The 57,671-nt window shown below is 58.2% G+C and carries 53 protein-coding genes and 1 pseudogene (2 of these 54 cut by a window edge); 39 read left to right on the top strand and 15 right to left on the bottom strand.

What is annotated here, in order from left to right:
- The 17 genes from GMET_RS09825 to cydB all read left to right on the top strand — a co-directional run.
- A protein-coding gene (locus tag GMET_RS09825) for an ATP-binding protein (RefSeq protein ID WP_011365890.1) crosses the window boundary here: on the top strand, window positions 1–923 show its end. Its footprint begins 1,150 nt before the window's first position; 923 of the gene's 2,073 nt are visible here — the last part of the coding sequence; its start codon lies off the left edge, out of view; the stop codon is at window positions 921–923.
- A 128-nt stretch (window positions 924–1,051) separates the two neighbouring features.
- Complete coding sequence (locus GMET_RS09820) at window positions 1,052–1,822, top strand: MBL fold metallo-hydrolase (protein WP_011365889.1); 771 nt, start codon at window positions 1,052–1,054, stop codon at window positions 1,820–1,822.
- A gap of 73 nt (window positions 1,823–1,895) precedes the next feature.
- Window positions 1,896–3,191, top strand: coding sequence for an adenylosuccinate lyase (gene purB, locus GMET_RS09815; protein ID WP_004511900.1), 1,296 nt, complete (start codon window positions 1,896–1,898; stop codon window positions 3,189–3,191).
- The gene (locus tag GMET_RS09810; RefSeq protein WP_004511901.1) at window positions 3,184–4,266 is read left to right on the top strand and encodes a mechanosensitive ion channel family protein; all 1,083 of its coding nucleotides are present in this window, start codon (window positions 3,184–3,186) and stop codon (window positions 4,264–4,266) included. The genes purB and GMET_RS09810 overlap by 8 nt, the downstream gene beginning before the upstream one ends.
- A complete protein-coding gene (gene purL, locus GMET_RS09805; protein WP_004511902.1) occupies window positions 4,267–7,257 on the top strand; it encodes a phosphoribosylformylglycinamidine synthase subunit PurL in 2,991 nt (996 codons plus the stop codon).
- 1 nt (window position 7,258) lies between these two features.
- Entirely contained in the window at window positions 7,259–8,086 is an 828-nt protein-coding gene (locus GMET_RS09800) for a phosphoribosylformylglycinamidine synthase subunit PurQ (protein WP_004511903.1), read from the top strand.
- 59 nt (window positions 8,087–8,145) lie between these two features.
- A complete protein-coding gene (gene purF, locus GMET_RS09795; RefSeq protein WP_004511904.1) occupies window positions 8,146–9,546 on the top strand; it encodes an amidophosphoribosyltransferase in 1,401 nt (466 codons plus the stop codon).
- A 17-nt stretch (window positions 9,547–9,563) separates the two neighbouring features.
- Window positions 9,564–10,112: an orotate phosphoribosyltransferase gene (gene pyrE, locus GMET_RS09790; protein WP_004511905.1), complete on the top strand. Its 549-nt coding sequence runs from the start codon at window positions 9,564–9,566 to the stop codon at window positions 10,110–10,112.
- A gap of 62 nt (window positions 10,113–10,174) precedes the next feature.
- On the top strand, window positions 10,175–10,852 hold the full coding sequence (locus GMET_RS09785) for a YkgJ family cysteine cluster protein (protein WP_004511906.1): 678 nt from the start codon (window positions 10,175–10,177) through the stop codon (window positions 10,850–10,852).
- A gap of 54 nt (window positions 10,853–10,906) precedes the next feature.
- Entirely contained in the window at window positions 10,907–11,137 is a 231-nt protein-coding gene (locus tag GMET_RS09780; protein ID WP_004511907.1) for an exodeoxyribonuclease VII small subunit, read from the top strand.
- A gap of 44 nt (window positions 11,138–11,181) precedes the next feature.
- Window positions 11,182–12,075 carry a polyprenyl synthetase family protein gene (locus GMET_RS09775; protein ID WP_004511908.1) on the top strand — a complete coding sequence of 298 codons (894 nt, stop codon included), beginning with the start codon at window positions 11,182–11,184 and terminating at the stop codon, window positions 12,073–12,075.
- Entirely contained in the window at window positions 12,075–13,952 is a 1,878-nt protein-coding gene (dxs, locus tag GMET_RS09770) for a 1-deoxy-D-xylulose-5-phosphate synthase (protein WP_004511909.1), read from the top strand. Before GMET_RS09775 ends, dxs begins: the two co-directional genes overlap by 1 nt.
- 75 nt (window positions 13,953–14,027) lie before the next feature.
- Window positions 14,028–14,321: a J domain-containing protein gene (locus GMET_RS09765; RefSeq protein WP_004511910.1), complete on the top strand. Its 294-nt coding sequence runs from the start codon at window positions 14,028–14,030 to the stop codon at window positions 14,319–14,321.
- Between the two features lie 6 nt (window positions 14,322–14,327).
- The gene (locus GMET_RS09760; protein ID WP_004511911.1) at window positions 14,328–15,608 is read left to right on the top strand and encodes a tetratricopeptide repeat protein; all 1,281 of its coding nucleotides are present in this window, start codon (window positions 14,328–14,330) and stop codon (window positions 15,606–15,608) included.
- A gap of 83 nt (window positions 15,609–15,691) precedes the next feature.
- Window positions 15,692–16,099 carry an RrF2 family transcriptional regulator gene (locus GMET_RS09755; protein WP_004511912.1) on the top strand — a complete coding sequence of 136 codons (408 nt, stop codon included), beginning with the start codon at window positions 15,692–15,694 and terminating at the stop codon, window positions 16,097–16,099.
- A 156-nt stretch (window positions 16,100–16,255) separates the two neighbouring features.
- Complete coding sequence (locus GMET_RS09750) at window positions 16,256–17,608, top strand: cytochrome ubiquinol oxidase subunit I (protein WP_004511913.1); 1,353 nt, start codon at window positions 16,256–16,258, stop codon at window positions 17,606–17,608.
- Window position 17,609: 1 nt separating this feature from the next.
- Window positions 17,610–18,638 (top strand): cytochrome d ubiquinol oxidase subunit II, encoded by a 1,029-nt coding sequence (gene cydB / locus GMET_RS09745; protein ID WP_004511914.1) that lies wholly within the window; start codon window positions 17,610–17,612, stop codon window positions 18,636–18,638.
- Window positions 18,639–18,728: 90 nt separating this feature from the next.
- Here the strand turns inward: cydB and GMET_RS09740 are convergent, their stop codons facing one another.
- Both GMET_RS09740 and GMET_RS09735 read right to left on the bottom strand, forming a co-directional pair.
- Window positions 18,729–19,226 (bottom strand): ferritin-like domain-containing protein, encoded by a 498-nt coding sequence (locus tag GMET_RS09740; RefSeq protein WP_004511915.1) that lies wholly within the window; start codon window positions 19,224–19,226, stop codon window positions 18,729–18,731.
- A gap of 159 nt (window positions 19,227–19,385) precedes the next feature.
- A complete protein-coding gene (locus GMET_RS09735) occupies window positions 19,386–20,354 on the bottom strand; it encodes a Tim44 domain-containing protein (protein WP_004511916.1) in 969 nt (322 codons plus the stop codon).
- A gap of 150 nt (window positions 20,355–20,504) precedes the next feature.
- Here GMET_RS09735 and ettA point away from each other — a divergent pair, with 150 nt between their 5' ends.
- Window positions 20,505–22,184 (top strand): energy-dependent translational throttle protein EttA, encoded by a 1,680-nt coding sequence (gene ettA / locus GMET_RS09730; RefSeq protein WP_004511917.1) that lies wholly within the window; start codon window positions 20,505–20,507, stop codon window positions 22,182–22,184.
- A 132-nt stretch (window positions 22,185–22,316) separates the two neighbouring features.
- Here the strand turns inward: ettA and GMET_RS09725 are convergent, their stop codons facing one another.
- The 5 genes and pseudogenes from GMET_RS09725 to GMET_RS09710 all read right to left on the bottom strand — a co-directional run bounded on the left by GMET_RS09725 (window position 22,317) and on the right by GMET_RS09710 (window position 25,126).
- Window positions 22,317–22,520 (bottom strand): GSU3473 family protein, encoded by a 204-nt coding sequence (locus GMET_RS09725; RefSeq protein WP_004511918.1) that lies wholly within the window; start codon window positions 22,518–22,520, stop codon window positions 22,317–22,319.
- Window positions 22,521–22,786: 266 nt separating this feature from the next.
- The gene (locus GMET_RS19030; RefSeq protein WP_238379044.1) at window positions 22,787–23,191 is read right to left on the bottom strand and encodes a hypothetical protein; all 405 of its coding nucleotides are present in this window, start codon (window positions 23,189–23,191) and stop codon (window positions 22,787–22,789) included.
- A gap of 9 nt (window positions 23,192–23,200) precedes the next feature.
- Window positions 23,201–23,599 (bottom strand): annotated as a pseudogene (locus tag GMET_RS19025) (multiheme c-type cytochrome); the annotation flags it as partial.
- Window positions 23,596–24,699 carry a cytochrome b gene (locus tag GMET_RS09715; protein WP_004511920.1) on the bottom strand — a complete coding sequence of 368 codons (1,104 nt, stop codon included), beginning with the start codon at window positions 24,697–24,699 and terminating at the stop codon, window positions 23,596–23,598. The gene GMET_RS09715 and the pseudogene GMET_RS19025, both read right to left, overlap by 4 nt.
- A 7-nt stretch (window positions 24,700–24,706) precedes the next feature.
- Window positions 24,707–25,126, bottom strand: coding sequence for a ubiquinol-cytochrome c reductase iron-sulfur subunit (locus GMET_RS09710; protein ID WP_004511921.1), 420 nt, complete (start codon window positions 25,124–25,126; stop codon window positions 24,707–24,709).
- Window positions 25,127–25,294: 168 nt separating this feature from the next.
- Here GMET_RS09710 and GMET_RS09705 point away from each other — a divergent pair, with 168 nt between their 5' ends.
- Complete coding sequence (locus tag GMET_RS09705; protein ID WP_004511922.1) at window positions 25,295–26,239, top strand: class 1 fructose-bisphosphatase; 945 nt, start codon at window positions 25,295–25,297, stop codon at window positions 26,237–26,239.
- Window positions 26,240–26,268: 29 nt separating this feature from the next.
- Complete coding sequence (locus GMET_RS09700; RefSeq protein WP_004511923.1) at window positions 26,269–26,538, top strand: hypothetical protein; 270 nt, start codon at window positions 26,269–26,271, stop codon at window positions 26,536–26,538.
- A gap of 141 nt (window positions 26,539–26,679) precedes the next feature.
- Here the strand turns inward: GMET_RS09700 and GMET_RS09695 are convergent, their stop codons facing one another.
- The 3 genes from GMET_RS09695 to GMET_RS09685 all read right to left on the bottom strand — a co-directional run bounded on the left by GMET_RS09695 (window position 26,680) and on the right by GMET_RS09685 (window position 31,126).
- Window positions 26,680–27,732, bottom strand: a complete 1,053-nt coding sequence (locus GMET_RS09695; protein WP_004511924.1) for an HD domain-containing phosphohydrolase — start codon at window positions 27,730–27,732, stop codon at window positions 26,680–26,682.
- A gap of 17 nt (window positions 27,733–27,749) precedes the next feature.
- Complete coding sequence (locus tag GMET_RS09690; protein WP_004511925.1) at window positions 27,750–29,702, bottom strand: hybrid sensor histidine kinase/response regulator; 1,953 nt, start codon at window positions 29,700–29,702, stop codon at window positions 27,750–27,752.
- A 164-nt stretch (window positions 29,703–29,866) separates the two neighbouring features.
- Window positions 29,867–31,126, bottom strand: coding sequence for a diguanylate cyclase (locus GMET_RS09685; RefSeq protein ID WP_004511926.1), 1,260 nt, complete (start codon window positions 31,124–31,126; stop codon window positions 29,867–29,869).
- Window positions 31,127–31,330: 204 nt separating this feature from the next.
- On the opposite strand from GMET_RS09685, the gene GMET_RS09680 reads away from it, so the two are divergent.
- The 7 genes from GMET_RS09680 to GMET_RS19180 all read left to right on the top strand — a co-directional run bounded on the left by GMET_RS09680 (window position 31,331) and on the right by GMET_RS19180 (window position 42,306).
- The gene (locus GMET_RS09680) at window positions 31,331–32,527 is read left to right on the top strand and encodes a hypothetical protein (protein WP_004511927.1); all 1,197 of its coding nucleotides are present in this window, start codon (window positions 31,331–31,333) and stop codon (window positions 32,525–32,527) included.
- Between the two features lie 44 nt (window positions 32,528–32,571).
- Window positions 32,572–34,932, top strand: coding sequence for a DNA internalization-related competence protein ComEC/Rec2 (locus GMET_RS09675; protein ID WP_049756798.1), 2,361 nt, complete (start codon window positions 32,572–32,574; stop codon window positions 34,930–34,932).
- 81 nt (window positions 34,933–35,013) lie between these two features.
- Window positions 35,014–36,393: a GGDEF domain-containing response regulator gene (locus tag GMET_RS09670; protein ID WP_004511930.1), complete on the top strand. Its 1,380-nt coding sequence runs from the start codon at window positions 35,014–35,016 to the stop codon at window positions 36,391–36,393.
- Window positions 36,394–36,435: 42 nt separating this feature from the next.
- Window positions 36,436–37,677, top strand: coding sequence for a histidine--tRNA ligase (hisS, locus tag GMET_RS09665; protein ID WP_004511931.1), 1,242 nt, complete (start codon window positions 36,436–36,438; stop codon window positions 37,675–37,677).
- A 209-nt stretch (window positions 37,678–37,886) separates the two neighbouring features.
- Window positions 37,887–40,430, top strand: a complete 2,544-nt coding sequence (gene acnB, locus GMET_RS09660; RefSeq protein WP_011365887.1) for a bifunctional aconitate hydratase 2/2-methylisocitrate dehydratase — start codon at window positions 37,887–37,889, stop codon at window positions 40,428–40,430.
- Between the two features lie 179 nt (window positions 40,431–40,609).
- Window positions 40,610–41,308, top strand: coding sequence for a ribonucleotide reductase N-terminal alpha domain-containing protein (locus GMET_RS19185; protein ID WP_004511933.1), 699 nt, complete (start codon window positions 40,610–40,612; stop codon window positions 41,306–41,308).
- Window positions 41,236–42,306 (top strand): adenosylcobalamin-dependent ribonucleoside-diphosphate reductase, encoded by a 1,071-nt coding sequence (locus tag GMET_RS19180; protein WP_337998870.1) that lies wholly within the window; start codon window positions 41,236–41,238, stop codon window positions 42,304–42,306. The genes GMET_RS19185 and GMET_RS19180 overlap by 73 nt, the downstream gene beginning before the upstream one ends.
- Window positions 42,307–42,318: 12 nt before the next feature.
- Here the strand turns inward: GMET_RS19180 and GMET_RS09650 are convergent, their stop codons facing one another.
- On the bottom strand, window positions 42,319–42,711 hold the full coding sequence (locus GMET_RS09650) for a pyridoxamine 5'-phosphate oxidase family protein (RefSeq protein WP_004511935.1): 393 nt from the start codon (window positions 42,709–42,711) through the stop codon (window positions 42,319–42,321).
- A gap of 230 nt (window positions 42,712–42,941) precedes the next feature.
- Here GMET_RS09650 and bfr point away from each other — a divergent pair, with 230 nt between their 5' ends.
- The 11 genes from bfr to GMET_RS09600 all read left to right on the top strand — a co-directional run bounded on the left by bfr (window position 42,942) and on the right by GMET_RS09600 (window position 53,094).
- A complete protein-coding gene (gene bfr, locus GMET_RS09645; RefSeq protein WP_004511936.1) occupies window positions 42,942–43,409 on the top strand; it encodes a bacterioferritin in 468 nt (155 codons plus the stop codon).
- Window positions 43,410–43,722: 313 nt separating this feature from the next.
- Window positions 43,723–44,184, top strand: a complete 462-nt coding sequence (locus GMET_RS09640; protein WP_004511937.1) for an RrF2 family transcriptional regulator — start codon at window positions 43,723–43,725, stop codon at window positions 44,182–44,184.
- Window positions 44,185–44,252: 68 nt separating this feature from the next.
- Window positions 44,253–45,266, top strand: coding sequence for a sulfate ABC transporter substrate-binding protein (locus tag GMET_RS09635; RefSeq protein WP_004511938.1), 1,014 nt, complete (start codon window positions 44,253–44,255; stop codon window positions 45,264–45,266).
- A 160-nt stretch (window positions 45,267–45,426) separates the two neighbouring features.
- The gene (gene cysT / locus GMET_RS09630; protein ID WP_004511939.1) at window positions 45,427–46,263 is read left to right on the top strand and encodes a sulfate ABC transporter permease subunit CysT; all 837 of its coding nucleotides are present in this window, start codon (window positions 45,427–45,429) and stop codon (window positions 46,261–46,263) included.
- A 15-nt stretch (window positions 46,264–46,278) separates the two neighbouring features.
- Complete coding sequence (cysW, locus tag GMET_RS09625; protein WP_004511940.1) at window positions 46,279–47,115, top strand: sulfate ABC transporter permease subunit CysW; 837 nt, start codon at window positions 46,279–46,281, stop codon at window positions 47,113–47,115.
- Window positions 47,116–47,150: 35 nt separating this feature from the next.
- Window positions 47,151–48,182, top strand: a complete 1,032-nt coding sequence (locus tag GMET_RS09620) for a sulfate/molybdate ABC transporter ATP-binding protein (RefSeq protein WP_004511941.1) — start codon at window positions 47,151–47,153, stop codon at window positions 48,180–48,182.
- 47 nt (window positions 48,183–48,229) lie between these two features.
- A complete protein-coding gene (locus GMET_RS19020; protein WP_081431810.1) occupies window positions 48,230–48,376 on the top strand; it encodes a DUF2292 domain-containing protein in 147 nt (48 codons plus the stop codon).
- Between the two features lie 171 nt (window positions 48,377–48,547).
- Window positions 48,548–50,557: an anaerobic carbon-monoxide dehydrogenase catalytic subunit gene (gene cooS, locus GMET_RS09615; RefSeq protein ID WP_004511942.1), complete on the top strand. Its 2,010-nt coding sequence runs from the start codon at window positions 48,548–48,550 to the stop codon at window positions 50,555–50,557.
- Between the two features lie 17 nt (window positions 50,558–50,574).
- Window positions 50,575–51,540: an ABC transporter substrate-binding protein gene (locus tag GMET_RS09610; protein ID WP_004511943.1), complete on the top strand. Its 966-nt coding sequence runs from the start codon at window positions 50,575–50,577 to the stop codon at window positions 51,538–51,540.
- A 121-nt stretch (window positions 51,541–51,661) separates the two neighbouring features.
- Window positions 51,662–52,303: an ABC transporter permease gene (locus GMET_RS09605; protein ID WP_238378897.1), complete on the top strand. Its 642-nt coding sequence runs from the start codon at window positions 51,662–51,664 to the stop codon at window positions 52,301–52,303.
- Window positions 52,300–53,094, top strand: coding sequence for an ABC transporter ATP-binding protein (locus GMET_RS09600; protein WP_004511945.1), 795 nt, complete (start codon window positions 52,300–52,302; stop codon window positions 53,092–53,094). Before GMET_RS09605 ends, GMET_RS09600 begins: the two co-directional genes overlap by 4 nt.
- Window positions 53,095–53,155: 61 nt before the next feature.
- Here GMET_RS09600 and hisG read toward each other — a convergent pair whose 3' ends face one another.
- From hisG to GMET_RS09580, 4 genes are all read right to left on the bottom strand, one after another.
- Window positions 53,156–54,031: an ATP phosphoribosyltransferase gene (gene hisG / locus GMET_RS09595; RefSeq protein WP_004511946.1), complete on the bottom strand. Its 876-nt coding sequence runs from the start codon at window positions 54,029–54,031 to the stop codon at window positions 53,156–53,158.
- Window positions 54,028–54,405, bottom strand: coding sequence for a phosphoribosyl-AMP cyclohydrolase (gene hisI / locus GMET_RS09590; RefSeq protein ID WP_004511947.1), 378 nt, complete (start codon window positions 54,403–54,405; stop codon window positions 54,028–54,030). Before hisI ends, hisG begins: the two co-directional genes overlap by 4 nt.
- Window positions 54,406–54,599: 194 nt before the next feature.
- Window positions 54,600–55,958 carry a dihydrolipoyl dehydrogenase gene (gene lpdA, locus GMET_RS09585; RefSeq protein ID WP_004511948.1) on the bottom strand — a complete coding sequence of 453 codons (1,359 nt, stop codon included), beginning with the start codon at window positions 55,956–55,958 and terminating at the stop codon, window positions 54,600–54,602.
- Window positions 55,955–56,407: a MarR family winged helix-turn-helix transcriptional regulator gene (locus GMET_RS09580; RefSeq protein ID WP_004511949.1), complete on the bottom strand. Its 453-nt coding sequence runs from the start codon at window positions 56,405–56,407 to the stop codon at window positions 55,955–55,957. Before GMET_RS09580 ends, lpdA begins: the two co-directional genes overlap by 4 nt.
- Before the next feature lie 316 nt (window positions 56,408–56,723).
- Here GMET_RS09580 and recC point away from each other — a divergent pair, with 316 nt between their 5' ends.
- Window positions 56,724–57,671 carry the 5' portion of an exodeoxyribonuclease V subunit gamma gene (gene recC, locus GMET_RS09575; RefSeq protein WP_004511950.1) on the top strand. The gene runs 2,235 nt beyond the window's last position, so 948 of the gene's 3,183 nt are visible here — the first part of the coding sequence; the start codon lies at window positions 56,724–56,726; its stop codon lies off the right edge, out of view.

Raw genomic sequence — 57,671 nt, 5'->3', positions numbered from 1 at the left:
TTCAGGCCATCATCCGTGACGTCACCCGTGAGCGAGAAATTCTGCTGAACCTTGAGAAGAGTGCAGCCGACTTGGCACGCCTTAATAAGATGAAGGATTCGTTCCTCGGCATAGCATCCCACGAACTCAAGACTCCCCTCACGGTTATCATGGGGTATGCGGAGCTTATCCTGACGGACCCGCCTTGCCAGGTCGATCCCAATATCATCGACATGGTGAACAACATTGCCGGTGCCGCTAACCGACTCGACAACATCGTCAAGGACATGGTCGACGTCTCGATGATCGACGAGAAACGGTTGCAGTTGAAACTCAGCGAGGTTGATGTGAACCGGTTGGTGGAGGATTCCCTGAATGAACTCCGCTTTTTTGTGTCCATGCGCAAGCAACAATTGGTTTTTGAGCTTGATGATGCTATTCCGGCCATCAAGGGGGACACGGTTCGACTCATGCAACTCCTTTCGAATGTGATCGGCAATGCCATCAAGTTCACTCCCGATGGAGGACGGATTATGGTTTCCACGCGAGCCAAGTATATTTTGCGCTCCAAGCAGATTCCAACGGTGGATCCGGTCCAGTCGCTGGTCAATATCGGCAAGGACCAGCATCTCTATGTGGAGATAACCGTGGCCGACACGGGGATTGGTATCGACATCGACGACCAGCTCAGAATATTTGACAAGTTCTATGAAGCGGGAAATATCGAGGAACACTCCTCGGGAAAAGTTGCCTTCAAGTCGCGTGGGGCCGGCCTCGGTCTTTCGATCTCCAAGGGAATAGTAGAAATGCATGGCGGTGAAATCTGGGTCGAATCGCCCGGCTACAACCCCGACCAATTTCCCGGCTCCACCTTTCACATCGTACTCCCCCTCAACCCCATAACCGGTGACGGGACCATCGATTATCTCAACCTTCTCAAGTAGTTTCCTTGTTGACTCATTAGAAAAATCTTCCGTGTTTAGCCTTGAATATACGCATCCTTTCCGGTATAAAATTTGAGTTTATTGAGCGATGGGGGATGGTGTCCCTGCAACCGATGGACGGAGGGTTTGTGAGGGTCTGTCTGCTTGCCAGCGGAAGCAAGGGAAATTCTTTGTTTGTCGAATCGGACGGGACCAGAGTCCTCATCGATGCCGGCCTTTCAGCCAGGGAAATTGTCCGTCGTCTAGCCGTTATCGAAGTTGAACCTGCTGACCTTGACGGGCTTTTCATAAGCCATGAGCACGTGGACCATGTGAGAGGGGTCGGAGTGCTTGCCCGGAAATACCGGTTGCCAGTCCATGTCAGTTACCCGACCCATCACGAGGTCCGGGAGGGATTCGGTGACGCCCCCGTGGTCGAATTCGAGTCGGGCTATTCGTTCGGCTTCAGGGATTTGCTCATCGACCCTTTTCCCATCACCCACGATGCCTGTGACCCGGTGGGATTCACCATCGAAAGCAAGGAAGGGAAGGTGGGGATTGCCACTGACCTCGGCACGGCGACACGGCTTGTGGCGGATAAGCTCAAGAGATGCCGTGTTCTCGTTCTCGAGTCGAACCACGATGAAGAGATGCTGATGGGCGGCCCCTATCCATGGCATCTCAAGCAGCGGATCAAGTCCCGTCATGGTCATCTGTCCAACAACGATTCGGCGGCACTTCTTGCCGAGGTCCTTCACCCCGGTCTAGAAGGTCTGTTCCTCGCCCACCTTTCCGAGGTCAACAACGACCCTGCCGTGGCCAAGGAAGTGGCGGAGAATCTTCTGGTCGCTCAGACCACCTGCTCGCCCCGCCTCATCGTCGGGGACCAATACCGTCCCAGTGAAACGCTGACCCTCTGACAACACTGTCGAGGGCTGGCACTCTATCGAGCGCCGGCCCTGTTATTTTGCCAAAGACGAAGGAGAATGCACCGTGATCGAACGCTACAGTCGTCCTGAAATGACCCGCATCTGGGAAGCGCGCAACCGTTATCAGAAATGGCTCGACATAGAAATCTTCGCTTGTGAGGCCCATGCCGAACTGGGCAATATCCCCCGTGAGGCCGTCGAGCGGATCAAGGCCAAGGCCGACTTCGACGTTGAGCGGATCGACGAGATCGAGCGAACCGTCAAGCACGACGTCATTGCTTTCCTCACCTCCGTCGCCGACTACATCGGCGACGATTCCCGCTTCGTGCACCTGGGTCTTACCTCCTCCGACGTTCTCGATACCTCCTTTGCCATGCTCCTGGCCGAGGCTTCCGACCTCATCATTGATGACATCAAGCGCCTCATGGAGGTGATCAAGCGCCGGGCCTTCGAGCACAGGGATACGCCCATGATGGGACGTTCCCACGGCATCCACGCCGAACCGGTTACCTTCGGCATCAAGATGGCGCTCTGGTACGACGAGATGCGGCGCAACCTCCGCCGGATGGAGTCTGCCCGCGAAACCATCGCCTACGGAAAGATTTCCGGTGCGGTCGGTACCTTTGCCAATATTGATCCGCGGGTAGAGGAATACGTCTGCAAGAAGGGAGGCCTCAAGCCTGCTCCCTGCTCGACCCAGGTGATCCAGCGGGACCGCCATGCCGAGTTCTTCTCGGCCCTAGCCATCATTGCCAGCTCCATCGAAAAATTCGCTGTTGAGATCCGCCATCTCCAGCGTACCGAAGTCCTGGAGGCGGAGGAATACTTCAGCAAGGGGCAGAAAGGCTCCTCGGCAATGCCCCACAAGCGCAACCCCGTCCTTTCCGAGAACCTCACCGGCCTGGCCCGCCTCATACGGGGCTACGCGGTTTCGGCCATGGAGAACGTGCCGCTCTGGCACGAGAGAGACATCTCCCACTCGTCGGTGGAGCGGGTCATCGGTCCCGATGCCACCATCGTCATGGATTTCATGCTCAACCGCTGCATCGGCCTCATCGACAACCTTGTCGTCTACCCCGAGAACATGATGCGTAACCTCAACCTCATGCGGGGGCTCATCTTCTCCCAGCGGGTGCTTCTGAAGTTGGCCAATGCGGGCGCATCCCGCGAGAAGGCCTATGAGCTTGTCCAGCGCAACGCCATGAAGGTCTGGGAGCAGGGGAAGGATTTCCAGGAAGAACTTCTGGCCGATGCCGACGTGCGTGGCTTTCTTCCCGAGGAGGAAATCCGCGAGGCCTTTGACCTCAACTATCACCTGAAGCATGTGGGCACCATCTTCACGAGGGTCTTTGGTGGATAACATCCTCAATTTCCTCCGGCTCGAGGAGTCAGATCACCTCCTTCTCTTCTGGTTGAAGGAGATCCTCGTAGCCGTTGTCATATTCACGTTATTTTGGGGTCTTTCCCAGGTGGTTCGCTACATCCTCACCTCCTGGGTGCCCCGGTTGACCGCCTTTACGCGCACCGGCCTCGACGACCGGATCATCCAGCGGGTAACGCCGCCGGCAAGCCTCCTGGTGGTTTTCGCCGGCCTTTACTTTGCGGTACGGTCACTGCCGCTCCCCGAGAAGGCCCATGTGGTTTTGTCGGGAGCGGTATATATCCTCAACATTATCGTCGTCACCGTTATCGTGGAGCGGGTCATTGCGGAGCTCCTCGAATGGTACGGTGCGAAGCTCGCCGAGCGGCACGGTGCCGGAGTTGACCGGCAGATCATCCCCCCCCTGGAAAAGATCGTGACGATTTTTCTGGTGGGAATTGCCCTGATGGTGACGCTCAGGCACTTCGACTATGACATCGTGTCGGTGCTTACGGCTCTTGGCGTCGGCTCCCTCGCCATCGGCATGGCGGCCAAGGACACCCTGGCCAACATGATTTCCGGCTTTACCCTCATGGTTGACCGGCCGTTCCGGATCGGAGACCGGATCCAACTCACCTCCGGCCAATGGGGAGATGTGAACGATATCGGCCTGCGCACCACCAAGATCAAGACCGTCGACAACACGCTTCTTGTCATTCCCAACTCCGAGCTCTGCAATACGACGCTTATCAACCTGGCATATCCCGACACGAGGGCCAAGGGGCGGATAAACGTGGGGGTCGGCTACGAAAGTGACGTGGAAAAGGTTAAGGGGATCATGATTCAAACGGCCCTCGACGTCCCCGAGGTGCTCCCCAATCCTGCTCCGGAGGCGTTTTTCGTTTCCTTTGGCGATAGTGCCCTCGGCATGTCGCTCTTCTTCTGGGTCGAGGATTATACGCGGCTCTTCGCCGTTACCGACCGCATCAACGAACAGATCATCAACCGGTTCAGGGAGCATGGCATCACCATACCCTACCCGACACGGACCGTGTTCCTGGAAAAGGAAAACTAAATGGCGAGACGAATTGAGATTGCCCTCAAGGAAGGCGTCCGTGACGCCCGTGGCGAGCGGATCAAACGCGAGATCGAGCATTTTCTCCATCTGCCGGTGGAAGCGGTGCGGACCATCGACGTCTACACCGTTGATGCGAAGCTTTCCGAGGAGGAGCTTGTCAAGGCCGCCTCGGAGCCCTTCTGCGACCCGGTCATCCAGGTCTGGAGCATCGACCGTCCCCTGGCTGCCGGTTTCGATTTTCTCGTGGAGGTGGGATACCGTCCCGGGGTTACCGACAACGTGGGGCGCACCGGCCGGGAAGCAATCGAGTACATCACCGGCCGGCCCATGGAGGCGGGGGAGGGGGTCTACACCTCGGTCCAGTACCTTCTGAGCGGGAAACTCTCCCGTGCCGACGTGGAGCGGATCGCCCGGGACCTCCTCGGCAACGCCCTTATCCAGCGCTTCGTGGTTCTGGACAGGGCCGAGTTCGCGGCCCAGGGGGGAGTGCCGGTTTCGGTCCCCAAAGTTCAGGGCGAAACCAAAGCCCAGGTCAGGGATATCGACCTGGAGGTTTCCGACGATGAGCTGCTGCGTATCAGCAAGGACGGGGTTCTGGCCCTGACCCTGGAGGAGATGAAGATCATCCAGGCCCACTACCGGGATCCGAAGGTGCAGGAGGAGCGCCGGAAGCAGGGTCTCGGCGTTAGACCGACCGACGTGGAACTGGAGTGCCTGGCCCAGACCTGGTCCGAACACTGCAAACACAAGATCTTCGCCGGCACGGTTCACTACGAGGATGAGCAGGGGAACCGGCAGGAGATCAAGTCCCTCTTTAAGTCGTTCATCCAGCGCACCACAAAGGACGTGCGGGAAAAGCTGGGCGACAGCGACTTTTGCCTCTCGGTCTTCAAGGACAACGCCGGGGTCATTCGGTTCAACGACGACTGGTCCTTGGTCTTCAAGGTGGAGACCCACAACTCTCCATCAGCCCTCGACCCCTACGGCGGGGCTCTCACCGGCATCGTCGGCGTGAACAGGGATCCCTTCGGCACCGGCAAAGGTGCCAAGCTCATCTTCAACACGGACGTTTTCTGCTTCGCCGATCCCTTCTACGATAAGCCCTTGCCGTCGCGGCTCCTGCATCCCCGGCGCATCTACGAAGGGGTCGTGGAGGGAGTCGAGCACGGTGGCAACAAGAGCGGCATCCCCACGGTGAACGGCTCTCTCGTTTTTGACGAGCGATTTGCCGGCAAGCCCCTGGTTTTCTGCGGCACGGCCGGGATCATGCCGGCCACCCTGAACGGCGAGTTGGGCCACGAGAAAGCAATCAAGCCGGGTGACCTGATCGTCATGACCGGCGGCCGCATCGGCAAGGACGGCATCCACGGCGCCACCTTCTCCTCCGAGGAGCTGAACGAGAATTCTCCGGTTACGGCGGTCCAGATCGGCGACCCCATCACCCAGAAGCGGATGTTCGATTTCCTCATCCGTGCCCGGGACAAGGGGCTCTACCGATTTATCACCGACAACGGCGCCGGCGGGCTCTCCTCATCCATCGGGGAAATGTCGGGCGAGTGCGGCGGCTGCCGGATGGACCTGGAAAAGGCCCCCCTCAAGTATCCGGGGCTTGATCCGTGGGAGATCCTCATCTCCGAAGCTCAGGAGCGGATGAGCCTTGCGGTGCCCCCCGAGCAGATCGACGAGTTTCTGGCCATGGCGAAGCGCTTCAACGTCGAGGCGACGGTATTGGGTGAGTTCACCGACAGCGGCTACTTCCATATCCTCTACGGTGACCGCACCGTGGCCTGGCTCCCCATGGAGTTCATGCACGAGGGGCTTCCCCCCATGCAGCTTCCGGCCAAATGGGTGCCACCTCGCCATGCCGAACCGACCCTTCAGGTGAAAGGTGATTACACCGCGGACCTGAAGGCGCTCCTCGGTTCCCTCAACATCTGCTCCAAGGAGTCGGTGGTGCGCCGTTACGACCATGAGGTGCAGGGGGGAAGCGTCGTGAAGCCCTTCACTGGCGTGGCCAACGACGGCCCCTCCGATGCCGCGGTGGTCCGCCCAATCCTCGACTCCTTCGAGGGGGTGGTGGTTGCCCACGGCATCTGTCCCCGCTACTCGGACATCGACACCTACCACATGACCGCCAACGCCATTGACGAAGCCCTGCGCAACTACGTGGCCGTGGGTGGCGCCCTGGATCTCGTGGCGGGGCTCGATAACTTCTGCTGGTGCGATCCGGTGAGGTCGGAAAAGACTCCCGACGGCGAGTACAAGATGGCCCAACTGGTGCGGGCGAACCAGGCCCTCTACGACGTCTGCCTCGCCTACAACCTGCCGCTCATCTCGGGCAAGGACTCCATGAAAAACGACTTCTACGACGGGGCCACCAAGATCTCCATCCCGCCGACCATCCTCTTCTCGGTCATCGGCAAGATAGAAGACGCCCGCAGAAGCGTCACCATGGATGCCAAGCGCCCCGGCGACGTCGTTTACCTCCTGGGGAGAACCGGCAACGAACTGGGGGGCTCCGAATATCTGGCATTGCAGGGTGTCATCGGCAACAACGTGCCGACGGTGAACCCCGAAAAGGCCCTCAAGCGCTACAACGCCCTGCACACGGCCATCACCGGCGGGCTTGTGGCCTCCTGCCACGACCTCTCCGACGGCGGCCTCGCCGTGGCCCTGGCCGAGAAGGCCTTTGCCGGCGGTTACGGTATTTCCGCGGATCTGGGCAAGGTTCTCTGGACGGGCGACGACGCCATGCGCAATGATGCGGCTCTGCTCTTCTCCGAGTCGGCGTCACGGCACCTGGTCACGGTGCGTCCCGGGAACCGCGATGCTTTCGAGGCGATCATGGCGGGGAACTGCTTCTCTGCCATCGGTGTGGTGACGGAAGAGGGGGCGGTGCGTATCACGGGCCTTTCCGGCCAGGCGGTGGTCGAAGCAAGCATCGACGAACTGAAAGAAGCGTGGCAGAGCCCGCTGAGGGAGCTGTAACATGGCAAAAGCACGTGCACTAGTCATAACCGGTAACGGTACCAACTGCGAGACGGAGGCGGCCCACGCCTGCCGGCTCGGCGGCTTCGACGAGGCGGTCATTGCCCACATCTCCGACCTCCTGTCCGGGGATATTCGGTTGGACGATTTCCACTTCATCAACCTCACCGGCGGTTTCCTGGACGGCGACGATCTGGGGAGCGCCAAGGCCCAGGCCAACCGTTTCCGGTACGCCAAGGTGAACGATCTGGCCGAACATCTCATCGATCAGTTAACCCGATTCATCGAGGCGGGGAAGCTGATCCTCGGGGTCTGCAACGGCTTTCAGCTCATGGTGAAGATGGGGCTTCTGCCGGCCCTAGACGGCGCCTATCTCAAACAAACCGCGACGCTGACTTTCAACGACTGTGGCCGCTTCCAGGACCGCTGGGTCTATCTCAAGGTGGATCCAACATCTCCCTCGGTCTACACGAAGGGGGTAGCAAAGGGGCTGTACCTGCCGATGCGTCACGGTGAAGGGAAGTTTGTCGTCGACGGCCCGGCCACCCTTGCCGCCATCGAGGAAAAACATCTGGCTGTTTTCAAATATTCCGACGCCGCCTACGACGCCCCCACCATGGAATTCCCCTTGAACCCCAACGGGTCGGTGAACGCCATTGCGGCCCTTTGCGACGGGACCGGCCGCCTCATGGGGATGATGCCCCACCCCGAGGCCTTCGTCCACCGGACCCAGCATCCCCGCTGGACCCGCGAGGAGCTTCCCGAAGAAGGGGACGGCCTTGTCCTCTTCAAGAACGCTGCCGAGTATGTCAAACTAAACTTGCTGTAAGACCGCTGAAACCAGGCGGCTGCCACCGTGCAGCCGCTTATTTCGTGCATGGAGACGGAATGAAGCTTTACAGACCTACGGAAGAGTGCGGCATTTTTGGAATTTATGGACATCCCGAGGCGGCAAACCTGACCTACCTCGGACTTTACGCCCTCCAGCACCGGGGGCAGGAAGCCTGCGGCATTGTTTCCTCGGACGGACGGAGCCTCCACGTCCACCGGAGCATGGGGCTGGTGGCCGATGTTTTCGGCGACCAGGCGATTTTCCGCAACCTCCCGGGTGAGGCGGCCATTGGGCACGTCCGCTACTCTACCACCGGCGACTCGGTCACCAAGAACGTCCAGCCCATCAAGGTCGATTATTCCCGGGGCTCCATTGCCGTGGCCCACAACGGCAACCTGGTAAACGCCCAGATGGTCAAGGACGAGCTGGAAGCGTGGGGCTCCATCTTCCAGACCACTATGGACACCGAGGTGATCCTGCACCTCCTGGCCTCCTCCAAGCAGAACGCCCTTGAAGACCGCATCGCCGAGGCCCTCGGCCGCCTGAAAGGGGCCTACTGCCTCCTCTTCCTGACCGAGACCCGCATGGTGGCTGCCCGCGATCCCCAGGGATTCCGGCCCCTCTGTCTCGGCAAGCTCGGTGACGGCTGGGTGGTCGCCTCGGAGAGCTGTGCCCTGGACCTCATCGAGGCCGAATTCATCCGCGAGGTGGAGCCAGGAGAGGTCATCGTCATCACCAAGGACGGCATCACCTCCCATTTCCCCCTCAAGAAGTCCGAGGCAGCCCCCTGCATCTTCGAATTCGTCTATTTCGCCCGTCCCGATTCCTACATCTTCGGAAAAAACGTCTATATGGTCCGCAAGGATTTCGGTCGGCAACTGGCCCGGGAGCACCAGGTGGATGCCGATATCGTGATCCCGGTTCCCGATTCGGGGGTGCCGGCGGCCCTGGGCTATGCCCAGGAGGCGGGGCTTCCCTTCGAACTGGGACTGATCCGCAACCACTACATCGGCCGGACCTTCATCGAACCCCAGCAGTCGATCCGCCACTTCGGGGTCAAGATCAAGCTGAACCCGGTGCGCGAGATCCTGGAGGGAAAACGGGTCGTGGTCATCGACGACTCCATCGTCCGCGGCACCACCTCCCGCAAGATCGTCAAGATGGTGCGCAACGCCGGCGCGAAGGAAGTTCATGTCCGGATTTCCTCCCCCCCTACCAGCTACCCCTGCTACTACGGCATCGATACCCCCACCCGGAAGGAACTCATCTCCTCGTCCCACACCATCGAGGAAATCCGCCGGTACATCACCGCCGATTCCCTCGGCTACCTGTCGGAGGAGGGGCTGCTGAAGGCAGTGGGGGCCGGTGAGAATCCCTTTTGCAAGGCTTGCTTCTCCGGCAACTACCCCATCACATTCCCTAAGCTGGCGGCTGCGCCCCAGCTGGACCTCTTCTGAAAGGAGCAGATTCGACCATGACTGACCGGGAGCGCTTGAAACAGATAATTATTGAACTCTCCTATGAAAAACGGAAGGTTACCCTCGCTTCGGGCCGCGAGAGCGACTTCTACTTTGACGGCAAGCAGACTACCCTCCATGCCGAGGGGGGGCTCCTGGTCGGCAAGCTCTTCTATGAAGCCATCAAGGACGTGGAAAATGTCCAGGGGGTAGGGGGGATCACCCTGGGGGCCGATCCCATCGCCACCGCCACCTCCATTGCGGCGTTTCTGGACGGACGCCCCATGCACGCCTTCATTATCCGCAAGGAGCCCAAGGGGCACGGCACCGGCCAGTGGCTCGAAGGGCGCAAGAACCTCCCCCCCGGGGCTCGGGTCGTTATCGTGGAGGACGTGGTCACCACCGGCGGTTCTTCCATGAAAGCAGTCCGGCGGGCCGAAGAGGAAGGGCTGGTCGTGCTCGGCATCGTCGCCCTCGTGGACCGTGAGGAGGGGGGCCGCGAGAACATCGAGGCGGAAGGGGTCTGGCTGAGAAGCATTTTTACCAAGTCTCAGCTTGTGGCCTGAAAAACGATTAGTGCATTGCGCAGAGAAGGCGGGAGTTTCCCGCCTTCTTTTTTTGAGGAGATATGAACGAGGTTCTCGACGAATACCGCAGACTGCTCTCTGAAGTAGATCATTGGTTCAGCCGCTGCATTGCCCGTTCAGGCGAACACATCCGCTGCGCTGAAGGGTGTTCCGAGTGCTGTCGGGGGCTCTTCGACATCACGCTTCTCGATGCGGCGCTCCTGAAAGAAGGTTTTGACCGGCTCGACGCGTTTACGCGTGAACAGGTGCTCGTCAAGTGCCGGAAACGCCTTGCGGGCCTCCTGCGGCTCTGGCCCGAGTTCGCTCACCCCTATATGCTCAACTACCGCCCCGAGGAGGAATGGGAACTTCTCATGCCCGATGACGACGAGACTCCCTGCCCGCTTCTGGGGGCGGACGGCAGATGCCTCGTCTACGGGTTCCGTCCCATGACCTGCCGGCTCCATGGCCTGCCCCTCGTGGACCTGACGGGGGAGGTGCTCCACGATGAGTGGTGCACTCTCAACTACGTTGGCGGAGACCCCTTGGCCGATGCAGGGCTTCGGGGGGAGTTCACGAAGATATTCCGGGAGGAGGTCCGCCTCTTTCGGCACTTCTCGGAACGGCTCCTGGGACAGGAGTTCCGGGAATTGGACACCTTTATCCCGACCGCCCTCCTCATCGACTTCACTCGCTTCGACTGGCATCGGTTTGCTGCCGGCTTTAGTGTAACTCCTTGACGCAGCTTGGCTAATCAGTATAATAAACCTTCTTTTTTGTCGGAAAGGATGCCCATGGCCGTAGAGAAGTTCGAGACTGCCCTCAAGAAACTGGAAGACGTGGTGAACCGGCTGGAAAGTGGTGAACTGTCCCTGGACGACTCCCTCAAGGCTTTCGAGGAGGGAGTCAAGATGGCTGCTTTCTGCACGAAAAAGCTGGATGAAGCGGAAAAGAAGGTGGAAATACTGCTCAAAAAGAAGGACGGCAGTTTTGCCAAGGAGCCGTTCCGGCTCGAGGATGACTGAAACAAGCGATTACTGATTTACAATATCACGCAAAGCGAGTTCCCATGGACCTTAAAAACTATCTCAAAGAACGCTGTGCCATTGTTGATGAAGCTCTTGAACGCTCCCTGCCCGGTGAGGGGGACCTTCCCGTTTCCGTTCATCGCGCCATGCGCTATTCGGTTTTCGCAGGGGGGAAACGGATTCGGCCGGTTCTGATGCTCGCCGCCTGTGAGGCGGTGGGAGGAACTCCGGACTTGGCGCTTCCCGCTGCGTGCGCCATGGAGATGATCCACACCTATTCCCTCATCCACGACGATCTCCCCGCAATGGACGACGACGATTTCCGCCGCGGACGTCCCACAAACCACAAGGTTTTCGGCGAGGCAATCGCCATCCTTGCCGGTGATGCGCTCCTTACGGAAGCGTTCATCCTCATGAGCTCTCCCGAATACGCCGCAAAGGCCGGACATGCCCGTATTCTTCCGGTTATCCACGAGATTGGCATCTGTGCCGGTTCCCGGGGGATGGTCGGCGGCCAAGTAGTCGACATGGAGAGCGAGGGGAAAAAGGATATCGATCTGGCCACGGTCCAGTACATACACACCCACAAGACCGGCGCCCTCATGAAGGCTTCGGTCAAGGCGGGCGCAATACTCGGCGGAGCGGAAGGGGACGCCCTTGCGGCCATGACCCGTTACGGCGAGGCCATCGGCCTTGCGTTCCAGATTGCCGATGACATCCTTGACATCGAGGGTACCACCGAGCAGATCGGCAAGGATGCGGGGAGCGACGAAGCCCGGGGGAAAGCCACCTATCCGGCGGTCATGGGGCTTGCCGATTCCAAACGCCGCGCCCAGGAGTTGGTGGATCTGGCCCTCGAAGCCCTTTCCCCCTTCGGCGAGAAAGCGGAACCCCTGCGGGAGATCGCCCGTTACATCGTATCCCGGAAATCGTAATGACAGCAATTCTCGACACCATCGAATCCCCCTGCGACCTGAAGGGGGTCACCCAGCGGGAGCTTGCACAGCTTGCCGCGGAGTTGCGGGAGAAAATCATTACCGTCTGCGCCAGGAACGGCGGACACCTGGCTCCAAGCCTCGGGGTGGTCGAGTTGACCCTGGCGCTCCATAGAGTCTTCGATTCTCCGGCCGACAAGATCATCTGGGACGTGGGGCACCAGGCCTATGCCCACAAGCTGCTCACGGGCCGGCGCGACCGGTTCGCCACGCTCCGCACCCTTGGCGGAATCAGCGGGTTTCCCAAACGGTGCGAGTCCTCCCATGATGCCTTCGACACAGGGCACACCTCTACCTCCATCTCTGCTGCCCTGGGTTTTGCCGTTGCCCGGGACCTGCGGGGGGAGCGGAACAAGGTGGTGGCCGTCATCGGCGACGGCTCCATGACCGGCGGCCTCGCCTACGAAGGGCTCAATAACGCCGGGCACCTGAACAAGGATCTGGTCGTGGTCCTGAACGACAACGAGATGTCCATTGCCGAGAACGTGGGAGCCCTGTCGAATTTCTTGAACCGGACCGTCACCAGCGAATTCGTCCATACCATGAAGAAGGACCTGGAAGGGTTCCTCGGCGGACTCGACCGCATCGGCCACGGGGTTCTGAAGGTGGCCAAGCGGGCAGAGGAGTCCCTCAAGGGGCTCTTCACCCCCGGCATGCTCTTCGAGGCCTTCGGGTTCGAGTACATCGGCCCCATCGACGGCCACGACACGGCCCGACTCATGGAGACCTTCGAGAAGGTGAAGCGCTTTGACGACGCGGTCCTGATCCATGTCCTGACCAAGAAAGGGAGGGGGTATCCTCCCGCCGAAGAAAAACCGGCGCTCTTCCACGGCGTTGGCCCCTTTGAGCTGGAAACCGGCAAGGTCATCAAGGGGAAGGGGGGCGCAGCCTCTTACACCGGCGTCTTTGGCGAGGCCATCAGAAAAATCGCCGCCGAGGACGAGCGGGTCATCGCCCTGACTGCGGCCATGCCCGACGGCACCGGGCTTACCCCCTTTGCCGCCGACTATCCCACGCGGTTCTTCGACGTGGGTATAGCCGAACAGCATGGGGTCACCTTTGCCGCAGGGCTCGCCGCCGAAGGATACCGGCCGGTCTTTGCCGTCTATTCGTCGTTCCTGCAGCGGGCCTACGACCAGGTCTTCCACGACGTCTGCCTCCAGAATCTTCCGGTTACCTTCGCCATTGACCGTGCCGGGGTGGTGGGGAGCGACGGTCCGACCCACCATGGACTTTTCGATCTTGCGTACCTGCGCCATCTCCCCAATATGGTGGTCATGGCACCCAAGGACGAAAACGAGCTTCAGCACCTGCTCTTGACCGCCATCGAGCACGACGGACCGGCGGCCGTCCGCTATCCCCGGGGTAACGGTTACGGGGTTTCCCTGGACCAGACCTGCAGCGTCCTTCCCATTGGGAAGGGAGAGATCCTGAGGGAAGGTCTGGACGGTGCCCTCCTTGCCATCGGTTCCACCGTCTACCCGGCCCGTGAGGCAGCTGAAGCCTTGGCCGCCGAAGGAATCGACCTCGCCGTCGTGAATGCCCGCTTCGTGAAACCCCTCGACCGGGACCTGATCCTCAGCTTGGCCCGAACCACCGGCAGGCTCATCATCGTTGAGGAGAACGTCATCCAGGGAGGCTTCGGCACGGCGGTGCTGGAACTTCTCGAAGAGGAAGGAATCAATGGGGTCAAGGTTCTCCGCCTGGGATACCCGGACCGGTACGTGGAGCAGGGGGAGCAGCATGAACTGAGGGCCCAGTATGGCCTCGACGCCCCGGGAATAACGGCTCGGGTCAGAACATTCATGAAGGGATAAACGAAGCCGGGGATTCCCCGGCTTTTTTCTTACTTGCGAGTCACGAGCGAATTCAGCGATCATGGAGTATCCGCGATGCGATATGCCAATCTCGTCAGAGCCCTTGAAATCTTCGGCCTTCCCGACCGCGTCACGTTGCGGGAGATCAAGGCCAGGCACCGGGAGCTTGTGCGCCGCCACCACCCCGACTCTGCGGGAGAGGAGGGCGATGCCGAGCAGATACGCCTTGTGAACGCCGCCTACGGGATTCTCCGCGAGTATGCCGAAAACTACCGCTTTTCCTTTGCGGAGGAAGAGTTCTACGAACAAAACCCCGAGGAACGGCTTCGGATGCAGTTCGCGAATACCCCGCTCTGGGGCTCGAAATAGATATCGATGAGAAACCTGCCGGCCTGCATCCTTGTGATTCTCTGCCTCCTTTGCGCGGGAGAACCTCTTCTCTCCCCGGTTGCCGCAGCCGATCCCTTTCTCCATAACAAGTACGGTGTCGATCTCATCGAACGGGGTGAGATCGAAAAAGCCATCGAACAGCTGGAAAAGGCGTACAGCCTATACTCATCGGATCCAATCCTGAAGGGGAACCTTGCCACGGCCTATGCCCTTCAGGGGCAGAGGCTCCTGGACAGGAAGTCCTATGCCGACGCGGCGGGGCAGTTCGAGAAGGCCCTGGTGCTTTTTCCCGATGAGCCCCGGTATCATCTCCTTCGCGGCATCGCCTTTACCCTGGCAAAGAATTTCCCCCTGGCTCGCCATGAACTTCAGCAGGCTCGAAACCTGGGGGGAGAAACTGCCGAGGGTCTTTATTTCCTGGGCCGGATTCACTATGAGGAGGGCGAAACGGACGAGGCCCTCCAGAACTGGGAGAAAGCGGCAGCCCTGGCGCCATCGGATCCCTCGCTCGCAAAGTTGCTGGAAAGGATGCGCCGCGAACAGGCCGTTGAAACCCGCATGGAGCGTGGCCACAGTTCCCGTTTTATCGTTTCCTACGACGCGGGGGAAGTGAAGACCGGCATCGCCCTCGATGTGCTTGATGTGCTTGAAACCGCCTACAACAGTGTCGGCACCGATCTCGGCTACTTTCCCGAGGCCAGGGTGCCGGTCATTCTCTATACGAAACGGGATTACCGGGAAGTGACCCGCTCCCCCAACTGGTCGGGGGGGCTCTACGACGGCAAGATCCGCATACCCATAGGAGGTCTGGTCGAGATAACGCCGGATTTGCGGGCAACGCTGCGCCATGAATACACCCATGCGGTCGTACGTGACCTGTCCAGGGGCAACTGTCCTGTCTGGCTGAATGAGGGGCTTGCGGAACTCCAGGGGAGACAGGAGTTGAATCCTCCCTTGACGGAACTGGGGCGGGCGATCAGGACTGGCGGGTACCTTCCTTTGCGAAAACTCGAAAATGGGTTCACCTCCCTGGGAAGCAGCGAGGTGCGCCTTGCCTATGAGGAGAGTTACGCGGTGGTGAATTTCATGGTTTCCTCATACGGGTGGTATCGAGTGAGGGGAATCCTGACATATATAGGGGAGGGGTTGCCAGTCGGCGAGGCGATCAACAGGGGACTTGCCGATCTGGGGCTGGACTATGATGGTGTTTTCGGCGAATGGCTGGAATACATGAAGCGTGAGTATGGAGGCGAGAAGCAGGGATAAGTAATTTATGTGCGAGAAAATATATTGACAGGTCTGAAAGCTTTAGGTATAAAAAGACTAAATTGGTCTTATAGGTGCTATTTATGATGGAGCTTACACGAAAAGGCGAATACGCAATCAGGGGAATAATTCATCTGGCCCAGTTGCCGCCGGGGAAAGTGGCGCTCATCAGCGAGATCGCCGAGGCAACCGATGTTCCGCAGACGTTTCTGGCCAAGATACTGCAGAGTTTCGCCAAGATCGGCATCGTTCAGTCGTTCCGGGGGGCAGGGGGGGGGTTCATGCTTGGTCGTTCCGCCTCCAGGATCACTCTGCGCGAAGTGGTGGAGGCGGTGGAAGGGCCTATTTTGCCAAATCGCTGCCTGATCGGTTCAGGGACCTGTGAACGGGACAGCACCTGCGGCGTCCATCCGGTCTGGAGGCAAGTGCAGCAACGGGTCGTGGAGGTTCTCGACGGAGTCACCATTGAAGATCTTGCCACGCACAAGTAGATAACACAAAATTTTTTTGCCCCCATACAGGATAAATTTAGTCCTGTATGGTATAATAATCAGAAAATTGTGTTTATGGTTACGAAACAAATTGAGGCTTTCTACCGGCCGATACTGCCCATACACGCACTCCACTCTACCAGGAGGTAACGACGGATGGACGTACTAACCCTCAGCAGGCTCCAGTTCGCAGCAACGACAATGTTCCATTTCATCTTCGTGCCCCTCACCCTTGGCCTCTCCATCCTCACGGCGTACATGGAAACCAGGTATGTGCGCACGGGAGACGAGACCTACCTCAAGATGACCAAATTCTGGGGGAAGTTGTTTCTGATCAACTTTGCTCTGGGGGTCGTCACCGGCATTACCCAGGAGTTCCAGTTCGGCATGAACTGGGCCGAGTATTCCCGCTACGTCGGGGATATTTTCGGCGCGCCGCTTGCCATTGAAGCAACCGTGGCCTTCTTCCTGGAGTCAGTCTTCATCGGCGTCTGGATCTTCGGGTGGAACAAAATATCGAAGACTGCCCACGCGGTCAGCATCTGGCTGGTGGCCATCGCCACCAACCTCTCGGCCCTCTGGATTCTCCTGGCCAACGGCTGGATGCAGAAACCGGTGGGCTATGTGCTCCGTAATGGCCGTGCCGAAATGGTGGACATCATAGCCGTCATCACCAACCCCTACGGCCTCATCAAGTTCGTTCACACGGTCGGTTCCGGCTACATGGTGGCGGCCTTCTTCGTGATGGGGATTTCCGCATGGCACCTGCTCCGCAAGAGCCGGGTCGACTTTTTTGTCCGATCCTTCAAGATGGGATCTGTTTTCAGCTTGGTCTCCGCGTTGCTTGTTTTCGGTTCAGGCGATTTCCATGCGGTGGAAATTGCCAAGACCCAGCCCACCAAGTTCGCGGCCATGGAATCGGTATGGGAGACCCAGAAGGGTGCCGGCATGAACCTGTTTCTCCTTCCCGATCCGGAAAATGAGTGTAACGCCATAGAGCGTTTGTGTATCCCGAACATGGTGAGCATGCTCGCTTTCCATGACCCAACCGCCGAGATCAAGGGGTTGAAGGACTTCCCGAAGGAGCTCAGGCCGCCGGTACAGCCCACCTTCTGGAGTTTCCGCCTCATGGTGGGGATGGGCACCTTCACGGCCCTGGTTTCTCTTGCCGCCGTGATCCTCTCGCGGATGAAGAACCTTGAAAACAAGACCCTCTTTTTGCGGCTCATGGTGCTGGCTCTGCCGCTTCCTTACATCGCCGCCCAACTGGGATGGGTCGTCGCCGAAATGGGGCGGCAGCCCTGGATCGTGTACGGGGTGCTGAAGACGTCCGATGCGGTTTCCAAGGCGGTAACATCGCCCCAGGTGATCGGTTCGCTGGTGGGATTCACACTCCTCTATGGTCTGCTGGGTGCCATCGATATCTATCTCCTGGCAAAGTACGCCCGCAAGGGGCCTGACGACGATCTTTCCGGCATCATCAAACCGGCGACGGTAAGGGAGGCATAACATGGAACTGCAGATTATCTGGTTCGTGCTCTGGGGAGTTCTCTGGGCGGTCTACTTCATGCTCGACGGATTCGTCTTCGGCACCGGAATCCTCCACAATGTGCTGCCCCGCACCGACGGCGAGAAGCGGGTCCTCATCAATACCATCGGTCCGGTGTGGGACGGTAACGAAGTCTGGCTCATCACCGCGGGCGGCGCCACCTTCGCGGCATTTCCCACCACCTATGCGCTCATGTTCAGTTACCTCTACACGGCGCTGCTGCTCCTGCTCTTCTCGCTGATAGTTCGCGGGGTATCGTTCGAGTTTCGCGGCAAGCTTGAAGGGGAGGGGTGGAAAAAGGCGTGGGACGTGGCGATCCAGGTATCCAGCTTCCTGCCGGCGCTCCTTTTCGGCGTGGCCTTCGGCAACATCTTCAAGGGGCTTCCCATGGACGCCGCCGGCTATCAGGGGTCGTTTCTGTCGCTCCTCAACCCCTATGGGCTTCTGACCGGCGTCCTGTTCGTGCTCCTCTTCACGGTTCACGGTGCCCTCTGGCTGTCGGTGAAGACCGTGGGCGACCTGAGAGCCCGGGCCAAGGGGGTTGCCGACAAGACCTGGCCGGCCCTGCTGGTGGTGGCGGTAGCGTTTCTTGCCTACACGAAGTTCGCCACCAAGCTTTTCGACAATTACCTGGCTCATCCGCTGCTCTTTGTGGTTCCGCTTGTGGCCGTTGCGGCTCTCATCGGGATGCGGCTCTTCTCGGCCAGGGGGGCGATGCTCACCGCCTTCGCATCGTCCTGCGTGACGGTGCTTGCCGTGGTGGCAACAGGCGTTGCGGGGCTCTTCCCGAACCTTATTCCGTCGAGCCTCGACCCGGCCTACAGCCTCACCATCTTCAATTCATCATCGAGCCCATACACCCTGAAGATCATGACCGTCGTGGCATTCATCTTTGTACCGATCGTCATTGCCTACAAGATATGGGTTTACCGGATATTCAGGGCTCCCGTCACCGAAGCGGAGGTACTGGAGGACAAGCACGCTTACTGACCCGCCTTTCTCCAAACGCGTATGAAATTGAAAGAGCCCGTAATTACGGGCTCTCTTTTTTTGCTCACTACCGACATACCGGCAGCCGACTCATTCCCGTACATAAATGTCCATATCCGATTCATGCACCATGGCCATGATCCGGGCATACTCCGATTCGATCATTTCATAATGGTTGTGGGTTTCACGGGCATTCAGCTCGAAAATGGCACGAACGTTTTCATCCTTGATTTTACCGGCAGTCTCCCGGAGGGTGTGTTCCAGCTTTTTCTCCTTGTGCATGGCCAGCTCCAGGGCTTTCTGCTCGGTGAAGTCGGAGTTGACGGTTTTGGTCATGGCGGCCATCCATGTCGATTCTTGGTCAGGGGGCGCATCCATGAACTCATCAAAATCGGGAATGTCGATCCCTTTGTAGATTTTGTAGAAATGGCCGGCGTGCTCCCGTTCCTCCTTTGCAAGGAGTTCGAATACCCTGATGGCGTCCTTGTTTTTCATGCGGGTCGCGCCGAGCTGGTAAAAATTCATGGCGTTTTTTTCGGTCTGGAGCGATTTTTTGATGGCGTCCTGTACGTCGATCTCTTCGAACATTCCCTGCCTCCTTGAGGTTAAGTATGCGGGTTCTTACGGGATAAAACGTATCGGATAATCGTGAAATGTCAAATGGTTGCCGGATCGAAAAAGCCGCCGGGAAATGGTTTCCCGGCGGCTCAGAAACTGCTCGAATGCTTTGTGTGGTTTACAGCCGATTTACGCCTGCTGAATCGCTGACAGCTTCCATGGGTTCGGGCCAACCGGGCGGGAGAATGTCCAGTATTCCTCGAACTTAACTGGCGCAGAGTCGCTTCCGGAAACAACTTTCCCCGATTCGTCGGTGGTGTAGTCGAGGATGCTTGCCAGTAAACGAACCGTGAGATAGTCCCTTCCTTCTTCCTGCCATGCCTCGGTTATATTTACTTCCCGCACGGAAATGTTTTCCAGTCGGTTTATGGTGCCCGCAGCCTTGAGCTCATCGATCTGCTGCCGGAATGTTACCTGCATTTCCGGCGTAAGGAGATCGGCTACCGGCGACAGGTCGCGCCGTGTCCACGCCCCTTGGACACGAAAGAAAATATCCTGGGCAGTTTCCTTGAAGCGGTTCTCATCGAAGGAACCATCCATCTGGCGGACATGGGCAAGGCCGAAACTGGTTTCATCCACAGGCGCGGCTTGTGCCGTCTGGCCGAAGCCGTACTGCCGGGGAGGAGGCTCAACGCTTTCTGCCTGTCGCCAGGTCTGTTGGGCGCCGTATCCGGAGGTTTGGGCAGTTTCGCGGCGCCGGGAGGCGACGAAACGGTAGATCAGGTATAGGACGCCGCCGATCAGGAGAATATCGAAGATGCCGATGCCGCCGGCGCCGGGGCCGGCGAAACCAAGACTCCGGAAGAGCATCCCCCCCAGGAGTCCGCCGAGAACGCCGCCGGCGAGCCCCCTGAGGAAGCTTCCACCCTGCCGCTGGGGCTGGGCTTGGGGGAAGGGCTGCTGGGGCGAAGTCGGAGACGCCTGTGGTCGCGATTGATAGGGGTTTACCGTGCGGGACGGGGCACTGTATGTGCGGGAGCCGCGACTGCCGAAGGAGCGGCCGCCGCCGGCGCGGGCCTCGGCTTCATGGTACGCCGCCGCCACAAGGGAGACGGCAAAGGTGAGGGTAAAGATCGTGGTAATCCATTGTTTCTTCATTGGTTCCACCTTTCGTGGGTATGAGTCGACAAATTGTAATGCAAACGGTAACAATTTCAAAGGAATTTGAAAAAGCTCGTAGTTGACACATACTTAGCTGACAGTGTACAAGGATATGCCAAAATTCACGAAGGAGGTTTTCATCCGCCCATGAGCACCGAAGGGAACAAGATAATTTATACCATGATGCGGGTGTCCAAGTACTACGATAAGAAACCAGTTATCAAGGACATCTCTCTTTCCTACTTTTACGGCGCCAAGATCGGTGTTCTGGGCCTGAACGGTTCGGGCAAGTCGACACTGTTGCGGATCATGGCAGGGGTCGACAAGGACTTCAACGGGCAGGCGGTACTCTCTTCCGGCTACACCGTGGGCTACCTGGAACAGGAACCGCGGCTCGACGAGGCTAAGACCGTGCGGGAAATCGTCGAGGAGGGGTGTCAGGAGACTGTCAACCTCCTGAACGAGTTCAACGAGATTACCGCCGCCTTTGCCGATCCCGATGCCGACATGGACAAGCTGCTGGACCGTCAGGCCGCAGTGCAGGAGAAGCTCGACCACCTGGACGCCTGGGATCTGGACTCCCGACTCGAGATGGCCATGGATGCCTTGCGCTGCCCCGCTGGAGAAACGCCGGTAAAAGTCCTTTCCGGTGGCGAGCGGCGCCGGGTGGCCCTCTGCCGGCTTCTTCTCCAGAAGCCCGACATTCTCCTCCTGGACGAACCCACCAACCACCTGGATGCCGAGACTGTCGCGTGGCTCGAACATCACCTCCAGGGATACCCCGGGACCATCATCGCCGTGACCCACGACCGCTACTTCCTCGATAACGTGGCCGGCTGGATCCTTGAGCTCGATCGGGGCGAGGGTATCCCGTGGAAGGGTAATTATTCCTCGTGGCTCGAGCAAAAGCAGAATCGCCTTGCCCAAGAGGAGAAATCCGAGAGTGAGCGGCAAAAGACCCTTCAGCGGGAGCTTGAGTGGATCAGGATGAGCCCCAAGGGGCGCCACGCCAAGAGCAAGGCGCGGATCAGCTCCTACGAGCAGCTTCTCTCCCTGGAGAGTGAGAAGAGGGCAAAGGACCTGGAAATCTACATACCTCCCGGACCCCGGCTTGGCGATATCGTCATCGAGGCGGATAACGTCTCAAAAGCCTACGGCGACCGCCTGCTTGTGGAGGGGATGAGCTTCCGGCTTCCCCCCGGTGGCATCGTCGGCATCATAGGTCCCAACGGCGCCGGCAAGACAACGCTCTTCAGGATGATTACCGGCCAGGAGGCTCCCGACTCTGGCTCCATCCGTATCGGTGATACGGTGAAGATTGCCTATGTTGACCAGAGCCGCGACGCCCTCAGTCCTGACAAGAGCATCTGGGAAGAGATTTCGGGAGGGCAGGAGACGTTGCAGCTGGGGAAAGTAAGTGTCAACTCCCGTGCCTATGTCTCCCGGTTCAATTTTTCGGGGAGCGACCAGCAGAAGAAGGTGGGGATGCTCTCCGGCGGCGAGCGGAACCGGGTGCACATAGCAAAGATGCTCAAAGAGGGAGGAAACGTCATCCTGTTGGACGAGCCGACCAACGACCTGGACGTGAACACCATGCGGGCACTGGAGGAGGCTCTGGAGAACTTTGCCGGTTGTGCCGTGGTCATTTCCCACGACCGGTGGTTCCTGGATCGGATTGCCACCCATATCCTCGCCTTCGAGGGGGACAGCCAGGCGGTCTGGTTCGACGGCAACTATTCAGAGTACGAGGAGGACCGAAGGAAGCGCCTCGGAGCTGCCGCCGACATGCCGCACCGGATCAAGTACCGGCAGTTGACGCGGGCATAACAGAGAATCTGGAATGCAAGCAGGGCCGGCAAAAACTGTCGGCCCTTTCTCTTCCAAAAAATAAAGAGGGCAACCAAGCGTCACCCTCATTCAGCAGGATTCGATAATTTTGAATTCAGATTCGCCGACCCATCAGAAGCATGAAACAAATGCCGTGCATCTGGAGTCGCTGGAAGGGGAGGGGCGTCGTGTGATTTCCTGCCGGTAGTTCACCGCTTCCACCCATACTCCCGAACGGAGGAACGACTTGACCAGGCCGTCCTTGATGAGTTTGCTGAGTTTTGATCCCTGTGCAACGGTAACGGTGTCGTCGGTACAGCGTACAAGTACAACCATGTCTCTTCCTCCTTTGCGGGAAAGCTCGGGATGCGATAGATCAGCTTGTTTCAAGTCGCTTATATAAGTTTCTGCGGAGCTTGCTGATGGGCGGTAGATGTGCAGGGAATCCAAACACCTTTTGAGTCGTTTAAATCGCCCTTGTCATGTATACACAAAAAAAGAGTTTGGGTAAAGTAAAATCTATTAGCGATGATTAATTGTTGCCGATGGGCACCAATGCTGTATTTGGATGACGCAAACCGGCTTATAATATAACTTTTTGGCTAATTGTCAAAGGTCTTCTTGAGAAGATAAGAGAGCAAGGTTGCAAGCAGCAATCCCGCGACTACCGTTGTTCCGACGATTTTTCGGCGCTTGTTCCGTTCATCAAGTTTCGCCAGAGCCTGCTCTATGGTGCCGAGTCCCTGCCGAATCACCTCTGATTCCTGTTTTACCCTGCCGACATCAACAACGTGGAAGAGTCGATGATAGCGATTACGCAGGTCAAAGAGGCTTTTCTCTTGTACTTCGATATTGATTCCTTCTCCCTTGAACTGTTGAATTTTCCTTGCGATATCGGTGATTGACCCATCAGTCTGTCGCATTGCCTCCTTGATCACGGAGGCGCGGTCATAGGGGTGGCAACGGCTGCAATTTTTGTCGTTTATGAGATCGAGGGTTGCTTTCATGACCGTATGGGAACCATGACAGGTGACGCATGTGGGGCCCCCCTTGCCGAGGGCGCGGCCATGGGCACTCTTGAGATATTCCTCCCTGATTCCCACATGGCATCTGCCGCAGAAAGCAGGAATTCCGGTTTCGCCTGGAACGCCAAGAAAGCCCCGGACAGGGCTCATGGCGTTGGCGGCATCTCTCGGGTCTCCGCCATGGCAGTCGTTGCACGAAATGCCGTTGTCGGCGTGGACGCTCCCGCGCCAGGCTTTTACAGGTGCCCCTCCTTTGCCCGTCTGGGCTCCGTGGCACTGGAGACAGACAGTCTGTTCCTGGCAGCGGGCGTCAGCGGGAAATAACGAAAGGAGTAAGAGCAGGGGCAGGCAAATGAGAGCAGAAGAACTATACGTTGCTGATAGTCTCATGAGTAATGCCCCCAGACCGCCATGGCAACGTAGAGAAGAATTCCGCCGACGAAACAGGCGAGGAAGAGGGGACGTTTGAACGGGTGCCGCTCCCTTCCCTTGTCGATGAACGGTAGGAGTGCCAGGAAGGTCATGACGGCCCCCTGCACCAGGAGCCCCAGGAGTTCGTTCGGGAAGACCTTCAAGGTTTGGTAGTTGGCGAGGAAATACCATTCGGGTTTGATATGGGCGGGAGTTTTGTAAGGATCGGCCGGTACGAAGGCGGTTGGCGGTAAGAAGATGTAGGGGATATAGAATATGACGCAGAAAAAGATTGCCAGGTAAATCAGGATGGAAGTCATGTCCTGGAGCATATAGTTGGGAAAGAAGGGGATGCCGCCGGGGTGAGATTCGTAGCGAAACTGGTCTCCCATCCAGGTATTTTTCGACTCTTTTTGCCCGAAAGGCGGGGTGGAAACGCCGATCCGTTCCAGCAGGAAGAGGTGTCCGCCGATGAACGCCCCGATCAGGAGCGGAAGGAGTGCCACGTGAACGGCGAAGAAGCGTCCCAGAGTGGGCGCCCCCACCAGCTTGCCGCCCCGGAGAAATTCCACGAGATAGTTGCCGATGACCGGGATGGCCCCGGCGCTGTTGGTGGCCACCGTTGTGGCCCAAAAGGAGAGCTGGCTCCAGGGAAGGAGATAGCCGGTGAGTGAAATCGCCAGGACCAGGTTGAACAGGATGAAACCGGTCAGCCAGTTCAGTTCCCGGGGGCGTTTGTAACTTCCCATGAAAAGGACCGACAGCATATGAAGCAGCAGGACCGCCACCATCATGTTGGAGCCCACGGCGTGGCACAGGCGGATCAGCCAGCCGAAGGGGACATCGTTCATGATGGCGCTGACGCTCTTGAAAGCCTTTTCAGCATCGGGTACGTAGTAGACAAGAAGGAGAATGCCGGTGATGACCTGTAGTGTGAAGATAATCAGAAGTACACTGCCAAGGGAGTACCAGGCGTTGATGGAGCGGGGCAGGAGGTAGCCGGTGAGGCGTTTCTCCACCAGTTCACCAACTCCGATACGTACGTCCAACCAGTGGTAGATACTCTTCAAGGGGGACATAGATGGTTTACCCCACGGTCACGATTCCGTTTGTTATGGTGATGGCAAGCTTCTCCAGGGGCTTGGGCGGTGGGCCTGAGATGACGGAACCGTCGGAGTTGTAGCGGCCACCGTGACAGGGGCAGAGAAAGTCCTGCTTGTCTTGTTCCCACTGGACGATACATCCTAAGTGTGTGCAGATGGCTGACAGGGCTACGAGTTCACTATTTTGTTTTCTGATGATAACACCGGTTGTCCCGCGAAAATCAAAAAATTTCGCGCCATTCGGAGGGATTTCCGTGAGGGGAAAAGAGACCTTTCCGCCAGTGCCTTCATCTGAAAGGGGGGCAAGATAGCTGAGAACGGAATACGCTCCTGCCACGGCCCCTGCCATTCCCAGGCCGCCAAGGCAGAGACCAAGGAATTTCCGCCTGCTGGCGTTCTGCATGATCCCTCCGTAATACGAATTGTGTTCGAGAACTAAGTATAGGCCCTCAGGAGCACATTGCAAACATGACCTCTGAACACTGGGTTGACGCTACTTTTCGCTTGATTTGCCTTACCTCTTTACATTAATCTTTAAGGGATTTTACTATTTTATGCACAGGAGGGATGCATGCCGTTCAGTGAACCGGGCAAGACGAAATTCCAGGTAGATTTGCGCCGTCATCTCCGTAATCAAGGGATCTGCGACAACCTCGTCCACCTCATCTGCGAGATTGCCGAGGCGAGCAAGTATGTGATCAACGCTGTTCGTACCGGTGATCTGGGCGTGGCGGGTACCTCCAACCTTTACGGCGAAGAGCAGCTTGCCCTGGACGTCCTTTCGGACAGGATTATCAAGAAACGGCTCATTCACTCCGGCGTTGTCTGTAACATTGCTTCCGAGGAAATGGATGAAATCTTCCAGGCCCAGGCCGATGCAGATGGCCTTTACTCGGTGGCCTATGATCCCCTCGACGGTTCGTCGCTCGTGGATGTGAATCTGGCGGTTGGCACCATCGTCTCCATCTATGAGGGGTGCAATCTGCTCCAGAAAGGGCGCAACCAGGTCGCGGCCTTGTACATCCTCTATGGCCCACGGGTCTCTATGGTCTACTCCGTCGGCAGAGGGGTGCATGAATTCACCATGAACCATCTGATGGAGTTCACTCTTTCGCGCGAAAACATTGTCATGCAGGAAGAGGGAAATATTTATGCTCCTGGTGGCCTGCGCAACAAATATCAAGAGGGGACTGAACAGTTCGTTCGTTATTTGGAGGAGAAGGGGGCCAAACTCCGGTACTCGGGCGGTTTTGTGCCGGACATCAACCAGGTTATCATGAAAGGGAAGGGCATTTTTATGTATCCGGCCCTTAACGGATCCCCTAACGGCAAACTGAGACTCCTCTTCGAGCTTAACGCCATGGCATATCTGGTTGAAAACGCCGGTGGGGCAGCCACTGACGGGAAACAGCCGATTCTTGACCTGGAACCCCACTCCCTCGACCAACGCGCCCCTGTTTACATCGGTTGCAAGGCTGACGTGGTGAAGGCGATGGAATTTGTCAGTCGCAATTGACAGTGATTTCGATTAACTACGAGGCTTTCATGGAAGAAAATGCGAAACAGCAACGACTTTGCACCGAGATCCAACTCTTTGATCTGTGCGACAAGGGACCGGTTGATGTCTGCGGTCACCGAGACGGACGTTACTGCACCAAGGGGGATATCCTGGCCCGGTTCGAGGCCATAGCTGATGATGACCGCTCCCCTGAACAGTATTTTGCCGATGAGCTCGACGATGTTGAAGGTGCCGACGACCTTGGGTATGACGAGGCGTTCGGCGTCGACGAGTATGGCGAAGAGGATGAGGATTAGGATAAGGTTTGTAGTGCGTTTCGCGCCAGGTTTTCACCGTGGGCCGTCCATTCTGGGCGGCCCTTTCCCGTTTACGGCCGAAAAACGATAGTGGCCAGGGGGGAGGTCTGACTGTTTCTGCGCTGATAAGAGATGGAAAGACTAGCCAACGATGAAATGCCTCTTCCCGACGACTTCCCACCGCTCACGGGGAATCGAGAGGAAAATGTCGACGATCTCCGGATCGAACTGGGTTCCCCTGCAACGTCTCACCTCGCTGGTGACCGCCTCGAAGGGGAGCGCTTTGCGGTAAGGTCTGTCCGACGTCATGGCATCAAGGGTATCCACCAGGGAGAAGATGCGAGCGCCAAGGGGAATGCCGCTTCGGGAAAGTCCCTTTGGATAACCGCTGCCGTCGAACCGCTCATGGTGTGCAAATACTATTTCGGCTGGTCCCTTGAGAAACTTGATTCCCGAGAGGATCTCGTAGCCGAGTTGGGGATGGCGCATCATCTCCATCCATTCGCGTTCATCGAGCTTGGCAGGTTTCAGGAGTATATTGTCGGAGATGCCGACCTTGCCGATGTCGTGCAAAAGTGCTCCCCGCGCCATGACACTCAGATCCTTCTCAGGGACGCCCATGGCCTCCCCGAGGAGCAGGGTGTAAGTCATAACCCGCTCCGAGTGGGAGCCAGTTTCCTTCTCGCGGGCATCGAGCGCCCTCACGAGAGCCGTCAGGGTATGATTGTAGGCGAGGTTCAGGTCTTCCATGGCCATGCGAATCTGACGGGTCTGCTCGTCGACTTTTTTCTCCAGATTGGCCTGGTATTCCCGGTTCTCGGCGAGGAGACGCTGTTTTTCCAGGGCGTTGTGGATAGTAAGGAGTACCCGGTCGATATCGAAGGGCTTGAGGATATAATCGTAGGCCCCGAGGTGGATGCACTTCATGGCTGTTTCCGTGTCACTCAGGGCTGTTACCATAAGCACCACGGTCTCGGGACTCAGTACTTTGAGTTCCTTGAGAAAGTCATCGCCCGAAAGCCCGGGCATCATGATGTCGAGAATCGCGAGATCAATCTTGTTGTTCTGGAGGACGGAACGAGCCTCCTCGGCGCTGCCGGCTTGAAAGCAACGGTATCCCTCACGGGAAAGGGCCGTAACCATAAGGTCTCTGATCATTTCCTCGTCGTCGACAGTCAAGATGGTGGGTAGCACAGGAGCTCCTCTCGCGTTTACATATTCAGCCGGCCCTCAAGGACATCCCGCACACGTTCGACCAGCACATCGGGCGTGAAAGGCTTGTTGATAAAGGCTGCGTGCTCATCGATAATTTGTGGGGACGATATCGTATCATCCGTGTAACCCGACATGAATAGGATTTTTAGATCAGGGAGTTTCTCCCTGAATTCCCGCACCAGCGCTGGGCCATTTTTTTCGGGCATGATAACATCGGAGAGGACAAGATCAATCCGGTGGTGGTTGGTGGAAAAGATTCTACTCGCCTCAGAGGGGGAACTCGCCTGGAGCACTTCGTAGCCATTCCGTTTCAGGGTATGGGCGGTGAGGTTCAGCACACCGATTTCATCTTCAATAACCAGGATAGTTTCATTACCCTTTGGCCCTTCGTGACTTGTAACGGTTTCTTCCTGCCATGCTTCGGAATCGACGCGGGGGAAATACACCCGAAACGATGTCCACTGGCCAAGTTCGCTGGCTACCTGAATGTATCCGCCGCTCTGTTTGACGATGCCGTACACTGTGGCGAGACCGAGGCCGGTCCCTTTTCCCTGCCCCTTGGTGGTGAAAAAGGGTTCGAAGATCTTGCGCCTGGTTTCTTCGGTCATCCCCTCTCCGTTGTCGTGAACCGCCAACATGACATAATTACCTTCAACCGCCCCTGGGTTTTCGTTTACAAACGTCTTGTCCAGATAGACATCGGCAGTTTCGATGGTTATGATGCCGCCGTTACCCAGAGCATCTCTGGCGTTCACCAGCAGATTCATGATGATCTGCTCCACCTGTCCCGGGTCAACCTTCACAACGCCAAGTTGCTCGTAAAGACTGGCATGCATGACGATGTTTTCCCTGATCAGCCGCTTCAGCATCTTCTCCATGTTTCTGACCAGATGGTTGATGTTGATCACCTTGGGCTCAAGCATCTGGCGGCGGCTGAAGGCAAGGAGTTGGTGGGTGAGGTCGGCAGCCCGCTCGCCGGCCTTGAGGATCTCGTTAACCTCGGAGCGGAAGGGGTCGTCGACCGGCATCTCGTGGAGCAGCATGGTGCTGTAACCGTTGATTACGGTAAGAAGGTTGTTGAAATCATGGGCGATACCCCCTGCCAATTGGCCAATGGCTTCCATCTTCTGGGCCTGGCGGAGTTGGTTCATGGCCTGTTTGTGTGCCAGTTCTGTCCGTCGCTGTTCGCTGATATCTTCCTTCACTCCAACAAAATGGGTTATGACACCTTCGGCATCCTTGATGGCCGAAATAGATGCCCGTTCCCAGAACAGATCACCGTTCTTTTTCTTGTTGATTATATCGCCATGCCATTCGCGGCCGGAGGTGATTGTTTCCCAGAGGCGCCGATACTCGCTGTCAGGCATTTTGCCCGATTTGAGAATACGCGGGGTCTGCCCTACGGCCTCGTCGACGCCATATCCGGTAACCTGGGTGAATTTAGGGTTCACGTATTCTATGGTGCCGTTTTGGTCGGTGATAATGATGGATACCGGACTCTGCTCCACGGCATGGGATAGCTTGCGCAGCTCATCCTCGACCTTCTTTTTCTGCCGCCTGACCTCTGATTCCTCAAGCTCGCGCCGGATGGCAGGAACCAGTCGCGCAAGATTGTCCTTGAGGATGTAATCGTTGGCACCGGCCCGCATGGTTTCTACGGCGGCCTCATCTTCAATCTTGCCTGAGACCACGATGAGCGGCGTCGTGTATCCCTCCTTCCTGAGGAGGGCGATGGCATTGAGGCCGCTGAAGCTGGGCATCACGTAGTCTGAAATCACGATATCCCACGTCGCGCTTGCAAGGGCATCGAGCATTTCTTCCGCCGTGTCTACTCTGCGGAAATGGGTGATGAAACAACTGTTGAGCTCGCGAATTACCAGTTCGGTATCGAAAGGAGAGTCATCGATGATGAGGACTCGAAGAGAAGAAGGGTTTACGGCCACCGTCATTTCATGCTCCGTCTGATCCGGAGAAATTTCATTACGTCGCTCCCCTTGTATCTTTTCGGCGTTTTATGCAGAAAGTTTAACTCTACGATAAAAATTTGCCGGTGCCCCGGCATTGTATTTTTGAGGGATTGAACGGTTACCGACAGGGGGGACGGAGGAAGGTTTTAGGCAGCCGTGTGGTTCTTCTTGAACTTGTGCTGATACATTCTTTTGTCGGCAAGCTTCTGGGTTTCCTCCAGCCGCTCCCCCTTCGAGGCGGTAGCCGCACCAAAAGACATGCTGAGCGCGAAGGAGACGTCGGGGGTATTGCTCGCCTCGATTTTCGACATCACCCGTGTGAGAGCCTCTTCCACGACCACCGCGTCGGCAGTTGGGAGAAGAACAGCGAACTCGTCGCCACCGATTCTCGCCACAACGTCCTCAGCGCGGAAAGCCCCTTTGAGTATCAGGGCGGCCCGGGTTATCAGATCATCCCCTGCTGCATGGCCCAGGCTGTCGTTGACGTACTTGAGCTTGTCGATATCGCTGACCACGATGCTTACCGGAAACTGACGCCCCTGCTCGAGACGTTCGAGTTCTTCTTGGAAATAGGCCCGGTTGTAGAGGCCGGTAAGCGGATCATGGGTGCTCATGTAGCGGAGCTTTTCCTCTGTCTGTTTGCGCTCGGTAATGTCGAGGATCGTACCGACGAGCCCGCCGAGGGTGTTGTCGATGTTGTTGAAGGTGGCTTTATAGAAGATGACGTCGTGGAGAGCTCCGTCGGCAAAGGAAATGGAGCTTTCATAGATTTGAGTGCCTCCATGCTGAAACAACTCTTTGTCGGCTTCAACGAACCGTTCGGAAATGCTGTTCGAGGCAAGATCAGCCATGGTTTTGCCGATAACCTCGTTCTGGACAAGGCCTGAGAACGACTCGAAGGCCTTGTTGCACCCCAGAAACACCCCGTTAGTGTTCTTGAAAAAAATGGGGGCGGGGATGGAGTCGATGAGCACCTGTCTGAAGTGGAGCTGTTCCCGCAGATCTCTCTCAGCCCGGCGACGTTCTTCGCGTATGACGGCCTCACGCAGTTCCCTGCGTATGGCAGGCATGAGACGGGTAAAATCTCCCTTCATGATATAGTCGTGGGCGCCGGCCTTCATCGCCTTGACCGCTTCTATCTCGCCTATCCTGCCGGAAACGATTATAAACGGGAGATCCAGATTCATCTCCTGGAGAATCAATAGCGCAGCCAACGCATCGAACTGGGGCATGAAGTAGTCGGACAGAACAATATCCCACTTCTCGCCGATGAGCGCCTTGCGAAGAGCATCTTCCGTGTCAACCCGTTCGTGGGTGATTTCGTACTCTTTTTTGAGTGCCCTGATGAGGAAAAAACAATCGTCTTCAGAGTCTTCGATTATGAGTACACGTAGAGGGGGATTCAATTGGGCTCTCCACAGTAGGGAATTATTATGTTTCGGAATTCCCTGTGAACGATCACGAGATTGCATCCTTTCGTGAGTCAGATGTTTGTTGCAGGAACCAAGTGCGACTTATATATTAATATCATCACACATGCCAATTGGCAAATACAAGTACCTGTGCTATATGAGATAACGCAATTTTTTGAGTACATGCGGAGGATTACCATGATCGCATCATGGCGGATAATTTCTCTGAAGTCGTTTTTTTCACTGGTTCTTCTGGTTGTCGCCATGGTTCTGGTGGTTCGCGGCGAACTCCTGGCCGAATCGGCGCCTGCGGATATCGTCACCCAGGGAGAGTTTGCTGCAACCCTCGTGAAGGAATTGGGGTGGCAGGAGGGACTGCCACCTGAACCGAAAACAGCTGATTATCTGACTGTCCTGAGCGGGAAACGCACTTTTCGCTTTGAGGCTGAAGACGTCTATGACGTGCAGGGCGATAGCGTCACGTTCCGGAATTATCCACTCCACGGCCCATTCTCGGGAACCGGTTGGCTCAGTGGTATCGCCGCTCCGACAACTGTCCACTTTACGGTCTTCATCCCCCGCGGCGGTGAATACCTCTTGAGGGTTGTGTCTCGGGGTGATGGCCAGCGTTGGCTGGCAGGGGGAAAAGAATTCACGGTGAGCACAGGCGGAAGTCTCCGTGAGGTTGAGGCGGGAACGGTGCTCCTCAAGGGGGGACGTCAGGGAATATCGGTCTTGCTGCCTCCTGAAGGAGGAGTTGATGCTTTTACGCTTGTTGCCTCCGGTGATCATCCGGCCATTGAGCCCCTTGATGGCTGGCACGCCGATGCTCCCCTTACCTGGGGTGATTATGCCGAAGCCGTAGCGGCGGCCCTCAATCTTGAGAAAGAGTTTGCCGTTGCGCCGGGAACTAAGCCTCAAATCCTTGCATTCCAGAACGTCAAAACTCTTCCGTCGTCGGTCAATCTGACTTCGGTCGATTACCTTGGAACCCATGTGGCGCCGACATGGGCGCGGGTAGGGGCGGATGGCGCATCCCTCGAACTCCCCCTCGATGTGGCAGCAACGGGGGTATATGGTGTTCGCGTTCGGCTTCTCGGTGGCAAGCTCATGACCGATTTCAACGGAAAGCGGATACAGTGGGATGGGAAACCGTACCTCAACTGGTACGATCTGGGGATTACGCGCCTGACGAAAGGGACCCATACCCTGAAAATCCAACTCCCCCCCCGTGGCGGTGCCGACGTCGTCGAACTCACCGCACGCTCGTCCTCTCCGGCCGATTATCTCGCAGCGATTGGGCTCGGGAACAAAAAGCCGACGGCAACTGTTCCGCGGGTAGAGCTTGAAACTCAACTCCGGAAAGATTTGAGCCGTATTCGTCCGACACGTTAGGGGCCTGAGTGACCGGAAGGCCCCTTCTTGTTCCACTCCTCGGCATGGTGGGCGGCCTTGCCTCTGCCCACCATCTTGGTATCGTACTCCCGTACCAGTTCCTTCCGGGACTCCTTGTGGCCGCTCTGGCGGCTGTCTTCCTCAAAAGCCGCATCCCGTTCACGATAATCCTCATCGCTCTGTTTTTCGTCTGGGGGAGTGCTGCACTCCACCCGTTTCTCGCCCCTGTACACCCACCACACCATCTTGTGCATAGTACCGATTCGAAACCGGTCATAGTTGAGGGGATCGTCGGCGTCCGACCCGAAGCCTCGGAAGGGGGGATGAGAATCATTCTCAATGTCGACCGGATTATTCGGGACGAAAAATGCACTGCGGCCATCGGTCGTCTCTTGGTTTACGTTCGTGAGGGGAGGGGGACCATTCTGACCGGCGACCGGGTAAGGCTCGAAGCCCGGATCCGTGAACCGGCAAATTTCGGGCTTCCGGGAGAATTCGACTACCGTCGCTACCTTGCCTACCGTAACATCTGCGCCACGGCGTCAATCAAGAGTGCCGACGACATACTCCTGATCCGCGAAGCGACAGCACATCCGGTCCAGCGTTGGTTTGACCGGCTGGCCGCGGAGCTAGGCGGTTTCATTGGCAGCAGTGCGCCGGCCGAGGGGGGCTTGCTCAGGGCGATCCTCGTGGGAGAACGTGGTTTCGTTACGGAAGACACCGAGGATATCTACGCCCGCGCCGGGGTTAACCACATCCTCTCCATCTCCGGCTTCCATATCGGGGTAATCGCCCTCACCATCCACTATCTCCTTTTTCACCTCCTCGTTCGGTGTGAATTTCTCACCCTGCACCTGAACCTTCGGCGCACCGTCCTTCTGGCCACGCTCCCCCCTGTCGTCTTCTACCTCTTTATTGCCGGACTGGCTCCGGCCACGGTCCGCTCGGTAGTGATGATCGCCCTTGTAACCCTGGCGCTTTTCCTTGAGCGGGAGACCGATTCCCTCAACACATTGACGGCAGCCGCCTTCGGCATTCTGATGTTCAACCCCCAAGCCCTTTTCGATATCTCGTTCCAGCTCTCGTTTCTTGCCATCTGGGGGATACTGGTTCTGACGCCCCTCTGCATGGAACCTTTTGGCGATTTACGGGAAGGCACACTGAAGAAGGTACTGCTGTTTGCAGCCGTATCGGTCGCCGCCACCATAGTCACGCTTCTTCCGGTGGTTCACACCTTTCACCGGGCATCGGTCGCCGGGCTCGTCGGAAATTTCGTGGCGGTTCCTCTGTTGGGGTACGGAGCAGTAGTGGCAGGGTTTTCCGCTCTGCCGCTTATTTACCTTTTCCCTGCGGCGGCTAAATTCCTCCTTGGAATCGCCGCGTGGCTGGTGAGAATTTCCGACGGAATCATGGCGACCGTGGCCCAAATTCCGCCTCTCCCTGTGCGAAACGCGACCCTCGCGGACCTCTTCATTCTCTACCTTGCCCTCCTGGCGCTCTCACTCGTCAAGGGAAAGCGAATCCATTATCTCCTCTGCGCACTGGCTGCGGGGCTTGTGCTGGCGCTTCATCTGCCGGCGGTGGCTGATTCATCGAAAACACTCAGGATCACCTTTTTCAGTGTGGGGCAGGGGGAGTCGACCCTTGTCACGTTCCCTGACGGCAGACGAATGCTCGTGGATGGCGGCGGCTCTCCCCACGAAGGCGGAATGGATGTAGGGAGGCAGCTTCTGGCCCCGGCACTCTGGAGCATGGGGATTGGCCGACTCGACGTGGTTGTTCTGACTCACCCCCATCCCGATCATATCAAAGGGCTTATTTCTCTTGCCGCCCTGTTCCCCATCGGTGAGTTCTGGGAAAGTGGCATCACAACACCAGTCGGCGACCATGCAAAGCTCCGGGAGATTCTTGCCGCTCACCGGGTTCCGGTTCGATACATTACTTCTTCCTCTCCCCCATTTTCTGTCGGCAACGTTCGGATTGAACCCCTGGCTCCGGCACACCGCCCCCTTGCAGAGCCGGATAGCGACCAAAACGATGATTCCCTCGTATTCAGGCTCACGCATGGAACGTTCAGCATGCTCTTAACCGGTGACATTGGCAGTTATGCCGAGGAGCGGCTTCTGTACGAGCCGGAAAGACTCGCCTGCACGGTCCTCAAGGTGCCCCATCACGGCAGCCGTCACTCTTCGTCGCCCCGCTTTCTCGATGCAGCCTCCCCCCGTCTGGCGCTCATTTCAGCCGGAGCCCGCAACAGCTTCGGCCTTCCGTCGCCGGAAACCATTTCACGTCTGAGGAAGCGCGGCGTTTCGGTCTGTCGCACCGACCTGAACGGGACGATCCAGGTGGCAAGCGACGGGAACGGATATTCGGTCAAAACCTTCTCGGACGGGCATTTTCATTGACAAGCATCCCGTTTTATCTGATAGTTTTAAGGGTTAAAGCGCGGACACTGCACAAATTCGCACCCTCAGGAGCTACCCTCCATGGATAAAATCCTCGTCGTCGAAGATGATCGCTTCTTTCGGCAGATGTATGTGGATCTCCTCAAGGAAGACGGATACGAGGTAGATACGGTGACCTCCGGTGCCCGGGCGCTGGAGCTTCTTTCCGCCAACGATTATCAGCTTGTCATCACCGAGTTGGTCATTCCCGGCATGAGTGGTATTGAACTCCTGACAAGGGTAAAGCAGCAGATGCCCACGGTGGATGTAATCCTCGTGACCGGGCACGCAAATGTCGAATCTGCCGTGTTGGCCCTCAAAAGCGGCGCCCGTGATTACCTTCTCAAACCCTTCAATCATGAAGAGTTCAAACATACCGTTGCTCTCTGCTTCGAGCAGCGTCGGCTCATCAACGAGAACTACGAACTGAAAGAGCTTCTGAACCTCTTCCAGATCGGCCAGAACATCGCCAACTGCATCGACATGGAACGCCTTTCAGCGGTAGTCCTTGACGCCCTGACAAATGAGATCGGTGCTGACAGGGCCATTGGCCTGTTCCATCATAAGGACGATAATCTTGCCCTTAAGGAATTCAAGGGGTTCAGCGAGGAGGCAGCTCAGAAACTTGCTGAGGCATTTCGGAAAAATTTCTGTATCGAGACCAATGATGGCTCGGTTATTAACAAGATTAATGCAACCCCCCTTGTGTCGGGAGCGGAATTCGACGGATTAGAGCTCTCGGAAGGGCTTCTTCTTGTCATACGTTCCAAGGGAGAGGTTCAGGGGGTAGTAGTCATTTTCAATAACCCCGGGCAGAAACTTCCGTTCGACTACAAGCAGAAGAGCATTCAGTTTCTTCTTGAGCAGTCAACCCTCGCCTTTGAGAACGCCTCCCGCTACTCGAATGCCAGGGACATGCTCTATATCGATGAACTGACCGGGCTCTTCAACTACCGCTACCTGGATATCTCTCTCGATCGGGAGATCAAGCGGGCAGACCGCTTCGGCTCTACGGTATCCATGATCTTCATTGATCTGGATTTCTTCAAGGGGGTAAACGACACCCACGGCCACCTGGTGGGGAGTCAAGTCCTTAACGAAATGGGGATGCTCCTCAAGAAATCCGTACGCGAAGTGGATATCGTAATCCGGTACGGTGGCGACGAATTTACTGTCATGCTCGTGGAGACGGGGGAGAAGGGGGCCGCCACCGTGGCCGAGCGGATCCGCCGTTCCATCGAGGGGCACACATTCCTGGCTGCCGAAGGATTCAACATTCGGCTCACTGCAAGCCTCGGCTACGCCTGTTATCCTGCCGACACCCAGTCCAAGCTCGAACTCCTCGAACTGGCCGACAAGGCCATGTACCAGGGGAAGGAGCAGGGTAAAAACTGTGTGTTCAGGGCAACTGCAATTCGTTGATAATTTAGCTAGTTATTTAAAGTTTAAGGAGTAGGTAAGTACATGATCACTGGCATCAAGGGTTTTAACGATATTCTTCCCGGCGAGGTGGAGCGGTGGCAGCACATCGAGGCGACCGCTCGCCGCGTTTTCGGTCTTTATGGCTATGCCGAGATTCGTGTTCCGATTCTTGAAAAAACCGAACTTTTTTGCCGCTCCATCGGCGACACCACCGACATCGTGGAGAAGGAGATGTACTCCTTTGTGGACAAGGGAGAAAATGCCGTAACCATGCGCCCCGAGGGGACCGCGAGCGTGATGCGCGCATATATTGAGCATAAGCTTTACGCCCAGGATCCGGTGGCAAAACTCTACTACATGGGACCGATGTTTCGGTACGAACGCCCTCAAAAGGGGCGCTATCGGCAATTCCACCAGATCGGCGCCGAGGTTACCGGCGTCACCGACCCCAAGGTGGACGCTCAGGTTCTCACCATGCTCTGCCATTTCTTTGCGGAACTCGGTCTTACGGAGCCGACCCTCCAGATAAACTCCCTCGGCTGCCCCGAGTGCCGTCCCGTCTATCGGGAGGCGCTGAAGAGCTTTCTTCGTGAGCGGCTCGACCGACTCTGCGATGACTGCAAGAGACGCTACGAAACCAACCCCCTCAGGGCGCTTGACTGCAAGTCTGCACACTGCAAGGAGGCGACAGCCGACGCTCCGGCCATGCTCGACCACCTCTGCGCCGGCTGCGACGACCACTTTGCCGCCACGCGCCGCCACCTGGAGCGGGCGGGCACCCCCTACAGCATCAATAACAGGATGGTGCGCGGCCTCGACTATTACACCCGTACCACTTTCGAGCTGGTCACGGGGCTCCTCGGCGCCCAGAGCGCCGTGGCGGCCGGCGGTCGTTACGACGGGCTCATTGCCGATCTGGACGGTCCCGCCGTTCCCGGCATCGGCTTTGCCATGGGTGTCGAACGGGTGGCTCTGCTGCTGGGTCAGCAGGAGTTCGCGCGGCGCCCCGACCTCTTTATCGCCGCCCTTGGAACTGAAGCCCAGGATGAAGCTTTTCGGCTCATGTGCGGCCTCCAGCGTCTTGGCGTTTCAGTGGAGATGGACTACGAGGGGAAGAGCCTCAAAAGCCAGATGCGCCGCTCCGATAAATTCAACTCCCGCTTCACCCTCATAATTGGAAGCGATGAGATGGCCAGTGGTAGAGCAACACTCAAAGCCATGGACACCGGCACCCAGTCCGATGTCCTCCTGGACCCGACCGCCATTGCAGGTCAGGTAAAATAACGAGCGCAGGGGGGGAGGTGAGGGTGAACTTTCCTTCCCCCTTCTGCGCTGTTTTGTGCCCCCTCTTCCCCTTCTCATAAGCCCCACTTAAGCAATTGACAATTCCCCGCAAAAATTGTATACAGTATCCATTTTCTCCCGCCGCACAATCATTTCAACGTCTCGAAATAACGATTGATTCAAGAAGTAAAATCACAGGAGGAATGGATATGATCGAAGCCTATCTCGCCCACGAAGCCGAACGGAAGGCGCAGGGTATTCCGGCGCTGCCCCTCAACCCGGAGCAGACTGCCGACCTGTGCAACCTGCTGCAAAATCCCCCTGCAGGTAAGGAGGAATTCCTTCTCAATCTGTTGAAAGAGCGCGTCTCCCCCGGCGTCGATCCTGCCGCCAAGGTCAAGGCTGCTTTCCTGGCCGAAATCGTCAAGGGTACCAAGAAGTCACCGCTGGTTTCCAAGGTGGATGCCATCCGCATCCTCGGCACCATGATCGGCGGCTACAACGTGGGTCCCCTGGTTGAGGCCCTCAAGGATGCAGAACTGGCCGAAGAAGCCGCCTGTGCCCTTTCCCGCATGACTCTGGTCTATGATGGCTTCGATCAGGTTGTAGAACTCAGCAAGAGCAATGCCGCCGCCAAGAAGGTACTGGAGTCTTGGGCCAATGCCGAGTGGTTCACCAACCGCCCCGGCGTTCCCGAGACCATCAAGGTCAAGGTTTTCAAGGTTGAAGGCGAGATCAACACCGACGACTTCTCCCCGGCCGGCGACGCCTGGAGCCGTCCCGATATCCCCCTTCACGCCCTGGCCATGGGCAAGACCCGCTTCCCGAACCGCCTCAAAGACATTGCTGACTGGCGCGCCGCCGGTCACCAAGTGGCCTTCGTGGGTGACGTGGTCGGTACCGGTTCTTCCCGCAAGTCCGCCTGCAACAGCGTGCTCTGGCACATGGGGCAGGACATCCCCGCCGTTCCCAACAAGAAGACTGCCGGTGTCATCATCGGCGGCGTCATCGCCCCGATCTTCTTCAATACCGCCCAGGATTCCGGTGCGCTCCCCCTCAAGGCTGATGTCACCAAGATGAACGACGGCGACGTCATCACCATCAACACCGCCAAAGGCGAGATCTCCAACGATAAGGGCGAGGTCATCTCCACCTTCAAAATCAGCCCCAACACCCTGGCCGACGAGTTCCGCGCCGGTGGCCGGATTCCGCTCATCATCGGCCGCGCTATCACCGAGAAGGCCCGCAAGGCCCTCGGCCTCGGCGATACCGATGTCTTCACCAAGCCGGTGAACCCCGCGCCCAAAGCCGGCCAGGGCTACTCCCTTGCCCAAAAGATGGTCGGCAAGGCCTGCGGCGTGGCCGGTATCCTCCCTGGCACCGCCTGCGAGCCGAAGATGACCACTGTCGGTTCCCAGGACACCACCGGCCCCATGACCGCCGACGAACTCAAGGAACTGGCCTGCCTCAAGTTCCTGTCGCCGATGTTCATGCAGTCCTTCTGCCACACCGCCGCTTATCCGAAGCCGGCCGATGTGAAAATGCACAAAAACCTCCCCGGCTTCATCATCGAGCGGGGCGGCGTACCCCTCAAGCCGGGTGACGGCGTTATCCACTCCTGGCTGAATCGTCTGCTCCTCCCGGATACCGTCGGTACCGGCGGCGACTCCCACACCCGCTTCCCCATCGGCATCAGCTTCCCGGCCGGTTCCGGACTGGTTGCCTTCGCCGGTGCCATGGGCTTCATGCCGCTTGATATGCCCGAGTCGGTCCTGGTTCGCTTCAAGGGTAAGCTCAACCCCGGCATCACCCTTCGCGACGCGGTCAACGCCATCCCCTACTGGGCCATCAAGCAGGGCAAACTGACCGTTCCCAAGAAGAACAAGATCAACATCTTCAACGGCCGCATCCTCGAGATGGAAGGGCTTCCCGACCTGACCGTGGAACAGGCCTTCGAGCTGACCGACGCTGCTGCCGAGCGCTCCGCCGCCGCAGGCTGCATCCAGCTCTCCAAGGAGAGCGTGGCCACCTACCTCCGCTCCAACGTAGCCCTCATGAAAAAGATGATTGCTGACGGCTACCAGGATGCCCAGACCCTCCAGAATCGCATCGACGCCGTCAATGAGTGGCTGAAGAACCCGCAGCTCCTCGAAGCCGACAAGAACGCCGTCGAGACCGGCGCCTACGCCGACGTCATCGAGATCGACCTGGCCGAGATCACTGAGCCGATCCTGGCCTGCCCCAATGACCCGGACGACGTGAAGCTCCTCTCCGATGTTGCCGGCACTCCGATCCAGGACGTCTTCCTCGGCTCCTGCATGACCAACATCGGTCACTTCCGTGCTGCCGCCGAGATCTGGCGCGGTCTTAAGTTCAACCCGAGCGTCCGCACCTGGATCTGCCCGCCGACCCGCATGGATCAGAAGCAGCTTAAGGACGAAGCTTACTTCTCGGTATACAGCGCCTTCGGGGCCCGGATCGAAATTGCCGGTTGCTCCCTCTGCATGGGTAACCAAGCCCGCGTTCCCGATGGTGTCAATATGTTCTCCACTTCAACCCGCAACTTTGACGACCGGATCGGTGATGGCGCTAAAGTATTCCTCGGTTCTGCCGAATTGGGCGCGGTAACTGCAACCTTGGGCAAACTGCCTACTGTTGCTGAGTTTATGGCTGCATACAAAGAGAAGGTTGAACCTAAGAAGGATGTTGTTTACAAGTATCTCCAGTTCGACGAGATGCCTGAGTACAAGTAACCTCAACGCATGATACAGAATGCTTGAGGCAGAGATGCTGAAAGCATGACATGAGACCCCCGTTCGGGCTTGCCCGGGCGGGGGTCTTGAATTTTGCGGAAGCGTGCCTGAACTTTCGTGAACTGTACTGGAACAGAGGGCAAGGTTGAGCTTCCCACGTAACGCCGTATACTCCTTTCATGGAACTCTCGGAAAATGCGCTAAAGGTTTTGAAGGCCCGCTACCTGCTGAAGGATGAAAACGGGCAGATTATAGAAACGCCAGAGGAGATGTTCGAGCGGATCGCCCGAACCGTCGCCAACACTGAAAAGCTCTATGACGGTGATACCGCCCAGTGGGAAGAGCGTTTTTTCACTCTTCTCTCGTCCCTGAGATTCCTCCCCAACTCCTCTGCACTCATGAACGCCGGCAAGCCGATGGGGCAGCTAGCCGCCTGCTTCGTTCTTCCTTTGGAAGATTCCATGCAGAGCATCTTCGATACCCTGAAGAACGCTGCGTTGATCCTCCAGAGCGGTGGCGGCACCGGCTTTTCCTTTTCCCGGCTTCGCCCCAGGGCTGATATTGTCCGCTCAACCGGCGGCATTGCCAGCGGCCCGGTTTCCTTCATGAAGATATTCAATACGGCCACCGACATCATCAAGCAGGGAGGAGCGCGGCGGGGCGCGAACATGGGGATACTCCACATCGATCACCCCGACATCCTGGAGTTCATCCGGGTGAAACGGAATGTTCAGGAGCTGGCCAACTTCAACATTTCCGTGGCGGTTACCGATGCCTTCATGGAGGCGCTCCACGCAAAAGGGGAATACCAGATCGTCAACCCACGTTCAGGCAAGATAGTTGGCACCTCAAGGCCGACGAGGTTTTCGATGAAATAGTCGAAAGCGCGTGGGGAACGGGAGACCCGGGTCTGGTATTCATCGACCGGATCAACCGCGCAAATCCTACCCCTCATATCGGCTCATTCGAGAGCACAAACCCCTGCGGCGAGCAACCACTCCTGCCTTATGAGGCATGCGTCCTCGGCTCCCTGAACGTGGCACGATACCTCAAGGATCCGGGAATAGATTTTCCCTCCCTGGCTGAAGATATCAAAACTGCCGTGCGGTTCCTCGACGATACCATCGATGCCAACATTTATCCCTTGCCGGCCATCGAGCTGATGCACAAGGGAAACCGCAAGATCGGCCTCGGCGTCATGGGGTGGGCGGACCTGCTCCTGCGGCTCGGGCTTCCGTACAATCATCCGCAATCCTTCGCCCTGGCCCGATCGCTGATGAAGTTCGTCAGGGACACCTCGCGGAAGGCGTCGGCAGAGCTTGCCGAAGAGCGGGGCGTCTTCCCTAATTTTGCAGGGTCGGTCTATGATGCTCCCGACCGTCCGCGGGTACGCAATGCTACCACTACAACCATTGCACCCACGGGGACCCTGGCGACCATCGCGGACTGTTCCAGCGGCATCGAACCGCTTTTTGCCCTTGCCTATAAGAGGAATGTTCTGGGTACCGAGCTTACGGAAATCAATGGGTATTTCTTGAACGTCGCCAAGGAACGGGGTTTGTTCTCAGACGAACTCATGCAGAAGGTTATGGAGCAGGGTAATCTGCGCGGTATAACCGGCATTCCAGCCGATATCAGAAGGCTCTTCAAGACCGCCCTGGAGATACCCGCAGCAGATCACATCGAGATGCAGGCTGCCTTCCAGGAGTACACGGACAATGCCGTTTCCAAGACGGTCAATCTCCCCGCCAGGGCGACACGGGGAGATGTGGCCAAAGCTTTCCTTCTTGCCTATGAGAAGGGGGTAAAAGGGATAACCGTTTTCAGGTACGGGAGTAAGAAAGGGACTCTGGTGAAATTCGTCGATACCGATTGAGCATCCGGCAGGCTACATTGGCTTGTCGGTATGCACACCCACCGAGAACGTGAGGATTGCCCCAACCCTGACTTCGAGGCGAGACGCAACTTGCGGCATCCCCGGTACCTCCAGCCCCGGCACGAATCCGTCAAGAATCGCCGTATCGGTGACCTTTTCCACTATGCCGAGAAACTGGTAGCCGTTACGGCCATCGGGGGTCGTTACCGATACGGAGACCTTAGGGTTTCCTTTTACGTTGCGGAGGGTCTCCGGACAACACCACGATTCAAAGACGATACGATCGGATCCCTCGACCTTCAGGTTTTCCCCCGCAGCCAAATGGGGAACTCCCTGAAGCGTCGCTGATGCGACGAAAGCAATGCCTCTCTCCTCTACAAATTTTTGAACCGTCTCAGGTATCATGGCGTTCCTCTATTAGTACGGGTTCCGCTCACCAGCCGCTCCAGCAAGAACAAGTATAGGGCTCCATCAGGCGATTACAAGGAACAGGCGTCTCTTTACGTCGCAGTGATGAGCAGGCGATCCGGATAAGTGGAGAACACCACTTGACCTTTGAGCTGCTTCTGCTTCACTTGACAGTAGTTATTGCAATGCTGCGGGTACACACTACGGAATCGAAAGGGAGACGAGACATGAAAGGAAACGAGAAGATCATCGAGCATCTGAACGCACGCCTGGCTGAAGAGTTGACGGCTGTGAACCAGTACTTCGTGCATGCCGAAATGTGCGAAAACTGGGGCTATGAGCGGCTCCACGCCATGATCCGCAAGCGCGCAATCGACGAGATGAAGCATGCAGAAAAGCTTATTGCCCGGATCCTGTTCCTGGAAGGAAGGCCGATCGTGAGTGACCTTAACAAGATGCACATCGGTGAAGAAGTTCCCAAAATGCATGAAAACGACCGGCTTGCAGAAGAGTCCGCCATCAAGGGGTATAACGAAAGCATCCGGCTGGCGGTGGAGGTCGGGGATAACGGAACACGGGAGCTTCTGGAATCGATCCTGAAGGATGAAGAGGAACATATAGACAATCTTGAAGCCCAGCTCGACCAGCTCCGGCAGATGGGGCCACAGTGCTATCTCTCCGAACAGATCGACTAAACGGAAACAGCATGCATTCCATCCAGATCCTGCTGCCGCTCTACGACAATGGCGGTACCCCCTTTCCTCAAAAGGAATTACTAAGGGAAACACGGGAATAAATAGAGAAATCTCACACTGTGCTGCTTGTGAGTTTTCTGAAAAGGTCAAGGGGTTAGTGTGTAGGCTAACCCCTTTATATTTGGAATTTTAGCGAGTGACAACACTTCAGGCCGGCCCCGCAGGATTTTTGCAAGAGCCTCTTCGCATCATAAATTTATCTTGACGCAACGCGGGAAAGAGTTTACTTATTCTCTATAGGATTTGTAGACAAATGATTTCCAAAAAGACCAAATACGCCCTCAAGGCGCTCCTTTACCTGGCTCGGGAGTACGACCGGGGCCCGATTCTCATTGCGGACCTGGCCCGGGAAGAGCGGATTCCCAAGAAGTTTCTGGAATTGATCCTGCTGGCGCTCAAGAACGCCGGGGTGCTCCAGAGCAAGAAGGGGAAGGGGGGCGGGTACTACCTGGCCCACCCACCACGGGAGATCACCATGGGTAAGGTGATCAGGACTCTGGAGGGACCTTTGGCCCCGGTGCCGTGTGTGAGCGAGACCGCCTATGCCCGGTGCGAGGAGTGTGACGACGAATGGAGCTGCGGCATCCGTCTCGTGATGAAAGATGTTCGTGACGCCATGGCGCAGATTCTCGACAATGCCACCCTGGCCGCTGTTCTGGAGCGGATCGAGCAGGAGAAGCAGAAGAAGGACGGGGCGCTTTTTTATGCAATCTGAAAGCAGCATTTTTTTGTGTCGTAAAAGACTATAAAATCGATAGGCTAAAACAACAAAAGGAGCAGACCATGAAACCGATCAGAACCATCGCCACCCTCGCCGCAGCACTCCTCGCCCTTGCCGCCCCTCTGGCGGCCCGGGCCGAGGTGAACCTCCTCAACGTCTCCTACGACCCGACTCGGGAGCTCTACCAGGACTATAACGCCGCCTTCGCCAGGTACTGGAAAGGGAAGGGGGGCGACACAGTGACGGTGAAGCAGTCCCACGGTGGCTCGGGGAAACAGGCCCGGTCAGTCATCGACGGCCTGGAGGCGGATGTGGTGACCCTGGCGCTCGCCTACGACATCGACGAGATCGGAGAGAGGGGGAAGCTCATCCCCGCCAACTGGCAGAAGCGCCTTCCCCACAACAGTTCCCCCTACACCTCCACCATTGTCTTTCTCGTTCGCAAGGGAAATCCCAAGAAGATTCGTGACTGGAACGACCTCGTCCGCCCCGACGTGAAGGTGATCACTCCCAACCCCAAGACCTCCGGTGGCGCCCGCTGGAACTATCTGGCCGCCTGGGGGTACGCCCTGAAGCAGAAGGGAGGGAGCGAGGCCAAGGCGAAGGAGTTTGTGACCAGGCTCTTCAGGAACGTACCGGTGCTCGATTCCGGCGCCCGGGGCTCCACCACCACCTTTGTCCAGCGGGGACAGGGCGATGTGCTCCTGGCGTGGGAGAACGAGGCGTTTCTGGCAGTGAACGAGCTGGGCAGGGATAAATTCCAGATCGTGGTGCCGTCGGTCAGCATCCTGGCCGAGCCGCCGGTAACGGTGGTGGACAAGGTGGTGGACCGGAAGGGGACCCGCAAGGTGGCCGAGGAATACCTGAAGTACCTCTATACCCCGGCCGGGCAGGAAATTGCGGCCAGGCACTACTATCGCCCCATCGATAAGAAGGTGGCGGCCAGGTACGCCAAGGTCTTCCCGAAGGTGAAGCTCTTCACCATTGACGATACCTTCGGCGGTTGGAAGGCGGCCCAGAAGAAGCACTTCGCCGACGGCGGGGTGTTCGACCAGATCTACGGGCCGGGAAAATAACGTGATGTAGGGGCTGCGGATTTCACACCATCTCGCCGCCGTCCTCGTCGCTCCTTTGTGCGGCGTAGCGCTGCTACGCCTCCGCAGTCCCTCCTGCGGGTGCGACGATCTGGCACAAACTCCACAGCCCTGCACTGGATTATGCAAGGGATCAACCACCATGATGGCAACCAAATCGACCAAGCGTACCACCGTCATCCCTGGCTTCGGCCCGACCCTCGGCTACACGCTCTTCTACCTCTCCCTGATGGTGCTGCTGCCGCTCTCGTCCCTCGTGTTCAAGACGACAAGCCTCACCTGGCCCGAGTTCCTCGCCACGGTCACGGCGCTGCGGGTGGTGGCCTCCTACCGGGTCACCTTCGGCGCGGCCCTGGCGGCTGCCGGGGTGAACGCCCTCTTCGGGCTCCTGGTGGCGTGGGTGCTGGTGCGCTACCGGCTGCCGGGGAAGCGGCTCATCGACGCCCTGGTGGATCTCCCCTTTGCGCTTCCCACGGCCGTGGCCGGCATCACCCTCTCCTCGGTCTACGCCGCCAACGGCTGGCTCGGGTCGATCCTTGAGCCCCGGGGGATCAAGGTCGCCTTTACGCCGCTCGGGATCTTCGTGGCCATGATCTTCATCGGCCTCCCCTTCGTGGTGCGGACGGTGCAGCCGGTTCTGGAGGAACTGGAGGCAGAGATCGAAGAGGCGGCCGCCTGCCTCGGCGCCACCCGTTGGCAGACCTTCCGGCGCGTGCTCTTCCCGGAGCTCCTCCCAGCGCTCCTCACCGGTTTTGCCCTCGCCTTCGCCCGCGGGGTGGGGGAGTACGGCTCTATCATCTTCATCGCCGGCAACATGCCGATGGTGTCGGAGATCACGCCGCTCCTCATTATCACCAAGCTGGAGCAGTACGACTATGTCGGCGCCACCGCCATCGCCACGGTGATGCTCCTCTTCTCATTCCTCATGCTTCTCACCGTGAACCTCCTCCAGAAATGGAGCAGGCGCCACGCGGCCTGATCGGGAGACTACGACATGTCCAGCATTTCTGCAAAATCAGCCCGCACCGAGCCGGCTCTCGTGCGCTGGTTGCTCATCGTCACGGCGTTCCTCTTCCTGGGCCTCTTCCTCTTCGTCCCCTTGGCGGCGGTTTTCGTCCAAGCCCTGGAGAAGGGATGGGGCGCGTATCTCTCCGCCATCCGCGAGCCCGACGCCCTGGCGGCGGTGAAGCTGACTCTCGTCACCGCAGCGGTGAGCGTGCCGGTGAACCTGGTCTTCGGGGTGGTGGCCGCCTGGGCCATCGCCAAGTTCGAGTTCCGGGGGAAGCAACTCCTCATCACCCTCATCGACCTGCCGTTCTCGGTGTCGCCGGTCATTTCCGGGCTCATCTACGTGCTCCTCTTCGGGCTCCAGGGTTGGCTCGGGCCGTGGCTCCAGGCCCATGACCTGAAGATCATCTTCGCCGTGCCGGGGATCGTCCTCGCCACGGTCTTCGTCACCTTCCCCTTCGTAGCCCGGGAGCTGATTCCGCTCATGGAGGCCCAGGGGAAGGACGAGGAGGAGGCGGCCATTACCCTTGGCGCGAGCGGCTTCCAAGCGTTCTGGCGGGTGACGATACCCAACATCAAGTGGGGGCTCCTCTACGGGGTGATCCTCTGCAACGCCCGGGCAATGGGGGAGTTCGGTGCCGTCTCGGTGGTTTCCGGCCATATCCGGGGGGCGACCAACACGATCCCCCTCCACGTGGAGATCCTCTACAACGAATACAACTACGTTGCCGCCTTTGCCGTGGCCTCGCTCCTGGCGCTTCTGGCGCTGGTCACTCTGGTGGCGAAGAGTTTCGTCGAGTGGCGGATGCGCGAGAGCGCTTAACCTGATCGCCAAGACCATCACAAAGGAACCATGACATGAGCATAGAGATTGTCAGTGTCAACAAAGCTTTTGGCAGCTTCACCGCCCTGAACGACGTGAACCTCACCGTGCCGTCGGGGGAACTGACGGCGCTCCTCGGCCCCTCGGGGTCGGGTAAGACGACCCTCCTGCGGATCATCGCCGGGTTGGAGACCCCCGATGCGGGCTCGATCCGCTTCGACGGCGAGGAGACCACCGACCGCCACGTGCGGGAGCGGCAAGTGGGGTTCGTCTTCCAGCACTATGCGCTCTTCCGGCACATGACTGTGGCAGAGAACGTCGCCTTCGGCCTCACCGTAAAGCCGCGCAAGGAGCGGCCGTCGAAGAAGGAGATCAGGGAGCGGGTCTTTGAACTCCTGCGCCTCGTGCAACTCGAAGGACTTGCCGACCGCTACCCGTCGCAGCTCTCGGGGGGCCAGCGACAGCGGGTGGCCCTGGCCCGGGCCCTGGCGGTGGAGCCGAAGGTGCTCCTCCTTGACGAGCCCTTCGGCGCCTTGGACGCCAAGGTGCGGGTGGAACTCAGAAGGTGGCTGCGGCGGCTCCATGACGAGATCCATGTCACGAGCGTCTTCGTCACCCACGACCAGGAGGAGGCCCTGGAAGTGGCCGACCGGATCGTGGTGATGAACAAGGGGCGGATCGAGCAGGTGGGGACCCCGGCCGAGGTCTACGATCAGCCGGCCAACCCTTTCGTCTTCGACTTCCTCGGCAGCGTGAACCTCTTCCACTGCCGGGCGGAGCAGGGACAGGCGCGGGCAGCGGCCCCGGAACTTTCCGTGGGGTATGTCCGCTCCCACGACATCGAGGTGGAGCGCACCCCCACCGTTGCTGCTGTAGAGGCCGAGGTGCGTCATGTCCAGGCGGTGGGTCCGGCGGTGCGGGTGGAGCTCCTCGTGCGGGGCACCGGCAAGACGGTGGAGGCGGAACTCTCCCGGGACGGGGCCGAGCGCCTCGCCCTCGGCATAGGTGAAACGGTCTACGCCCGGCCCCGGAAGATGCAGAGGTTTGTGGGTGATTATCAGATTTAGTGGCGCCACCGATCAGAAGGAGTTGAGAGACGGCAAACGCGGCGGTTATCGATCAGGGAGAACCGTGGAGCAGTGACCGGGAGGAGAAAATCCGGGCGGCGCTGTGGGAGATCCGCTTCGGCACGGTCACCCTCGTCATTCAGGACGGGAAGGTGATCAAGATCGACAAGAGCGAAAAGGTCTGGCTGAAGTAACTGCTCTAAATTACGCAACTAGATGTGAAATTTTGACAGTATGTGTTGACAATTTAAAAACCATTCTTTATTTTTTCGGTTCACTTTATCTGTTGATGTTGTTTGTGTAACTTATAGTAATAAAGTCAAGAACAGATTTGATTAATATATCGAGCCAAGAGAGAGCAGATCATGAGCAAGAAGAACACGTTTCCAACCAAGGGCGATGTTATCGCCCGCACCCCCGATCCAGCGGTCCGAGCCATTCTGGAACATCTGGACCAGGCCGGCATTGAGACCTCCTTCGATCGTTTCGATGCCCAGAAGCCCCACTGCGGTTTCGGCCTGGCCGGAACATGCTGCAAGAACTGCCACATGGGCCCCTGCCGGATTACGCCGAAAAGCCAGCGGGGCGTCTGCGGCGCCGATGCGCACCTGATCGTTGCCCGCAATATACTCCGCTGGACGGCGGCGGGTGTGGCGGCCCACGGGGCCCGGGGACGGGAGGTGATGCTGGCCCTCAAAGGGGCGGCTGAAGGCGCTCTCGACCTGCCGATCCTCGGCCCGGAAAAGGTCGTGGCCACAGCCAAAGCGTTCGGGATCTTTGATGAAAATAAAGCCATCCCCCAGATGGCGGGTGAGATTGCCCTCATCCTCCTGGAGGACCTCTGCCGGACCATTCCCGGACCGCACCGGACCCTGGAGGCCATGGCGACTCCTGAGCGTCTTTCTGTCTGGAAGGAACTCGACATCCTCCCAGTTGGGGCCTACCACGAGGTGTTCGAGGCCCTGCACCGCACCACCACCGGCACCGACGGCGATTGGGAAAACGTCATGCGCCAGGTGCTCCGCTGCGGCCTTGCCTTTGCCTGGAGCAGCGTGATGGGGTCCGCCGTCGCCATGGACTGTCTCTATGGTCTCCCCAAGCGGAGCCGGGTTTCAACCAATGTTGGAGCAATCACCGAAAATACCGTGAACATCGCCGTCCACGGCCATTCGCCGGTGCTGGTGGCTGCCATCCTTGCAGCAGCCCGGCGGACGGAGCTGATTGAGGAGGCGAAAGAAGCGGGGGCCGAGACCGTTCGGCTCTACGGCATCTGCTGCTCCGGCCACTCGGCCTTGGCCAAGTTCGGCGACGTTACCCCCCTCTCAAACGCCATGGGGGCGGAGCTGGTGCTGGCAACCGGCGCCCTTGACCTTTGGGTGGCCGATGTCCAGGACGTTTTCCCCGGCATCATGGACGTTGCCGCCTGCTTCCACACCCGGGTGGTTACCACCAGTGACTCGGCCCGGCTTCCCGGTGCCGAGCATATTGCCTTTGACCACCATCACTCCAACCTCGACCAGGCCGACCAGTTGGCCCAGCGGATCGTGCGGCGCGGCATCCAGGCCTTCGGCGAGCGACAGGCAGGCAAGGTCTTCATCCCCCCTGCCCGGATGGACGCCGAGGTGGGCTTCTCCGTGGAGAATATCACCGCCACCTTTGGCGGGGCAGACCGACTCCTTGAACACCTGCAGAGCGGCCGCATCCGCGGCGTGGTGAACCTCGTGGGGTGCAACAATCCCAAGGTGGTCTACGAGGAGGCGGTGGTGAAGGTGGCCGAGGAACTCATCGCCCACGACGTGGTGCTTCTGACCAACGGTTGTGCCGCCTTTGCCCTGCTGAAGATGGGCTTTTGCCTCCCCGAGGGGGTGACCGGGGCCGGTGATGGGTTAAAGAGCGTGCTCGGTCCCCTCAACTTGCCGCCGGTCTGGCACATGGGCGAATGCCTCGACAACGCCCGGGCTTCAGCGCTGTTCAAGGGCTTGGCCCTGACCGCAGCCGAGCCCCTGCGTCGTCTCCCCTGCGCCTTTTCCAGCCCCGAGTGGTCCAACGAGAAGGGGCTCGGCGCAGCCCTCGGCTTCCGCCTTCTTGGCCTTAACTCCTACCACTGCATCGCCCCGCCAGTGGCCGGCTCGGACAAGGTCGCCCGCTTTTTCGCCGAGGCCACCCGGGAAACCCTCGGATCGGTCATGGTGGTGGATGGAGACCCTGTAGCCCTTGCCCGCCGGATCGTCGCCGACTTCGATGAGCGTCGTGCCGCGCTCGGCTGGGCCCCCTGCGGCCCGCCTGCCTCGGCCCGGCTCATGGCGCTCCAGCAGGAGGCGGGCCACGCCCATGCCCACGCCCACGGGCACCCACATCATCACGAACATCCGTAAAGACGGAGGATATACCCATGAACAGACGCGACTTTCTCAAAACCTCGGGCCTGGCTTTGGCTGCTGCTGCCACTCCCTTCGGCCGTTTCGCCTGGGCCGGCGGGGCCACACTTTCCCTTAAGATCGGTTATCTCCCCCTCACCGATCACCTCCTCATGATTGCCGCCGAGAGGGAGCAGTTCAAAAACATCCGCATCAAGCCGGTGAGGTTTTCCTCATGGCCCGAGATCGCCGAAGCCCTGAAGAATGGGAAAATCGACGGCGGTTTCCTCCTCACTCCCATGGGGTTGGCGCTCCGCCAAAAGGGGGCACCGATCAAAGTGGTGCTCCTGGGGCACCGTAATGGCAGCGCCATAACGGTAAAAAATTCACCCGATATCAACCGTATCACGGATTTGCGGGGCAAGACCGTCGCCATACCGAGTCCTTTTTCGACTCACAACCTGCTGCTGCGCAAGGCCTTGAGCGAGAAGGGGCTGGTGCCGGGGCGGGACGTGAAAGTGATAGATATGGCGCCTCCCGAGATGCCGGTTGCACTCGCCACCGGCCGGATCCACGGCTTCATGGTGGCCGAGCCTTTCGGTGCCCAGGCCGAGGCCCAGAAGGTGGGAAAGATCCTCGTTCTCTCCAAGGATATCTGGAAAGACCACATCTGCTGCACCCTTAACCTGCAGGAAAAGATAATCCAGAGCTATCCTGCCGAGGTACAGGAACTGGTTACGGGGCTTATCCGTACCGCTTCTTTCATTGAGTCCAAGCCGGCCGAAGCGGCCAGGGGATCGGTAAAGATTCTCGGCCAGCGCCCGGAGATCGTAGAGAAAGTCCTCACTACTCCTCAGGATCGCCTCACTTTCCGAAATTTGGCTCCTTCACGGGCAGATTTCGTCGCCATTCAGGACTACATGGTGAAGTTTGGGGTTGCGAAAGCCAAGGTGGATCTGACTGGCTATCTGGATGACCGCTTTGCGAAGAGGAAAGGGTAGATCGATGGCTCCCAAGTCAGCACAGCGGGTATTACCGCTTGTATCAGCAGCGGCATTCATCGCAATGTGGCAGGTTGTAGCCAGATTCTACCCGCCGGAACAATTTCCCGCCCCCACAGACGTGGTAAAGGCTCTGGTTGAGCTCTCCGCCGACGGGGTTCTCTGGGGGCATATCGGCGTGAGTCTCGCCCGGTTCGGTAGTGCCTATTTGCTGGCGCTGGTAACGGCGGTCCCCCTTGGCCTGCTGCTCGGGCGCCAACCGCTTGCCCGCTGCGCCGTTGATCCCCTGATACAGCTTCTTCGCCCGATTTCACCCATTGCGTGGTTTCCCCTCGCGGTTCTTTGGTTCGGGATCGGCAATGCACCGGCTGTCTTCATTATTTTCCTCTCGGTGTTCTTTCCGATCCTTGTCTCAACCATAAGCGCGGTGGTGAAGGTTCCGGTCATCTATCTGAAGGTGGCCGCCAATTTTGGCACTCGTCCGTTGCCGACCTTTCTCAGGGTTGTGGTTCCTGCCGCCTTTCCAGGCATCATGGTGGGGCTACATATCGGGGTGGGGACCGGCTGGATCCATCTGGTGGCCGGAGAGATGCTGGGTGCCCAGTCGGGGCTCGGCTTCATGATTATTGATGCTCGTAATTTCCTGCGCACCGACTGGATTCTCGCCGGTATGCTGGTGGTCGGGCTACTGGGGCTTCTCATAAACAGGGTGATGCGGCTTGCCGAGTTGTGGCTTGGCCGTCGATGGGGAGGTGCGGCATGAGCCGGCCGGTGAAAATTAACCTTCAAGGCGTTGAAAAACGTTTCCCTGCGTCGGGAGGAAAAGAGATTACGGCTTTGCAGCGGCTCGACCTGGAGATTGGCGCTGGCGAGTTTATCTGTCTGGTGGGACCATCGGGCTGCGGCAAAACAACCCTGATCAATCTCATGGCCGGTTTCGATCGACCCTCGTCAGGCAGCATAACCATTGACGGCCAGCCAGTAACGGGTCCGGACCCCGACCACATCATGATCTTTCAGGATTACGGTCTTTTCCCGTGGCGGACGGTGCTGGGCAACGTTCTCTTCGCCCTGCAATCAAGGGGGGTGGGGAAAAAAGAGGCCCAGGAGCGGGCCACCGAATACTTGAAACTGGTCGGGCTCTCCTCCTTTCTTCAGAGCTTTCCGCACCAGCTTTCCGGAGGGATGAAGCAGCGGGTCGCCATTGCACGCGCCCTGGCGGTGGAGCCTTCCGTCCTCTTCATGGACGAACCATTCGCAGCGCTGGACGCTTTTACCCGCCTGCGCCTCCAGGACGAGGTCCTGCGTCTGTGGGAAGAGAAGCGGCCTACGGTGATCTTCGTCACCCATGACCTCGACGAGGCTATTTACCTTGGCGGACGGGTTATTCTCATGGCCCCCGATCCCGGTCGAGTCAGCAAGATTCTTCCCGTTTATCTCCCTCGTCCCTGTGACCGGACCAGTGAGGAATTCGCCACCTACCGGCGAGAACTCTTCGAAGAGTTTCACCTGGTACATCGGGAAGCGGCAGGCGAGGCTGCGTACAGCATTTAGCGCAGCCGGCGCCCGTTCCGCTGACCGTCAAACGGGTCTGGCTGTTCCTCCCAGAAAGGAATCACAGCACCTTGTTCAGCGAGTACTCGATGATCCCCTGGGCACCGAGGGCCAGGAGTTGCGGCACTATCCGCCGCACTTCCTTCTCGTGGAGCACGCTCTCGATGGAGACCCACTCCGATTTGTAGAGATGGGAAACCGTGGGACGGTTGAGGCTGGGAAGGATTTCCGTGATGGCCTCGACCTTGTCGTTGGGGGCGTTCATCTTGAGACCCACCATCCCTTCGGCGGCCAGGGACGCCTTGAGGAGCGTGGCGATGGTCTCGATCTTCTGGCGCTTCCAGGGATCGGCCCAGGCGGCCTTGTTGGCGATGAGGACCGGCACCGACTCCATGAGGTCGCAGACGATGCGCAGGCCGTTGGCCTTGATGGTGGAGCCGGTTTCGGTCACCTCAACGATGGCGTCGCAGAGGCCATCCACCACCTTGGCCTCGGTGGCCCCCCAGGAGAACTCCACGTTCACCGGGATGTTGCGCTCGGCGAAGTAGCGCTTGGTGAAACCGACCAGCTCGGTGGAGATGGTGGCGCCGTGGAGGTCTTCGGGCTTCTGCACCGTCGAGTCCTTGGTGACCACCAGCACCCAGCGGGCCGGGCGGCGGGAGACTTTGGAGTAGACCATCTCGCAGACTTCCACCACGTCGGAGTCGTTCTCACGGACCCAGTCGCGGCCGGCGATGCCGGCGTCGATGGTGCCGCGCTCCACGTATTTCCCCATCTCCTGGGGGCGGATCAGCTTGCAGTTCAGCTCGTCGTCATCAACGCCGGGGAAGTAGCTGCGGGAGGAGATGCTGATCTGCCATCCCGATTTCCTGAAGAGCTCCACGGTGGCGTTTTCGAGGCTCCCCTTGGGGATGCCGAGGTTCAGGAGGTTGCTCATTTTTTGTAGACCTCCTTCGGATCGAAGAGGGGGTTGGAGTGCTCTACCCACTGGCCACCCTCCCACCGCACGTAGAAGCAGCTCCGGTTGCCGGTGTGGCAGGCGGCCGGACCGTTCTGCTTCACCTTGATGACCACGGAGTCGGCGTCGCAGTCGGTGAGGACCTCGATAACCTCCTGGGTGTTACCCGACTCCTCGCCCTTCATCCAGTACTTGTTGCGGGTGCGGCTGAAGAACCAGGTTTTGCCCGACTCAAGGGTCAGGTTAAGGGTTTTTTCGTCCATGAACGCCACCATGAGAACCTCGCCGGATTCGTGGTCCTGGATGATGGCGGGAATGAGCCCACCCATTTTCTGGAAATCGATCTGGATCATAATGTTTTACGCGCCTCCTCTGGAAAGTGTTCGTGAAAAACAACCTGTGTTTAATACCGTGGCGCCTTAGAAAGTGTCAACAGAAGAAACGCCATTGCTCTTGTGGTTGTCTCCGAAAAAGGATTTGTCCGGAAGATTGCTTCCCTTACGTATTTTCCGGCCTTCACACCGAGGCGGTGAATGGCTGCGGAGTTTTAACCGCAGCTTTGTATCGCATAGAGGATGTTTTTAGAATGGGTCGGGTGGACATGAACCGTATTACCCACCTGTTGCAGGGTAAGGCCGTTCTCCACCGCCAATGCCATCTCGTGTATGATTTCTGTCGCCGCCTCTCCGATGATTACCGCTCCGGCGATTTCAGAGGTTTGCTCCTTCAAAAAAAGCTTCACGAAGGCCGGGGCAACCTTGTCCACCACTGAACGTCCATTGGGAACCTGGGGTAAGGTGTAGGCCCTGATGCCGTTTCCTTCCTGGGATGCCCCCACTGCTGCCACCTCCGGATAGCTGAAAGCCACCCGGGGGACAGCCAGTTCTTTGAGAGCATGGCTGCTCCCATGCAGCAGATTTTGGACCAGCAGTTGCGCCTCCCTTTGTGCCGCATGGGCCAGCGTCAGCCCACCGGTCACGTCTCCGATGGCGTAGATGTGCGGCACATTGGTTTGCATTAATTCATTCACCTTGACGGCGCCATGCTCAGTTCGCAGGCCGGCCGCTTCCAGGTTCAGCCCCTCGATGTTGGGAGCCCTGCCGATTCCGACCAGAACCTTGTCGATGCTATCGATGCTGTCGCCATTGTCAAATTGTATCCTGATTTTTTCATCTACTACGATGAGCCGGTCGATCGACGTGCCGGTCCTGACGGTAATCCCTTGAGCTTCAAAGGCTGCCTGCAGTTTTTTGCCGGCGTCGCGGTCTTCGCGCGGCAGAAGGGTTTCCATCGCCTCGATGAGTACGACCTCGCTGCCAAACGTTTTATACAAGGTGGCGAACTCACATCCGATCGCACCTCCACCGACGATCAGGAGTTTTTTCGGCAGGTCGGTGTTGGTCAGCATCTGGTCGCTCGAAAGGATGTGCAAACCGTCGAAGGGCGCCGAGGGGAGTTCCCGGGGGCTCGAACCCGTTGCAATAATGATCGTTTCGCCCCAGATCGTCTCCTGCTCGCCACCGGCCATGGTGACCGTGACTTCATGCTCCGACGCGAAAGAGCCGTTCCCACGGAATGCCGTAATCGAGGTTTCCGCGAGCATTCCCTTGATCGCCCCACGCAGCATGTTGAGATCTGTTTCAGTAACGGCGCACAGTTTCCCTAAATCGACGGGTCCCGCCTGCAGGTCCAAACCATATCTTTCTGCCTGTTTGGCGTACCGGTAAGCCGTCGCGGCCTTTAACAGCGACTTTGTCGGCATACAGCCGCTATTCAGGCAGGTGCCGCCGAAAGAGACCGCCTCTTCCTGAATCAGGGCAACATTTTTGCCCGCCTTGCTGAGCATTATTCCCGCATTGATTCCGCCAGGGCCACCGCCGATAATGACCACATCAAAGCTTTTCACACATCCTCCTTTTTTCGTTCAGTCTGTTGGTGCCGGTCATCAAGTCCCTTCACCGCCATATCGACTAACCGTTCGAAAGTGTCCCGCTCTTCAACCGACATCTCCCGCAACATTCTGGAGATAACTTCGTCGCGTTTCGCCTGCAGAACTTCAATCACCGGACGGACCTGGGTTGATATGAAAATCTGCGATTGGCGCCCGTCATGCTCACTAGTATTCCGATAAATCAGGCCATCGCGCTCCATTCGCCGCAACGTGTTGGCCATGGTCGGCTGCTCAACCTGTATGTTTTTGCAAAGTTCTGACTGGGTCTGCCCTTCCTTTTCGTTTAAGCAGCAAAGAACCGGCAGTTGCCCTTGGGTGACCCCGAAATGGCTTGTTTCCTCATTGACTTTCGAGAGCAGCAAGCGGGCCAGGTAGTTCAATTTGGAACACAGGTTTTCATGCATTTCTTTCCCCCGTAGTTGCTAATTATATAGCTGGCTATACAAAAAACATAGCCGGCTATGCTTGTCAAGGGCAAATTAACCCCCCGGACAAAGTGGTTCACCGTGCTAACCTATTACCGGCGGGTCGAACAACAGCTTAACCATGATGTAACAGGAAGGATCGTGGCGGTACTGAGAAGGTTCATTCCCTTCCTTTTCCCGGAAAAAGCGTATAGTCTGATGTCCCTGGTGACGGCAAAGCAAGTTCGAGACGTATTGTGACGCATTGTCCTCCTACGATGCACCTATAAGAATATTTCTTTCGTGGAGCCCGCCCATGCCCCTTTTCCTCTACTCCAGCAACCGGATGGAGCACCTTGTCGACCGGCTTGTCGAGGTGTTGCGGCGCCCCTTGGCCGCCCCCCTGGCGCCGGAGGTGATCGTTGTCCAGAGCAAGGGGATGCAGCGCTGGCTCTCCATGGAGCTGGCAACGGCAACCGGCGTCTGGGCCAACGGTGCCTATCCGTTCCCCAATGCCTTTGTCTGGGACCTGTTCCGGAAGGCCCTGCCGGATCTCCCCGCCGCATCCCCCTTCGACCCGGCGGTGCTGTCGTGGCGGATCATGGGGCTGCTCTCCGGTTTCCTGGACCAGCCGGCTTTTGCACCCCTGGCGGGATACCTGGCAGGGGAGGAGCGGGAGCTGAAGCTCTACCAGCTTGCCGGGAAGATCGCCGACACCTTCGATCAGTACACGATCTTCCGTCCCGACATGATCGCCCGCTGGGAACAGGGAACCGAGGACCACTGGCAGGCCGTCCTCTGGCGCGCCCTGGCGGGGGAGGGGAGAGGGCTCCACCGGGAGGCGGTGCGTAGCGAATTCTTCCGGCGCCTGGCCCGGGGAGAGGTGGACACGGCGCTTTTCCCGGAGCGGATCACCGTCTTCGGCATCTCGTACTTACCCCAGTTCCACCTGGATGTCTTCCGGCGCATCGCCGATTTCACCGAGGTGAACCTCTTTGTCATGGGCCCCTGCCGGGAGTACTGGGCCGACATCCTCCCCGAGCGGATCATCGCCCGGCTCTCTCCGGAGGAGCGGGAGGTGCGGATCGAGGGGAACCCCCTCCTGGCCTCCCTGGGGCTCCTGGGGAAGGAGTTTTCCGATACCCTCGTGGAGCTGGGCGCCACGGCCGGCGGCGACACCGACCTCTACGGCGATGCCCCCGACACGACCCTCCTCGGCATGGTGCAGAACGACATCCTCCGCCTGGAGGGGAGCAGCGGCGAC

Origin of the sequence: Geobacter metallireducens GS-15, from assembly GCF_000012925.1 — a bacterium.
In the GTDB taxonomy this organism is placed as follows: domain Bacteria; phylum Desulfobacterota; class Desulfuromonadia; order Geobacterales; family Geobacteraceae; genus Geobacter; species Geobacter metallireducens.
This window is presented reverse-complemented; position numbering and strand designations above follow the sequence as displayed.

Coding starts and splice junctions, on each gene's coding strand:
- purL (WP_004511902.1), top strand. CDS start 4,267: ATGGCGAGACGAATTGAGATTGCCCTCAAGGAAGGCGTCCGTGACGCC.
- GMET_RS09800 (WP_004511903.1), top strand. CDS start 7,259: ATGGCAAAAGCACGTGCACTAGTCATAACCGGTAACGGTACCAACTGC.
- purF (WP_004511904.1), top strand. CDS start 8,146: ATGAAGCTTTACAGACCTACGGAAGAGTGCGGCATTTTTGGAATTTAT.
- pyrE (WP_004511905.1), top strand. CDS start 9,564: ATGACTGACCGGGAGCGCTTGAAACAGATAATTATTGAACTCTCCTAT.
- GMET_RS09785 (WP_004511906.1), top strand. CDS start 10,175: ATGAACGAGGTTCTCGACGAATACCGCAGACTGCTCTCTGAAGTAGAT.
- GMET_RS09780 (WP_004511907.1), top strand. CDS start 10,907: ATGGCCGTAGAGAAGTTCGAGACTGCCCTCAAGAAACTGGAAGACGTG.
- GMET_RS09775 (WP_004511908.1), top strand. CDS start 11,182: ATGGACCTTAAAAACTATCTCAAAGAACGCTGTGCCATTGTTGATGAA.
- dxs (WP_004511909.1), top strand. CDS start 12,075: ATGACAGCAATTCTCGACACCATCGAATCCCCCTGCGACCTGAAGGGG.
- GMET_RS09765 (WP_004511910.1), top strand. CDS start 14,028: ATGCGATATGCCAATCTCGTCAGAGCCCTTGAAATCTTCGGCCTTCCC.
- GMET_RS09760 (WP_004511911.1), top strand. CDS start 14,328: ATGAGAAACCTGCCGGCCTGCATCCTTGTGATTCTCTGCCTCCTTTGC.
- GMET_RS09755 (WP_004511912.1), top strand. CDS start 15,692: ATGATGGAGCTTACACGAAAAGGCGAATACGCAATCAGGGGAATAATT.
- GMET_RS09750 (WP_004511913.1), top strand. CDS start 16,256: ATGGACGTACTAACCCTCAGCAGGCTCCAGTTCGCAGCAACGACAATG.
- cydB (WP_004511914.1), top strand. CDS start 17,610: ATGGAACTGCAGATTATCTGGTTCGTGCTCTGGGGAGTTCTCTGGGCG.
- GMET_RS09740 (WP_004511915.1), bottom strand. CDS start 19,226: ATGTTCGAAGAGATCGACGTACAGGACGCCATCAAAAAATCGCTCCAG.
- GMET_RS09735 (WP_004511916.1), bottom strand. CDS start 20,354: ATGAAGAAACAATGGATTACCACGATCTTTACCCTCACCTTTGCCGTC.
- ettA (WP_004511917.1), top strand. CDS start 20,505: ATGAGCACCGAAGGGAACAAGATAATTTATACCATGATGCGGGTGTCC.
- GMET_RS09725 (WP_004511918.1), bottom strand. CDS start 22,520: ATGGTTGTACTTGTACGCTGTACCGACGACACCGTTACCGTTGCACAG.
- GMET_RS19030 (WP_238379044.1), bottom strand. CDS start 23,191: ATGAAAGCAACCCTCGATCTCATAAACGACAAAAATTGCAGCCGTTGC.
- GMET_RS09715 (WP_004511920.1), bottom strand. CDS start 24,699: ATGTCCCCCTTGAAGAGTATCTACCACTGGTTGGACGTACGTATCGGA.
- GMET_RS09710 (WP_004511921.1), bottom strand. CDS start 25,126: ATGCAGAACGCCAGCAGGCGGAAATTCCTTGGTCTCTGCCTTGGCGGC.
- GMET_RS09705 (WP_004511922.1), top strand. CDS start 25,295: ATGCCGTTCAGTGAACCGGGCAAGACGAAATTCCAGGTAGATTTGCGC.
- GMET_RS09700 (WP_004511923.1), top strand. CDS start 26,269: ATGGAAGAAAATGCGAAACAGCAACGACTTTGCACCGAGATCCAACTC.
- GMET_RS09690 (WP_004511925.1), bottom strand. CDS start 29,702: ATGACGGTGGCCGTAAACCCTTCTTCTCTTCGAGTCCTCATCATCGAT.
- GMET_RS09680 (WP_004511927.1), top strand. CDS start 31,331: ATGATCGCATCATGGCGGATAATTTCTCTGAAGTCGTTTTTTTCACTG.
- GMET_RS09675 (WP_049756798.1), top strand. CDS start 32,572: ATGGTGGGCGGCCTTGCCTCTGCCCACCATCTTGGTATCGTACTCCCG.
- GMET_RS09670 (WP_004511930.1), top strand. CDS start 35,014: ATGGATAAAATCCTCGTCGTCGAAGATGATCGCTTCTTTCGGCAGATG.
- hisS (WP_004511931.1), top strand. CDS start 36,436: ATGATCACTGGCATCAAGGGTTTTAACGATATTCTTCCCGGCGAGGTG.
- acnB (WP_011365887.1), top strand. CDS start 37,887: ATGATCGAAGCCTATCTCGCCCACGAAGCCGAACGGAAGGCGCAGGGT.
- GMET_RS19185 (WP_004511933.1), top strand. CDS start 40,610: ATGGAACTCTCGGAAAATGCGCTAAAGGTTTTGAAGGCCCGCTACCTG.
- GMET_RS09650 (WP_004511935.1), bottom strand. CDS start 42,711: ATGATACCTGAGACGGTTCAAAAATTTGTAGAGGAGAGAGGCATTGCT.
- bfr (WP_004511936.1), top strand. CDS start 42,942: ATGAAAGGAAACGAGAAGATCATCGAGCATCTGAACGCACGCCTGGCT.
- GMET_RS09640 (WP_004511937.1), top strand. CDS start 43,723: ATGATTTCCAAAAAGACCAAATACGCCCTCAAGGCGCTCCTTTACCTG.
- GMET_RS09635 (WP_004511938.1), top strand. CDS start 44,253: ATGAAACCGATCAGAACCATCGCCACCCTCGCCGCAGCACTCCTCGCC.
- cysT (WP_004511939.1), top strand. CDS start 45,427: ATGATGGCAACCAAATCGACCAAGCGTACCACCGTCATCCCTGGCTTC.
- cysW (WP_004511940.1), top strand. CDS start 46,279: ATGTCCAGCATTTCTGCAAAATCAGCCCGCACCGAGCCGGCTCTCGTG.
- GMET_RS09620 (WP_004511941.1), top strand. CDS start 47,151: ATGAGCATAGAGATTGTCAGTGTCAACAAAGCTTTTGGCAGCTTCACC.
- cooS (WP_004511942.1), top strand. CDS start 48,548: ATGAGCAAGAAGAACACGTTTCCAACCAAGGGCGATGTTATCGCCCGC.
- GMET_RS09610 (WP_004511943.1), top strand. CDS start 50,575: ATGAACAGACGCGACTTTCTCAAAACCTCGGGCCTGGCTTTGGCTGCT.
- GMET_RS09600 (WP_004511945.1), top strand. CDS start 52,300: ATGAGCCGGCCGGTGAAAATTAACCTTCAAGGCGTTGAAAAACGTTTC.
- hisG (WP_004511946.1), bottom strand. CDS start 54,031: ATGAGCAACCTCCTGAACCTCGGCATCCCCAAGGGGAGCCTCGAAAAC.
- hisI (WP_004511947.1), bottom strand. CDS start 54,405: ATGATCCAGATCGATTTCCAGAAAATGGGTGGGCTCATTCCCGCCATC.
- GMET_RS09580 (WP_004511949.1), bottom strand. CDS start 56,407: ATGCATGAAAACCTGTGTTCCAAATTGAACTACCTGGCCCGCTTGCTG.